General features: G+C 47.3%; 52 protein-coding genes and 2 pseudogenes (2 of these 54 only partly in view). 8 read left to right on the top strand and 46 right to left on the bottom strand.

From position 1 onward, the window contains the following. From ACE3MQ_RS06350 to ACE3MQ_RS06330, 5 genes and pseudogenes are all read right to left on the bottom strand, one after another. Positions 1 to 121, bottom strand: partial view of a hypothetical protein gene (locus ACE3MQ_RS06350; protein WP_379391732.1) — the start only. The gene continues 335 nt to the left of window position 1, outside the view; only the first 121 of its 456 coding nucleotides appear in the window; it begins with the start codon at positions 119 to 121; the stop codon falls past the left edge of the window. Between the two features lie 155 nt (positions 122 to 276). Further along, positions 277 to 396: pseudogene (locus ACE3MQ_RS06345) on the bottom strand (XkdX family protein); the annotation flags it as partial. Positions 397 to 414: 18 nt separating this feature from the next. Continuing rightward, positions 415 to 795, bottom strand: coding sequence for a hypothetical protein (locus tag ACE3MQ_RS06340; protein WP_379391730.1), 381 nt, complete (start codon positions 793 to 795; stop codon positions 415 to 417). Continuing rightward, entirely contained in the window at positions 788 to 1,954 is a 1,167-nt protein-coding gene (locus ACE3MQ_RS06335) for a phage tail protein (protein WP_463140002.1), read from the bottom strand. Before ACE3MQ_RS06335 ends, ACE3MQ_RS06340 begins: the two co-directional genes overlap by 8 nt. 268 nt (positions 1,955 to 2,222) lie before the next feature. Next, complete coding sequence (locus ACE3MQ_RS06330) at positions 2,223 to 2,747, bottom strand: hypothetical protein (protein WP_379391728.1); 525 nt, start codon at positions 2,745 to 2,747, stop codon at positions 2,223 to 2,225. 48 nt (positions 2,748 to 2,795) lie between these two features. On the opposite strand from ACE3MQ_RS06330, the gene ACE3MQ_RS06325 reads away from it, so the two are divergent. The 3 genes and pseudogenes from ACE3MQ_RS06325 to ACE3MQ_RS06315 form a co-directional block, all read left to right on the top strand. Beyond that, positions 2,796 to 3,068, top strand: coding sequence for a hypothetical protein (locus ACE3MQ_RS06325; protein WP_379391726.1), 273 nt, complete (start codon positions 2,796 to 2,798; stop codon positions 3,066 to 3,068). A gap of 33 nt (positions 3,069 to 3,101) precedes the next feature. Continuing rightward, a complete protein-coding gene (locus ACE3MQ_RS06320) occupies positions 3,102 to 3,323 on the top strand; it encodes a hypothetical protein (protein ID WP_379391724.1) in 222 nt (73 codons plus the stop codon). Continuing rightward, positions 3,310 to 3,498, top strand: a pseudogene (locus ACE3MQ_RS06315) (tyrosine-type recombinase/integrase); the annotation flags it as partial. The gene ACE3MQ_RS06320 and the pseudogene ACE3MQ_RS06315, both read left to right, overlap by 14 nt. Positions 3,499 to 3,580: 82 nt before the next feature. Here the strand turns inward: ACE3MQ_RS06315 and ACE3MQ_RS06310 are convergent. Both ACE3MQ_RS06310 and ACE3MQ_RS06305 read right to left on the bottom strand, forming a co-directional pair. Then, on the bottom strand, positions 3,581 to 4,324 hold the full coding sequence (locus tag ACE3MQ_RS06310; protein ID WP_379391722.1) for an alpha/beta fold hydrolase: 744 nt from the start codon (positions 4,322 to 4,324) through the stop codon (positions 3,581 to 3,583). Between the two features lie 26 nt (positions 4,325 to 4,350). After that, positions 4,351 to 4,776, bottom strand: coding sequence for a zinc ribbon domain-containing protein (locus ACE3MQ_RS06305; protein ID WP_379391720.1), 426 nt, complete (start codon positions 4,774 to 4,776; stop codon positions 4,351 to 4,353). Between the two features lie 296 nt (positions 4,777 to 5,072). Here ACE3MQ_RS06305 and ACE3MQ_RS06300 point away from each other — a divergent pair, with 296 nt between their 5' ends. Continuing rightward, the gene (locus ACE3MQ_RS06300; protein ID WP_463139999.1) at positions 5,073 to 7,397 is read left to right on the top strand and encodes a rhamnogalacturonan lyase family protein; all 2,325 of its coding nucleotides are present in this window, start codon (positions 5,073 to 5,075) and stop codon (positions 7,395 to 7,397) included. 124 nt (positions 7,398 to 7,521) lie between these two features. On the opposite strand, the gene ACE3MQ_RS06290 is transcribed toward ACE3MQ_RS06300, so the two are convergent. The 16 genes from ACE3MQ_RS06290 to ACE3MQ_RS06215 all read right to left on the bottom strand — a co-directional run bounded on the left by ACE3MQ_RS06290 (position 7,522) and on the right by ACE3MQ_RS06215 (position 28,653). Continuing rightward, complete coding sequence (locus tag ACE3MQ_RS06290) at positions 7,522 to 8,049, bottom strand: hypothetical protein (protein WP_379391719.1); 528 nt, start codon at positions 8,047 to 8,049, stop codon at positions 7,522 to 7,524. 27 nt (positions 8,050 to 8,076) lie between these two features. Then, entirely contained in the window at positions 8,077 to 8,598 is a 522-nt protein-coding gene (locus tag ACE3MQ_RS06285; RefSeq protein ID WP_379391717.1) for a DUF2569 domain-containing protein, read from the bottom strand. Between the two features lie 37 nt (positions 8,599 to 8,635). After that, on the bottom strand, positions 8,636 to 9,400 hold the full coding sequence (locus tag ACE3MQ_RS06280) for a Nif3-like dinuclear metal center hexameric protein (protein ID WP_379391715.1): 765 nt from the start codon (positions 9,398 to 9,400) through the stop codon (positions 8,636 to 8,638). Between the two features lie 257 nt (positions 9,401 to 9,657). Further along, on the bottom strand, positions 9,658 to 9,873 hold the full coding sequence (locus tag ACE3MQ_RS06275; RefSeq protein ID WP_379391713.1) for an MbtH family protein: 216 nt from the start codon (positions 9,871 to 9,873) through the stop codon (positions 9,658 to 9,660). Between the two features lie 3 nt (positions 9,874 to 9,876). Beyond that, the gene (locus ACE3MQ_RS06270) at positions 9,877 to 17,124 is read right to left on the bottom strand and encodes an amino acid adenylation domain-containing protein (protein ID WP_379391711.1); all 7,248 of its coding nucleotides are present in this window, start codon (positions 17,122 to 17,124) and stop codon (positions 9,877 to 9,879) included. A 2-nt stretch (positions 17,125 to 17,126) separates the two neighbouring features. Continuing rightward, a complete protein-coding gene (locus tag ACE3MQ_RS06265; RefSeq protein ID WP_379391709.1) occupies positions 17,127 to 18,161 on the bottom strand; it encodes an isochorismatase family protein in 1,035 nt (344 codons plus the stop codon). 65 nt (positions 18,162 to 18,226) lie between these two features. Next, positions 18,227 to 19,960: a (2,3-dihydroxybenzoyl)adenylate synthase gene (locus ACE3MQ_RS06260; protein ID WP_379391707.1), complete on the bottom strand. Its 1,734-nt coding sequence runs from the start codon at positions 19,958 to 19,960 to the stop codon at positions 18,227 to 18,229. After that, the gene (dhbC, locus tag ACE3MQ_RS06255) at positions 19,960 to 21,246 is read right to left on the bottom strand and encodes an isochorismate synthase DhbC (protein WP_379391705.1); all 1,287 of its coding nucleotides are present in this window, start codon (positions 21,244 to 21,246) and stop codon (positions 19,960 to 19,962) included. The genes ACE3MQ_RS06260 and dhbC overlap by 1 nt, the downstream gene beginning before the upstream one ends. 27 nt (positions 21,247 to 21,273) lie before the next feature. Then, entirely contained in the window at positions 21,274 to 22,059 is a 786-nt protein-coding gene (locus ACE3MQ_RS06250) for a 2,3-dihydro-2,3-dihydroxybenzoate dehydrogenase (RefSeq protein ID WP_379391703.1), read from the bottom strand. Between the two features lie 103 nt (positions 22,060 to 22,162). Further along, a complete protein-coding gene (locus ACE3MQ_RS06245) occupies positions 22,163 to 22,975 on the bottom strand; it encodes an alpha/beta hydrolase (RefSeq protein ID WP_379391701.1) in 813 nt (270 codons plus the stop codon). 25 nt (positions 22,976 to 23,000) lie between these two features. Then, positions 23,001 to 24,026, bottom strand: coding sequence for an ABC transporter substrate-binding protein (locus tag ACE3MQ_RS06240; protein WP_379391699.1), 1,026 nt, complete (start codon positions 24,024 to 24,026; stop codon positions 23,001 to 23,003). A gap of 57 nt (positions 24,027 to 24,083) precedes the next feature. Beyond that, complete coding sequence (locus ACE3MQ_RS06235; RefSeq protein ID WP_379391696.1) at positions 24,084 to 25,298, bottom strand: AraC family transcriptional regulator; 1,215 nt, start codon at positions 25,296 to 25,298, stop codon at positions 24,084 to 24,086. A 274-nt stretch (positions 25,299 to 25,572) separates the two neighbouring features. Continuing rightward, a complete protein-coding gene (locus ACE3MQ_RS06230; RefSeq protein ID WP_379391694.1) occupies positions 25,573 to 26,547 on the bottom strand; it encodes a GNAT family N-acetyltransferase in 975 nt (324 codons plus the stop codon). A 141-nt stretch (positions 26,548 to 26,688) separates the two neighbouring features. Further along, the gene (locus ACE3MQ_RS06225) at positions 26,689 to 27,447 is read right to left on the bottom strand and encodes a class I SAM-dependent methyltransferase (protein ID WP_379391692.1); all 759 of its coding nucleotides are present in this window, start codon (positions 27,445 to 27,447) and stop codon (positions 26,689 to 26,691) included. Between the two features lie 54 nt (positions 27,448 to 27,501). Then, positions 27,502 to 28,080 carry a hypothetical protein gene (locus ACE3MQ_RS06220; RefSeq protein WP_379391690.1) on the bottom strand — a complete coding sequence of 193 codons (579 nt, stop codon included), beginning with the start codon at positions 28,078 to 28,080 and terminating at the stop codon, positions 27,502 to 27,504. Positions 28,081 to 28,101: 21 nt separating this feature from the next. Next, positions 28,102 to 28,653 carry a GNAT family N-acetyltransferase gene (locus tag ACE3MQ_RS06215; protein ID WP_379391688.1) on the bottom strand — a complete coding sequence of 184 codons (552 nt, stop codon included), beginning with the start codon at positions 28,651 to 28,653 and terminating at the stop codon, positions 28,102 to 28,104. A gap of 272 nt (positions 28,654 to 28,925) precedes the next feature. Between ACE3MQ_RS06215 and ACE3MQ_RS06210 the strand changes: the two genes are divergently transcribed. Further along, positions 28,926 to 30,164 carry an RICIN domain-containing protein gene (locus ACE3MQ_RS06210; RefSeq protein ID WP_379391686.1) on the top strand — a complete coding sequence of 413 codons (1,239 nt, stop codon included), beginning with the start codon at positions 28,926 to 28,928 and terminating at the stop codon, positions 30,162 to 30,164. A gap of 79 nt (positions 30,165 to 30,243) precedes the next feature. Here ACE3MQ_RS06210 and ACE3MQ_RS06205 read toward each other — a convergent pair whose 3' ends face one another. Continuing rightward, positions 30,244 to 30,720: a GNAT family N-acetyltransferase gene (locus tag ACE3MQ_RS06205; RefSeq protein ID WP_379391684.1), complete on the bottom strand. Its 477-nt coding sequence runs from the start codon at positions 30,718 to 30,720 to the stop codon at positions 30,244 to 30,246. Positions 30,721 to 30,932: 212 nt separating this feature from the next. After that, on the bottom strand, positions 30,933 to 31,091 hold the full coding sequence (locus ACE3MQ_RS06200; RefSeq protein ID WP_379391682.1) for a hypothetical protein: 159 nt from the start codon (positions 31,089 to 31,091) through the stop codon (positions 30,933 to 30,935). Positions 31,092 to 31,491: 400 nt separating this feature from the next. Here ACE3MQ_RS06200 and ACE3MQ_RS06195 point away from each other — a divergent pair, with 400 nt between their 5' ends. Both ACE3MQ_RS06195 and ACE3MQ_RS06190 read left to right on the top strand, forming a co-directional pair. Next, complete coding sequence (locus tag ACE3MQ_RS06195) at positions 31,492 to 36,507, top strand: rhamnogalacturonan lyase family protein (RefSeq protein ID WP_379391680.1); 5,016 nt, start codon at positions 31,492 to 31,494, stop codon at positions 36,505 to 36,507. Positions 36,508 to 36,653: 146 nt separating this feature from the next. Beyond that, positions 36,654 to 37,775 carry a VanZ family protein gene (locus tag ACE3MQ_RS06190; RefSeq protein WP_379391678.1) on the top strand — a complete coding sequence of 374 codons (1,122 nt, stop codon included), beginning with the start codon at positions 36,654 to 36,656 and terminating at the stop codon, positions 37,773 to 37,775. 59 nt (positions 37,776 to 37,834) lie between these two features. On the opposite strand, the gene ACE3MQ_RS06185 is transcribed toward ACE3MQ_RS06190, so the two are convergent. From ACE3MQ_RS06185 to ACE3MQ_RS06085, 21 genes are all read right to left on the bottom strand, one after another. Further along, a complete protein-coding gene (locus ACE3MQ_RS06185; protein WP_379391676.1) occupies positions 37,835 to 38,626 on the bottom strand; it encodes a lipid II flippase Amj family protein in 792 nt (263 codons plus the stop codon). A gap of 58 nt (positions 38,627 to 38,684) precedes the next feature. Beyond that, positions 38,685 to 39,545, bottom strand: a complete 861-nt coding sequence (locus ACE3MQ_RS06180; protein ID WP_379391674.1) for an aminoglycoside phosphotransferase family protein — start codon at positions 39,543 to 39,545, stop codon at positions 38,685 to 38,687. 354 nt (positions 39,546 to 39,899) lie between these two features. Beyond that, on the bottom strand, positions 39,900 to 40,280 hold the full coding sequence (locus ACE3MQ_RS06175; RefSeq protein WP_379391672.1) for an inositol monophosphatase family protein: 381 nt from the start codon (positions 40,278 to 40,280) through the stop codon (positions 39,900 to 39,902). Then, on the bottom strand, positions 40,280 to 40,546 hold the full coding sequence (locus ACE3MQ_RS06170) for an inositol monophosphatase family protein (RefSeq protein ID WP_379391670.1): 267 nt from the start codon (positions 40,544 to 40,546) through the stop codon (positions 40,280 to 40,282). Before ACE3MQ_RS06170 ends, ACE3MQ_RS06175 begins: the two co-directional genes overlap by 1 nt. A gap of 59 nt (positions 40,547 to 40,605) precedes the next feature. After that, positions 40,606 to 41,052: a VanZ family protein gene (locus tag ACE3MQ_RS06165; protein WP_379391668.1), complete on the bottom strand. Its 447-nt coding sequence runs from the start codon at positions 41,050 to 41,052 to the stop codon at positions 40,606 to 40,608. 26 nt (positions 41,053 to 41,078) lie between these two features. Further along, positions 41,079 to 41,558, bottom strand: a complete 480-nt coding sequence (locus ACE3MQ_RS06160; RefSeq protein ID WP_379391666.1) for a hypothetical protein — start codon at positions 41,556 to 41,558, stop codon at positions 41,079 to 41,081. 63 nt (positions 41,559 to 41,621) lie between these two features. Next, positions 41,622 to 42,146: a DNA topology modulation protein gene (locus ACE3MQ_RS06155; RefSeq protein WP_379391871.1), complete on the bottom strand. Its 525-nt coding sequence runs from the start codon at positions 42,144 to 42,146 to the stop codon at positions 41,622 to 41,624. 385 nt (positions 42,147 to 42,531) lie between these two features. Beyond that, on the bottom strand, positions 42,532 to 43,179 hold the full coding sequence (locus tag ACE3MQ_RS06150; RefSeq protein ID WP_379391664.1) for a pentapeptide repeat-containing protein: 648 nt from the start codon (positions 43,177 to 43,179) through the stop codon (positions 42,532 to 42,534). A gap of 13 nt (positions 43,180 to 43,192) precedes the next feature. Beyond that, on the bottom strand, positions 43,193 to 45,391 hold the full coding sequence (locus ACE3MQ_RS06145; RefSeq protein ID WP_379391662.1) for a DEAD/DEAH box helicase: 2,199 nt from the start codon (positions 45,389 to 45,391) through the stop codon (positions 43,193 to 43,195). After that, positions 45,388 to 46,728, bottom strand: coding sequence for an ATP-binding protein (locus ACE3MQ_RS06140; RefSeq protein ID WP_379391660.1), 1,341 nt, complete (start codon positions 46,726 to 46,728; stop codon positions 45,388 to 45,390). Before ACE3MQ_RS06140 ends, ACE3MQ_RS06145 begins: the two co-directional genes overlap by 4 nt. 55 nt (positions 46,729 to 46,783) lie before the next feature. Next, entirely contained in the window at positions 46,784 to 48,532 is a 1,749-nt protein-coding gene (locus ACE3MQ_RS06135) for a TerB N-terminal domain-containing protein (RefSeq protein WP_379391658.1), read from the bottom strand. Between the two features lie 190 nt (positions 48,533 to 48,722). Further along, positions 48,723 to 49,415, bottom strand: a complete 693-nt coding sequence (locus ACE3MQ_RS06130; RefSeq protein WP_379391656.1) for a DinB family protein — start codon at positions 49,413 to 49,415, stop codon at positions 48,723 to 48,725. A 366-nt stretch (positions 49,416 to 49,781) separates the two neighbouring features. After that, positions 49,782 to 50,258: a DinB family protein gene (locus ACE3MQ_RS06125; protein WP_379391654.1), complete on the bottom strand. Its 477-nt coding sequence runs from the start codon at positions 50,256 to 50,258 to the stop codon at positions 49,782 to 49,784. Between the two features lie 27 nt (positions 50,259 to 50,285). Next, the gene (locus ACE3MQ_RS06120; protein ID WP_379391652.1) at positions 50,286 to 50,576 is read right to left on the bottom strand and encodes a DUF5316 domain-containing protein; all 291 of its coding nucleotides are present in this window, start codon (positions 50,574 to 50,576) and stop codon (positions 50,286 to 50,288) included. 14 nt (positions 50,577 to 50,590) lie between these two features. Next, on the bottom strand, positions 50,591 to 51,235 hold the full coding sequence (locus ACE3MQ_RS06115) for a hypothetical protein (RefSeq protein ID WP_379391650.1): 645 nt from the start codon (positions 51,233 to 51,235) through the stop codon (positions 50,591 to 50,593). 80 nt (positions 51,236 to 51,315) lie between these two features. Then, positions 51,316 to 51,984 (bottom strand): cysteine hydrolase family protein, encoded by a 669-nt coding sequence (locus ACE3MQ_RS06110; protein WP_379391648.1) that lies wholly within the window; start codon positions 51,982 to 51,984, stop codon positions 51,316 to 51,318. A gap of 192 nt (positions 51,985 to 52,176) precedes the next feature. Beyond that, positions 52,177 to 52,941, bottom strand: coding sequence for a class I SAM-dependent methyltransferase (locus tag ACE3MQ_RS06105; RefSeq protein ID WP_379391646.1), 765 nt, complete (start codon positions 52,939 to 52,941; stop codon positions 52,177 to 52,179). A 213-nt stretch (positions 52,942 to 53,154) separates the two neighbouring features. After that, positions 53,155 to 54,030, bottom strand: coding sequence for a copper amine oxidase N-terminal domain-containing protein (locus ACE3MQ_RS06100; RefSeq protein WP_379391644.1), 876 nt, complete (start codon positions 54,028 to 54,030; stop codon positions 53,155 to 53,157). 165 nt (positions 54,031 to 54,195) lie between these two features. Then, positions 54,196 to 55,002: a GNAT family N-acetyltransferase gene (locus ACE3MQ_RS06095; protein WP_379391642.1), complete on the bottom strand. Its 807-nt coding sequence runs from the start codon at positions 55,000 to 55,002 to the stop codon at positions 54,196 to 54,198. A 515-nt stretch (positions 55,003 to 55,517) separates the two neighbouring features. Next, positions 55,518 to 56,024 carry a DUF4188 domain-containing protein gene (locus ACE3MQ_RS06090; protein WP_379391640.1) on the bottom strand — a complete coding sequence of 169 codons (507 nt, stop codon included), beginning with the start codon at positions 56,022 to 56,024 and terminating at the stop codon, positions 55,518 to 55,520. 559 nt (positions 56,025 to 56,583) lie between these two features. Then, entirely contained in the window at positions 56,584 to 57,042 is a 459-nt protein-coding gene (locus tag ACE3MQ_RS06085) for a hypothetical protein (protein ID WP_379391638.1), read from the bottom strand. Between the two features lie 390 nt (positions 57,043 to 57,432). On the opposite strand from ACE3MQ_RS06085, the gene ACE3MQ_RS06080 reads away from it, so the two are divergent. Continuing rightward, on the top strand, positions 57,433 to 57,671 hold the 5' portion of the coding sequence (locus ACE3MQ_RS06080; protein ID WP_379391636.1) for a hypothetical protein. 76 nt of this gene lie beyond the right edge of the window; 239 of the gene's 315 nt are visible here — the first part of the coding sequence; it begins with the start codon at positions 57,433 to 57,435; its stop codon lies beyond the right edge, outside the window.

The raw sequence follows: 57,671 nt of genomic DNA, 5'->3' as shown, positions 1-57,671 counted from the left end.
GTAAGAGTGTCAATGCTGTATTCTTGGTGTCTCCAATTCCTGGTGCAGCACTAGCAGGCAACGAGAATGTAAGTAATAGCACGGATGTCAAAAGAACAGCGAGCATTTTCTTAAACTTCATGTCCTTCCACCCTTTACAGTTTATTAGAATCGCTAGATTCGACTCTATTATATCGCTTGCTAACTTTAAAAGAATCCAACGAAAATACCATATATTAGGATGTTTTGTTTATGTTTGGAATTTTGTCATAAATAATACGCCTTAAGGCGCTGTCTCTATGCATATTCAATTTCTGTGATTTCTTGGTAGTGCTGCTGTGTAATCATCCTGGCAACTACAAATGTTTTAAGGCTCTCTGGCGTGTAGGCCGGGTGCCCATTGTCATAGAATCGCTTTACGGATGCAAAACCACATTACTCATCACCTCCCTTCAAAGCAGCTACTTCTAGCAGCAAATTACCAAGTGTATCTTCCAGAGTGGCAATCGTAGCTTTGTCAGCAGCGCTTTCTAGCAGGAGGCTTCCGAGGTCAGATTCGATATTCGTCGCTCTGTCCAAAAGAACCTCATCAGGGATTGGCAGCTCCGGCAAAGACTCGTAATTATAAAAGAGTTCCTTCGCATCAAGCTTAACCATTAACACGGGGTACATACCCTCTACAGTTTCTGCATTAGGGACAGTACTGTCTAAGTATATTCCATTTTCCCGTTCGAACTCTGGAATGGGATTATGATAAATCGCCCTAACTACAGCAGTATTACCTATAGTATTTTCGTAGACGATATACTTAAGCATAGTATAGCCTCCCTACAATACCAGTTTGTATAAACATATAACTAGAACTTTCTATCCACATGTAATGCCTGAAGCAAAGCTCCAGCGGTTGAGCAAAATCAACCGTTCCCGTTCCCTCAGCGATCCCAGTCGAAAAGAAGTAGTTTACTGAATCGTTGCCAGGGTTTTTTACAACGATGCTGACCATATTCGATGAAATTTCATAGTTTAGAGATATCAGGTTACAAAAATACGTGAAACCGTAAAAGTTAAAGTTTAGCAATCTAATGTATGCAGATCCGCCGACATTCCTTAGTATTACATATGTTCTTAGTATATAACCTGATTCTTCTGAGCCACGTGGACCGAATGAGCCTAACTCTGTTCCCGTTGCCCGAAAAGAAAAAAAGGATATCCCACGTGGTAACTGAGCTAAAGGTGTGAATTTTGCTTCACCTCTATTCAAAGTTGTTTCCGAAGTACCCGGCCTGTTGATATCAATCACACCATACGTTTTTGTTTGTATAGACCCTATCTTTTGCGCCAGCACCGTATTTGTATCCGATGCCGATGCAGCCACACCCTTCCCCGTTATGGCCGCTGCAATAGCTTGTTTCTCCGCTGTAGTCATACGTTCCAATGCACCGACTATCCCAAAGAAACTCTTATCCTTCGGTAAATTACCCGCTATAAGATTCGGTTCGCCAACTACATAACCACTCCCATTATGATATCCTGCGGGAATAGCCCTATTCGTTGTACCAGGAGTAATCACTTGTGCTCCTCTATTAATAATTGCTGTCATCTTACTAAGCAGTGAATCCCATGATTCGCTCGTGGATGCCGATATACCCCAGGCAACAAGCGCGGCAACCACTTCCGCTTTCCGCTCATTGCCAAGCTGAAAAGCCGCTGCTGCTGCTGAGTTTGCGGCGTTGGCTGTAGTCTGGGCTACTGCGGCCGCATCGTAGGCCGACTTTACTGCCTTTGAGGTTGCTGCCTGTGCTTCACTTGTACTATTCGTTGCATTCGACAGTTGCACAATCCCCGCTTCCGTTAACGATGCCGGTGGAACTTCAATATGATCCACATCCGTACGCAACTGATTAATTTCTCGCCCAATGTTATTGAAGTCATCCGGCTTCACCGTATCCGTTAATGTCCAATCTGTTTTTGCCATGAATGAATACCTCCGCTTATTATAGTACGTAGCAAATAATTTTTACCTCTGCTGCATTCATTCTATAAGAAGCACAGGGTATTTATTGGCCTTATAGCGGACAGTAAGGGGACATGGGGAGGACAGAAAAATTCACTTTGCTGTAGCCGTGCAAAATTTTTGGAAAACTTTCTCAACATATTTGGCAAAGAATTTTGTGCACTCCACCTCTCTACCCCCAATCCAACAAAATAACCCCCGGATCGGCTCCGAGGGCATAAAAAAACGCCTATTCGGCGTTGTCTGCTTCTTTATTCTCTTGTGCTGGCTGTTGCGCTTTCTCCAAAGCCGCCATAGCATCACCGACGTGCTGATCAATTGCCCGAAGGATGCTAAGCTGCTGACCAGGATGTGAATTTATAACGAGAGAGATCACATCAATACTTCTTCTACTGGGTGTGCTAAATCTAATGAAACATCTATCCGTGTTACCATTGCCATATAAATCACCTCCTCGCGAGCAAAATAAAAGAGCCTGCGGAGATCGCAGACTCGTGGTATAATTTGGCTTGTACAACATACCTTGAGTGGGTGCGGTTTCCTCCGGAAGGGAGGTGAACCGTATGAACTTCTCTTTTTCCGATGTGATTATGTTTGCAGCTTTTATTGTTGCACTTTTAACATACATTGATCGCGATAGAAAAAAGAAGTGACCCACTCTAAGGTTGGCGCCTGTGAGGGTCACTTCTTCATCAGATAAACTTATGGAGGGGTAACCCCACTCAAGTTGTTTGTACTGGGGACGGTCTGCCAACCGTCCTCATTTCTATTGTTATCTTAGCATATTGCGGTTTATACCTCAATGCACAAAGGAGTAAAAAGAGCGGTTGAAGGGTTCTATAAATTTAATTTGAAATATGAATGTTACCGAATTATTCATCATATCGAAAAGTACTATCCGGATGAGGCTAAGCAACTGGTCGAGTTGAAAAATGATGTAGGGCCAGATTTCCCTTCTGAAAAACTAGTCAGAAACATGGTGAGTCAACTTCCGATTCATTCAGCTGAATTAGAGGAAAAAATTAAGGACTATGTATATTATAAAGAAAATCGCTATCCAAGAAGTCACTCATAAGAGTGGCTTTTTGTTATTTGAGGGGGTTAATTAATGGAAATAAGATGTGTTCCTATCGACCGCATCAACGCAGCTGCTTACAATCCGCGGGTTGATCTTCAGCCTGGCAATCCAGAACTTCCAATTGGTTCCTTTTTTAATATATCATCAATCAAATTTACAATGATTGCATTAGAAGTTTGGAGAAGTAGAGATGAATTTAAACCTGCTCATAAAATAACCAGAAATAGATGTTTTTCCCCCGCACATCTTTAGGAACACATACATTAGCTTATTGGCTGAAGCCGAGGTTGATCTGAAGACAATCATGCAGCGGGTCGGCCATACCGATGTAAAAACAACATTAAAAATTTATACGCATGTGACTGATAAGATGAACGAAAACGCCTCTAATCCCAATGATTACGGGCGTTTCGATCTGTATTATTAATCTATTTACAATATAGCATGCCTGTTGGGGGCTGCACCATTTTTTTAAAACTTCTGCTAGAGATGAAGAGTTGACTCCGCACTTACGTTTCCCGTATCCACGATTCAACGATTTCATGGAATAACTCCGGAGCCAAAGTTCCCCCATGCCCAATCCGAGGGATGATCATGGCCTCGCAATTGGAATTGCTGTGCTTGATATCTGCCGCGGATTTCCTCATCATAACCCTCTCTTTTTCTCCAACGGTTACCAGGATCTTTGCCGTCGATCGATGGAAATTTTCAGGGATTTGAAAAGTCATATTCTCCTGCAAAATATCCACTAGTGTATCGGCACTCATTTGGCAGGTCTCGCGGTAATAAGTCTCAAATTGATCTGCACCAATATATAACTGCCTGGCTTGAAGCTTTGAAAAGCTCCTAAGCTTGGTCAACCAATGCGTTAACCTAATGGTAGGCCGGATGATCTGATTTGCTAAAGGAATAGGTCTGACCAGCGCACTGTTAATGATCGCGTAATCTATACTATGAGGTCTCATGCTCAAAATTTGGAGAGCTACCTGAGCCCCGAGCGAAAATCCGATCAGGATCACAGGCTTGCCCGCTGCCTTCGTATCGATCAAATTGATCATAAGCTCAGCGCTGCCAATGATAGAAAAAGCAATGCCAGAGTTCCTGCCATGCCCAGGCAAATCAGGCACTAAGCAATGATAATTCTGAAAATAATCCGTTTGTTTATCCCACATCCAGCCGCTTACCCCGCCGCCATGCAAAAAAACGATGAGAGGCGCCGTCGTATCTCCCGACTCCCTGAAATATAGCTTCAATATAGTGTACTCCTTTTAAATCTGAATTATCTGCCGAAAAGAATATCCATGATCGTTCCCAGGCTTCCCGTTTTCATATTTTGCAGAATATCGGGATCATAAATTTCAACAAAACCACAGGATATGCAGGAGACGAAAAGAAAATGGTTATACTGAACGTCCAATAGCTTACTAAGACCGGCTCCCGTCATGGCAACCTCCTTAATCGTACACTCTGTCCCCCCGCATTTGGAGCATTTGAATTTGTTCTCGATGACCTGTTCGATAGAGATATCAGATAATTTTTCATGATGGTAGTCGTCACTAATAAACTCCATTTCTTCTCCGAGGCCATCTTCACTACGTTCAAATTGAAAATCATCCTCGATGACTTCATGCAATTGTTTACGACATTTCGGACATCTTCCATTTTTAATTTCAATTCGATTACCGCACCATGGACATTCGATCAAGCGTTTCACTCCCCTTCCTTATCTACCCTGCTGCTATAACTAACAATAACATATAAGACTCCACCAACGATTTAAAAGGGCTCCCAGAATATAAATCCTCTTCGTATGAGCATATATTTAACAAATTATCATTCACTTTATATTTTCTATAAATCATATTTTATTTCCTATACAGATTCCAAAATATTTCATCAAATCTATTGAATTTTATCCATTATATGTATATTATTGGGCTATATAAACCCTTTCTTTTTAAGTAATAAAAAACATTTTAGTTAAATTAAGGAGGTATACTCATGAATTATTCTACGAGAGTTAGCGTACGAAAATCAATGTCATGCTTTATTGCCCTTCTTCTCATACTGTCTTTATTCCCATTCGGCGGAAGCTCGACGTCCCACGCTGCGGCTTCCCGACAAATGGAAGCGCTTAACCGGGGGATCGTAGCAGTTAAAGTGAGCAATGGCGTGTTTGTAAGCTGGCGCCTCTTCGGCACCGAACCGGATAACATCGCGTTTAATCTATATCGGGGAAGCACCAAGGTCAATGGCAGCCCCATCACAAACAGCACCAACTATGTCGATCCGCAAGGGACAAGCAGTTCTACCTATACGGTAAGAGCGGTGCTAAACGGGCAGGAGCGGGCGGCTTCCGAGACGGCAACCGTCTGGGGGCAAAACTATTTAACGGTTCCGATCCAACAGCCCCCTGGCGGCACCACGCCCGACGGGGTTGCCTATACTTACAGCGCGAATGATGCAAGCGTAGGCGACCTGGACGGCGATGGAAAATATGAAATTGTTCTTAAGTGGGATCCTTCCAATTCCAAAGATAATTCCCAAGCCGGCTACACCGGCCCCGTCATCATCGATGCCTACCGCTTGGACGGCACTCGACTATGGCGTATCAGCCTAGGTAAGAACATTCGCGCAGGGGCACATTATACACAATTTCTGGTGTATGACTTTGATGGAGACGGCAAAGCAGAGGTCGTATTCAAAACAGCAGACGGAACCGTGGACGGGGCAGGAAATACGATTGGCAATACAAATGCGGATTACCGCAATTCCAATGGTTACGTGCTATCCGGCCCGGAGTACTTGACGGTATTCAAAGGAAGCACAGGGGAGGCTTTAACAACGGTCAATTATGAGCCTCCAAGAGGCACGGTAGCGAGCTGGGGAGATAGCTACGGCAACCGGGTGGATCGTTTTCTTGCCGGGGTCGCTTATCTCGACGGTCAGCGTCCAAGCTTTGTGATGGCTCGCGGATACTATACGAGAACCGTGCTCGTAGCCTACAATTGGCGGGATGGCCAGCTGACTAAACTATGGACATTCGATTCCAATGCCTCAGGCAACAGTGCCTATGCCGGCCAAGGCAATCACAGCCTGAGTGTGGCTGATGTCGATAACGATGGCAAAGACGAGATCATTTACGGTGCAGCGGTCATTGATGACAATGGCAAGGGACTCTATACGACAGGACTCGGCCATGGCGACGCGCTTCACGTCAGCGATCTGGATCCAGACCGTGCTGGCCTCGAGGTATTCGGCGTCCACGAATCGACCAGCGCCCAGTACGGAGCAGAGATTCACCATGCCGGGACGGGTCAAATCTATTGGGGCATCCACACCGGCGCGGATACCGGCAGAGGTTTGGCCGCAGATATCGATCCGCGCACAAAAGGTACGGAGCTATGGGCCTCAGGCATCGGACTCTACTCTGTGAAAGGAGCAAAAATCAGCAACTCCACCCCGAACTCCACAAACTTTGCGATCTGGTGGGATGGGGATTTACTTAGAGAGCTGCTGGATCATACAGGCGGAACGGGTAAAATTGACAAATGGAACTATAATCAAAGCACCACGGATCGTTTGCTGACGGCTACAGGAACCGCTTCGAATAATTCGACTAAAGGAAATCCAAGCCTTCAGGCCGACATTCTCGGCGATTGGCGAGAGGAAGCCATATGGAGAACTTCAGATAATTCAGCATTACGCATATACACGACGACCGACGTTACTTCCCATCGGTTGTATACCTTAATGCATGATCCAGTGTATCGTTTGAGCATAGCTTGGCAGAACGTCGCCTATAACCAGCCGCCGCATACGGGTTTCTATCTCGGCGAGGGGATGAGCGCACCGCCTAGACCTGACATTTATCTGGCCGGTGGCTCTAGTGCTGAAACGATTGAAGGTGCCTATAAACTTATTAATCCGAATAGCGGTAAAGCCCTGGATGTGTATGGCAACCGCACAGCAGATGGAACGAATGTCAACATTTATACGGATAACGGCGCCATAAACCAGAAATGGACGATTAGTAAAAATAGCGACGGCACCTACAAAATTATCAGTCAAAGCAGTAATAAAGTGCTTGATGTAGACGGTAATCAAACAACAGACGGAGCAAACGTGCGAATATGGTCAGATAATGGAGGCAATAATCAGAAGTGGCGCATCACGCAAAATAGCGACGGCAATTACAAAATCATTGGCGTGGGCAGCGGCAAAGCACTAGAGGTAGCAGGCAATGGTACAGCAAACAGCACAAATGTCCAAATCCGTACGGATGACGGCAGTGCTGGCCAGAAATGGCAGCTAGTCAAGCTGTAACCCCCTGATTATAATAAATAAAATCCCCACACTGGAGCCTCGTTTGAGAATGAGACTTACGCTTTCGGTGTGGGGATTTTACCTATGTGAGACTCGTTAGGTTAGCATCTCTTGCTCCGTATACCTATTCATCAGCTTTGATCATCATCTCTTTTTCAATGTCAAGCTGAATGACCTCCGTCTGCCGTTGTCCTTCCTTGTCATTCCACGTAATCTCTAACGAAGTGCTGTCATAGTTCGATTTGTCTTTCTCTAATTCACCATCCGAATAAGGCCCGGTTAATGATCCAGTATCCTTGACATTATCCAAAATCGACACCACCCCGTTATAGGAGTGAAATTCATTGGCGTAAACGACTTCCTTCTCGCCCCGGTTATTATTTTCATAAAACTTATATTCGAAAAAAGTACTTTGACTAAGATCCGCAGGATCTCCTTTGTAATTTAAAGAAGCATGGCCTCTTAAAATTTTGTCCGGGGTAATTATGATTTTATAATCGTGAACCTCCCAGGCTTCTCCCGACCCATGGAGCGTATATAGACTCACATCCGAATTTGCTATATCCTCAGCGTCTTTGTTCAAATACAGATACAGCCATAAGGCATTAGAGATCACAATAATACTTGATAAAAACAAAATGGTTTTCTTCATCATCTTCTCCATCTAAATTTTATAATTTTACTTAACAAACGTATTCTTCACGCGCTTTGAATTTAGAAAATAAGGAATCCAAATGGCACATGAAATGATAGATTGAAACAGTTCTCTGATCGAGCTGCCATCCTCCACTTCTCTGGCTAAAGGAATTTGGTATAGCAGTATTAGATCCACGACCCAAAAAAATAAATTGGCGCTATATAAAATAATCATTAGGCGAGGCAGTATGGATTTTTTCCGATAAAACATATATAAAGTAAATACCGTAAACCCGAGAAGCAAGGTACTGAACACTGTTTCAATTATAAATGTCGGCCCCCAGAGAGGATGGTAATATTCGGATTCCCTGGAGGTAAACACATTCCAATTTTCGCTGTCGAACACGGTAAAATAAAACTCCGGTAATTGTATTAATGCCAGTAATATCGTCAAAATTAATCCAATTTGAACTAAAACCAGCCATCCCCCGAGTCCAGACACGCCTGAAGGCTGATGATTTATACTTGTTGGTTGATCCTCCGTTTGCTGTACATTTGTCTCCACTAACAACACATCCCTTTGTAACGGTGATTTTCATTTTTTATGAAACGACTTCATTATGCTCTTCGGACAGCTGCAATATCTCGATATCCTTGAACTTCTCCTGAAGCTTCCGGGCTAAGGACTGAACTCCATAGATTTCCGTAAACGTGTGACTCCCCACGATGAGGTTCATATGTATGAATTTAGCGTATTGAACGGTATACAATGTTTTTTCGCCTGTAATGTAAACATCACAGCGGCTTTGCAGCGCCTCTCTCAGTTGATTTGTTCCATGGCCTGCTCCGGTCAACATCCCTATTCTTTGAATTTCCCTGTGATGATTCCTCTGAAAAAATACGCGCTCGCCCAGCAATTGAGTCATATCCTCAACCAAGCGATCCATCGATCTGGGAGACTCCAGCTCTCCAATCCCTATCGAGCTCTCCCCGTCCAAATGCCGGGATTGCTGAACGATATGACGGGCTCCCAACAGCCTTAGCAATGAACTGCACGTCCCGAATTCAGCATAATCGAGCGGCAAATGGATATAGAAATGAGCTATTTTGTTTTCTTCTAACAGCTCCAGGCATCGTTCCTTCATTCCATAAACAAAATCCCATGCATCATGGTGCGTGATGATTAAATCGATGTTCTTCTCGGCAGCCTGCAAAATGATCTCAGGAGTCATATTTGTCGCATAACCTATTCTTGTATATTTCTTATCTGAAAAATGATGAAATCCATACTCAATATCTTCTTTAAAGTCAATAAGCAGTTGACCAAATAATTGATGAATATACGATTTAAATGGTTGAACAAGCATAGCGTACTCCTCCCCTTTCTACCTTAAATGAATAGTATAATCCTTTAATTGGTATTGGTACACTATATTTTGCTCATTTGTAATTCCACTTTAGCATCGAAGACTGAATAATTGCTTTAGTCATTCCAAAAAAACAAAGCCTCCAAGCATCACATTCCGCGACCCTGGAGGCTTTGCAAGCGATTGCCAACATCAGGCAACCGTCTGTACGCTAAAGCAACGCTTTTCTTCTATTCTATTACCGACGTTTATCATTTCTACTGCATTTGGGGCACTGCGTTTTGTAAAGAGAGGGGACGCATATCCCTCCATTTCGATTCGATATATTCTAGGCATGCCTCCCTCGTATTCTCGTTCAGAACGACCCTCCAGCCTGCCGGTACTGGAATGAATGCGGGCCAAAGGGAATGCTGCCCCTCTCCGTTCACCAATACCAAATATATGCCGTCTGCTTGTTCAAATGGATTTCCCACTTCTCATTCCACCTCATTTCTGCTAGCTGCCGATCCCTCGGCTGCTTGCAATTTGGCTAACAAAACCTCTCCGATCTCCGCGAGCGGTCCCGGCTGGCAAAGATCCTTATGACGACAAGCGATATCATGCCTTTCAATCTGTCCCCCGATATAGGGAGCCCACATCTCCGGTTCAATCGGATCGAACCATTCCGGAATGATCGTCGAATGAAAGAACAGAAGATCTCCCTCGAATTTCTCCGGGACGAAGGCGCTCAACAGACGCACCGAATTCTCATACGTATTTTTCAAATTTAAAATAATTTCCTCATCCAGACTGGCGAGAGCGCTGCCGTCACTGCGTAAAATCTCGATAGCTCTAGCAATATCCAGCGGGCCGTCTTTAATTGAGTCGGGATCATACCCGCCTAGAGCCAGCAGGGCAATTAAGGCTTCGTCTTCGCTGGCTTCACCGCGCAGCGGCAAATAATGACTTGGAAAAGCATCCAGCATCGCCAAAAATGCCACTTCCTCACCCTCGCGCTGCAGCTGTACCGCCATTGCCTGCGCTACATTTCCTCCAAATGACCAGCCCAGCAGCCGGTACGGCCCCTTCGGCTGAACCGTGCGAAGCTGCGCAATGTAATCATCCGTCATTTCCTCCAGCGTTCTAGGATACTGCTCGGCTTCAGCAATACCTCGTGCCTGCAGGCCATAGATCGGGTAATCCATGCCGAGATGCTTCATGAGCCCCGCATAACACCAGCTCAGCCCTCCTGCGGGATGCACGCAAAACAGCGGGATTTCCTTGCCCTCCGTACGGAGCGGCAGCAATACCTGGAGCGCGCTTTGGCTCTGATCCGAGTACAGCTTTTCTGCAAGTCCTGCCACGGTCGGAGCCTCGAAGAGCAGGCCGATGCCAAGCTCCCTGCCCATCGTTTCGCGAATCCGGCTCATTAACCGCACTGCCAGCAGCGAATGGCCGCCAAGCTCAAAGAATCCGTCATCGATGCTGACCCGCGGCAAGCCAAGCACTTCAGCGAACAAGTCGCAGAGCACTTCCTCCTGCGGGGTGCGCGGCCCTCGGCCATCCGGCGAGAGGGTAAATTCAGGCGCGGGCAGCGCCTTGCGGTCCAGCTTGCCGTTCGGGGTAAGCGGCAGCGCATTCAGTTGAATCATCGCCGCCGGCACCATATACTCCGGCAGGAGGGAAGCCGCATGGCGGCGCAGCTCAGCCGGCATGATCTCCGCTTCCGAGCCAGGCACGATATAGGCGGCCAGACGTTTGTCTCCCGGCTGATCCTCCCGGGCGATGACCGCCGCCTGCTCTACGCCGGGATAGCCGGCCAGCACCGCCTCGATCTCTCCCAGCTCGATGCGGAAGCCCCGAATTTTGACCTGTTGATCGCCGCGGCCCAAATAGTCGAGCGCGCCATTTGCCAATCGTTTGGCCAGATCCCCGGTTCGATACATACGGGTGCCCGGCGGGCCGTACGGATCGGCGACGAAGCGCTCGGACGTCAAATCCGGTCTGCCCCAATACCCCTGAGCCAATCCTTCGCCCGCCACATACATCTCTCCGATGACACCCGGCGGGACGGGCTGCAAGAAGGTATCCAGCACGTAGACCCGAAGATCAGGGATCGGGCGGCCGATCAGGCTGCTTCCTGCCTGAGCTGCACTTTCCTTGTCCAGCTCAAGATAGCTGACGTGCACGGTAGTTTCCGTGATGCCATACATATTGATCAGCTTAGGCGCATCATCAGGATGACGCTCATACCAATCGTTCAGGCGGCCAAGCTCCAGGGCTTCGCCACCGAAAATCACATAACGCAGGGCGAGTGATCGCCCTATCTCGGCATGATCCCGATCCGCCTGCATGAAGGCATAAAATGCCGATGGCGTCTGGTTAAGGACCGTAACCTGTTCCTGCACCAATAGCTGTAGAAATTGCGCTGGCGATCTGCTGATTTCATGCGGCACGACCACGAGACGGCCGCCGTTCAGCAGTGCGCCCCAGATTTCCCATACGGAGAAATCAAAGGCATAGGAATGAAACAGCGTCCAGACGTCTTCAGCCCCGAAACGGAACCACGAATCCGTCGCAGTGAACAGGCGAATCACATTGCGATGCGGGATGATGACGCCCTTGGGCTTGCCCGTCGAACCCGAGGTATAAATCATGTAGGCCGGGCTTAGCGGACTGACGACGCCTCTGCGCTCATGCTCGCTTGGATTCAGTGCGCAGTAAGTGCTTAACCGTTCCTCCGTCTCTGGTTCATCAAGGACAATCTTCGGAAGCCGAAGCGTGTCGGGCATCTGGGCAGCTGCCTGCGTATTCGTAATCATATAGACCGGCTTGGCATCCTCGACCATCCATTCCAGTCTGTCTTCCGGGTAATCGGGATCGAGCGGAAGATAAGCCGCACCGGTTTTCAATACCGCCAGCAAGCTCACGACCAGCTCCAGAGAGCGCGGCAGAGCCAGTGCTACCATTTGGCCGGCTCCCACACCGCCTGCAATCAGCATGTGCGCAAGCCGGTTTGCCTCGCTGTTCAACTGTCCGTAGCTTAACGCACGGCCTTCGCATACTACGGCCACAGCCTCAGAATGCTTGACGGCCTGCGCTTCAAACAACTCAAACAGGCTGATCAGCTGCTGGGACTCTACGTAGGTTGTCTCGCGAGTTGGTTTTCGGGTTTCTTCGCGCGACCACGCCGTTTCCATCAAGAAGGCTTGGCGCTCCGCCGGGGTAAGAATATCTGCCCTGCCAATGGGCTGTTCAGGCTTCTCAGCCAACGCTTCGAGCACCCGTATAAAACGATAGGCAAACGCTTCTGCCGTTTGCTGTTCATATAAATCCTTGCTGTACTCCAACAGCCCGCTCAGCCCGCCAGGCGTACCATCCGCGCTGCGCCGCTCGTTGAGCTCTACGGTAAGGTCAAATTTTGCCGTGCTGGAGTTCACCAAGTGCAAAGTCGCGGTCGCCTCCGGAAGCTCCAGCGGCGCTTCCGGCGTATTCTGCAGGACGAGCATAATTTGGAACAACGGATGCCTTGCTCTGGAACGTACCGGATTCAGCACCTCGACCAGCCGTTCAAACGGAAGATCCTGATGCTCGTAAGCCGCAAGATCCGCTTCCCGGACTCTGGCAATCAGTTCGGAGAAGGTCGGGTTGCCCGAAGTATCGGCTCGCAGCACGAGCGTATTGATGAACATGCCTACAAGCCCGCTAAGCGCGTCATCATTGCGCCCGGCAATCGGGCTTCCGATCGGGATGTCGTCGCCTGCGCCCAGGCGGGAAAGCAATGCAGCCAGTGCTGCGTGCAGCACCATAAACAAGCTCGCCTTATTGTCTCTCGCCGCCTTCAGCAGCCGGGCATGCAGCTCCTCGCCGATCTCAAATGGAATTACGCCTCCACTGTAGCTGGAGTGCGTCGGTCTGGCGTGGTCGGCAGGCAGCTCCAATTGATCCGGCAGCCTTTGCAGCGCTTCCTTCCAAAACTTCAACTGACTCGCATAGAGACTACCCGAGTCGCTTTCGACCCCGAGCAATTGCTCCTGCCACAGCACATAATCGGCATACTGTACGGGCAGCGGTGACCAGGACGGCCGCTCCCCCCGGCACCGGGCGGCATAAGCGGCGGACAAATCGCGGCCCAAGGGGATCAGCGACCAGCCATCGCCGGCAATATGATGAAGCAGCAGGAGCAGCACATACTTCTGCGGGCCGAGAATGAACAGATGCGCGCGGAAAGATGGCTCCGAGGATAATTCGAAGCTGTAGCTGACGCTTTCTGCCATCCTGTCCTGCAGCTCAGCCTCAGGAACCGACGAAACAACTAGTCGCGGCCTGGACTGTTCAGCCTCCAAAATCCGCTGCTGCGGCAGGCCCATCACATCAGGAAAAACAGTCCGCAAAGACTCGTGCCGTTCCACCACATCGCCAAGCGCTTGTTCCAAGGCTTCAACCTGCAATATGCCGTTAATTCGGGCCGTCCATGGAATGTTATAGGTCGGGTTCGGCCCCTCCATCCGGTACAGAAACCATAAGCGCTGCTGGGCAAAAGATAAGGGAATCCGTTCCGGGCGCTCTACGGAGCGGATCGGAGGCCGGGCATGCTGCGCATGATTCAAATGCTTGATTAAACCGGCCACCGTCGGATTTCCGAATAAATCACGGATACCTATTTCAGCGCCAAAGACATCGCGAATCCGGGCAGTCAGCCTGCCCGCAAGCAGCGAATGACCCCCCATTTCAAAAAAGTCGTCATCTATGCCGACGCGCGCCCGGCCCAGCACCTCCGCAAACAATTGGCACAGCAGCTCCTCCTGCGGTGTCCGCGGTTCGCGTCCGCGTGAATAAAGCAGGTCGGCCGGTGCGGGCAGCGCCTTGTGGTCAATCTTCCGATTCGGCGTAAGCGGCATTTCGGAGAGCTCCACGAATGCCGAAGGAATCATATAATCGGGCAGATGCTCAGCAGCATAACGGCGCAGCTCCGACGAGTCAACAGCGCCTGGAGAAGCAAGTACCATATAAGCGGCCAGGCGCTTCTCTCCGGGCCGATCCTCCCTAGCCATCACCGTGACCTGCTCAATGGCAGGATGCCGGGAAAACACGGACGTGATTTCGCCGAGCTCGATGCGGACGCCGCGGATCTTGATTTGATGGTCGGCACGGCCGATATAGTCCAGCGAGCCGTCGGCCAGCCAGCGCACAAGATCGCCGGTGCGGTACATTCGCGAGCCGGCTGATCCGTATGGATTAGCGACGAAGCGCTCCGCCGTCATCGCCGACCGTCCCAAGTACCCGCGAGCCAGGCCCTCCCCGGCAATATACAGCTCACCCGCCACACCGGGCGGAACGGGCTGCAGCACCTCATCCAGCACATACAGCTGCGTATTTTGTACCGGCCCGCCGATCGTTGGCTTCTCTGTTCCTTCATCCAGCCGTCCGGCTGTTGAATAAATCGTCGTTTCCGTCGGGCCATACTGGTTGTTCACCTGACAGCCCAGCGCTTGCAGACCAAGCTTGAGCCCCGCTGGAAGTGCCTCGCCACCCGAAATAATGGACAAGCCTTCGAAAGGCTCCGGCCGGCTGGACACCAGCTCCTGGAATAAGGTCGGCGTGGCTTGCAGCAGCGTAATCTTCTGCTCCCTGATCCGTATAGCAAGTGCAGAGGAGTCTAGAACCGTCTCCTTCAAAGCGATGTCCATGCAAGCCCCCGTCGTCAGCGGCAAATAGACCTCCAGGACGGATATATCAAAAGCGATCGTCGTCACGGACAACAGGCGATCCCGTTCACTTAACGGAAACCGGCCACGCATATCCACGATCAGATTGGCCAGGCTGCCGTAGGTGACCATGACCCCTTTCGGCTGGCCCGTCGAGCCTGAGGTATAAAGGACATAGGCGGGATGAAGCGGCGACAATCGTTCTGTACGTACTGAGGGATCTTTGCGCTCAGTTTTACTCACATTGTGGGTAGGGTACTGCTCCAGCTTAGCTCGGGTTCCAGGCGCATCAAGAACCAGTCCCAGCAGCTCGCAGGAGTCTGGCAAGCACTCGGCGCTCACTTGATCGGTCAGAACATAGGTCGGCTGGGCATCGCCGAGCATATACGCGATTCGTTCCGCCGGATAATCCGGATCCAGCGGCAAGTAGGCCGCTCCCGCCTTATGCACCGCCAGAATCGCTGCAACCATCCAGGCCGAACGGGACAGGGCCAGAGCTACGATATCCTCGGGGCCAACTCCCTGTTCGATCAGGAAATGAGCGAGCTGATTCGCCTGAGCGTTCAGTTCAGCATAGCTAAGCGAGATGTCCTGGCATACAACCGCAAGAGCCTCAGGAGCTGCAGCAGCCCGCTCCTCGAACAGCTCTGCCGGACTAGTATAGGGAACTTCTCGGGCCGTTTGGTTCCAGCCCTCCAGCACCTGCCGGCGTTCCTCGGCCGGCAGCCAATCCATTTCCGTGATCGGACGCTCCAGATCTGCAGCCGCAAATTGCTCCAGCAGCTGAAGGAAACGCCGTTGATGACCTTCCAGCTCGCCTGGAGTATAAATATCCGGGTTTCCATCCCAATCGATTCGCAAGCCTCCGGCTCCAGTCTGATGACGAACGTGAATCAGCATATCGTCCACCGGGCCGGCCGACAGATTGTGAACTGTGCCGCGAGCCCCGTCAAAGCTCAGTTCCTCGTCGAACGGCATGATGTTCAAGATCGGGCCGAACAGACGATGCTGCTCGCCCAGCAATTTGAGCTCGCGCCGCAAGTCCTGGTGCCGATACTTCTGATGCCGCCTTGCGAATCTCAGCTCCTGCGACACCTGCGACACCACCTCCAGCGGACTCACAGCCTTGTGCACCGTCAAGCGGAGCGGCACCAAGTTCATGACCATCCCCGGTACACGCAGGGAAGCGGAACCAAGGCGGCACATCATCGGCAGGCCCAGAATGACATCCGCAGCCCCGGTCGCCCGGTGCACATACACGGCCATCGCCGCAATGACCATCTCCGCCCAGCTCCCTCCAGCGGACTGCGCGGCCGTATGCAGCGCAGTCATGCTGCTCGGGGCAAGCTGGGAGGATTGGCGCAGGAAGGTGTTCGCCGTTCGCTGCACCCGGTCACTCAGGCCTATGACATCGGGATGATCGGCAAAACGCGCCAGCCAGAACTTGCGATCCTGCTCCTCCTGCCGGGTAGAGCGATAATCCGCGTCCTCCTTCAGTACGGCCTGCCAGGAATCGAAGCTTCGCCCCAATGCCTCATCCCGGGCTAGGGCGGTATAGATTTGGGCGACTCTTCTGGCAAGCAGCGAGAATCCGAACCCGTCAATCGCGATATGATGGATTTTTTGATACCAATAGAAGCAGTCTGGTGCTATCTGCAGCAGAGCCTGCCGGAACAGCGGCCCCTGCCTCAAATCGACCGGCACGGCCATGTCCTGCTTCATCCAAGCTTGAGCGATAGCGTGCGGATGCTCTTCCCCGCTGACATCCAAAAAGTTAAGATTCCAATCGGTCTCGGAAGCATCCGCCATTCTCTGCCATGGGCCGTCCTGATCCTCTCCGAAGCGCAGGTGCAGAGCCTCCGCCTCCGTCACGGCCAGCCTCAATGCTTGCTCGAAAAGCTCGTATTGGATCGGGCCATGAATTTCAATGTACTCGCCCGTATTATAAATGGGGTTATCCGGGTCAAGCTGCTGGGCGAACCAAATCCCTGATTGCGCCCCCGTCAGAGGAAGATGAACCTCCGTGTGAACAGGCATGCTTACACCTCTTTTCTCACCGAAAAATAGTCTACGTTCGGAATGGAGGGCGACATGCGAGCGGATAGAAGCATCCACCATTCCTCCAACGTCGGCCGCTCAGCCAGCTCCGCGAAATTGATCTCCATTCCTCTGCGGCTGAACTGTTCAGCCAGGCTCATGATGCGGATCGAATCAAGTCCCCAGTAAGCGATCAAGTCATCCTGCCCGCCAATCGATTCGGCCGCTTCCTGCAATAAGTCGGCCACCTGCTGGCGCAAATGCTCATATGACCATGGGCATGGAGCCTCGGCAGATGAAGCAGCGATTTCTTCATTAGCCGCGAGCGGGCCTAGCTGCTCAGTTGAAGCTAGGCTTGGCTTGCCAGCGGACGAACCGCTCGGCTGCCCCGCTGGGGATCCCTCCCCCAGCGCAGCTAGCAGCTGCCGCGTCGTCAGTGTGACCGCACAGCGCTCTGAAGCGTAGGTCAAAGCCAGCTTATGCTTTTCCAGTGAAAAATCCGCGACCGCATCGGCGACAAAGAACGGCTGTATGTCCTGCATGAAGGCTTCGCAGGAAGTTAGAAGACAACCGATATGCGCGTAGATGCCGCTAACGATCAGCTGATTGCGCCCATGCTCTTGGATGACTTGCAGCAGATTCGTTTTTTGAAACGCGCTATACCGCCATTTGGTCATGACGAGATCCTGTTCGCCCGGAGCTACCTCAGCCGCGATTTGCGACTGGAACGGATCCGCTTCCATCCCTGGCCCCCAAAAATCCTGCAAAAGCCCCCGCTCTTCGGGGCTCTGTCCCCCGATTTGCGCCGAGTAAACAACAGGAATCCCCAGCTTAGCGCATTGATTGCGCAGCCTGGAGATATTGGTGAAGAGCTCTACGACAGGCGATTCCGTAGTGTTATATGCCTTCAGGAAGTAATTTTGCATATCATGAATGAGCAGTACCGCACGCTGCGGCTCTGGCTGCCAAGCTACCTTATTTGCGGGAAGCTCGGCTTCGACAGGCATGGAATAAGGAAAGATTGCAGGAATACCCATGTTAATCATCCTTTCGACGGTTATTTTTAAACACCCGAAATTTGATATGAATGAATCCGTTCCGTTCAACACCGCTGCTTATCAGCAATAAGCTCGCGCAGCGTTTTTTTGCTGACCTTGCCTACCTTTGTTTTCGGAAATGAGTCCATGAATACAATGCGATCGGGAATTTTGTAAGAGGCCAAGCCCCGTTCCCGCAAAAATGCCTTAATCTGTGCGCCCGACAGCGGCAAATTAGCCGCCGGCTGCGGAATAATGAAAGCGCAGGTGCCCTCGCCCAAATACTCGTCTGGCATGGCGACAACAGCCGCATCATGCACCCCGGGGTAAGCGAGCAGATGGTTCTCTACCTCCTCGGCAGCGATTTTCTCTCCCCCGCGGTTAATCTGATCCTTGTCGCGTCCCTCGACGACGAGATAGCCGGCTGCATCGATTCGTACAAGATCCCCTGTGCGGTAGAACCCGTCGCTCGTAAAGGCTTTGGCATTATGCTCCTCCGCCTTGTAGTAGCCGCGAATCGTATACGGGCCCCGGGTAAGCAGATGACCGACCTCGCCCGGCTTTACCTCGACATCCTCATCATCGACGATGCGTACTTCATCCCAAGGCGACATCGGCCGCCCCTGGGTGTTCACAATGATCTCGTCCGGATCATCTAGCCTCGTATAATTGACGAGCCCCTCAGCCATCCCGAATACCTGCTGCAGCTGGCAGCCTAATATCGGCTTCACGCGCGCGGCCGCCTCCGCGCTGAATTTCGCGCCGCCGACCTGCAAAACCTGCAGATCAGGGAAGCTGGGCCTGAGCCTGGCAGCCGCATCGAGCCATACTAGAGCAAGCGGCGGCACTAGCGCGGTAATGGTTACCCGCTCGCGAATCATCAAAGGGAAGGCCTCATCGGGGCTGGCTCCCCTTGCAAGTACGACGCGACCTCCGGCATATAACGTCCCGAGCACGCCCGGCGAGCTTAGCGGATAATTATGCGCGACAGGGAGTACGGCCAGATAGACGCTATTTTCGTCCAGTCCGCAAATTTCTGCGCTAAGGCGCAGGGAGTAAATATAGTCATCATGCGTGCGCGGTATCAGCTTTGGCAATCCGGTTGTCCCTCCCGACAGTTGGAGAAAAGCGATGTCCTCCGGGTTCGGCTTGGCAAAGCTGCTGCCTGCTTCATCGGCTTGTTCATGGCTTATAAGCATAGAAGCTATGAGCTGACTGGGGACGTCTGAAGATTTAGCCTCTTTATTTTCATTACGTGCGTTAGCTACATAGCCTTCCTCAGGCTCCATATACAGCCCCTCCAGAGCAGCGAACTCCTCCGGTTCACCGATCACCAGAACATGGCGCAGCGTAGGAACCTCTTGGATGACTTCCCTCGCCAACTCGCGGTAGTCGAAGCCCGCTTCCCGATCCGCTATAATATAAGCTTTCGCTTCGGAAAACTCGGATATATAGGAAATCTCATGCCTTCGATGCAGAGGTAAGGCGAATACGGGTAATGCACCAATCCGAAATAACGCGAAAATCACTTCAAAAAATTCGATCACATTAGGCAGTTGAACAACGACTCGATCTTTAGGCTCAATTCCAATTCTCAGCAATCCTTCTGCCAAACGGTCTGTCCGGGCATCCAGCTCGGCATAACTGATCCGGCGTTCACCGCTGATAATCGCAATCCGGTCGCCATGAGCCTTCGCACGTTCCCGCAGCATCGCTCCAAAGGTCTCGCCGCGCCAGCAGCCCTCCCTGCGATACCGTTCAGTAAATTCCTCCGGCCAAGCAGAACATCCTTCCAACATCAAGTTCCCTCCTTCTCTCCAGCAGCCAGCTGCAGGTCATTTAGACCCATAGCCAGCAGCAAAGTTCGAAACTTCGCGGCCGTCTCCGCCAGCTCTGCCTCAGCGCTTGAATCCGCGACGACTCCTGCGCCTGCATAGAGGCGAAGCCTTCTTCCCTCCACCACTGCACAGCGTATGGTAACGATCCATTCTCCGTCCCCTTTGGCATCACACCAGCCTACCATGCCCGTGAAGAAGCCCCGTTCAAAAGGCTCTATTTCGCGAATAGCTTCACGAGCCAGTTCCGTAGGCGTTCCGCATATAGCCGGCGTCGGGTGCAAAGAGAGCGCGAGGTCAAGCACGTTGGTCGCTGAATCGGCAAGCTCCCCATAAATGTCCGTTGACAGATGCCACATGGTCTGGGTTTGCACTAGGGACGGTTCTGCGGGTACGTCTAAGCTTTTGCAGTAGGGACGAAGCGCAGCTTCTACATCGTCCACAACGAGCTTATGCTCGAACCGATCCTTGGCCGAAGCAAGCAATGCAGCTGCTCTGCGTTCATCCTCGATGGGATCATCGCTGCGTGGTGCAGAGCCTGCCAACGGGTTTGCCCGGATTTGGAGCCCCGTTTTGGTGATGAGCAGTTCCGGACTGGCTCCAATTAATGTCCGAGCTTCCGCTGCTGCCGGCTCGAATTCGTCCTCCTTCCAGGACGATGCGGCTTCCCCGCCGCCCAAATTGACCGCGAACGTATAGCCATGCTTATTGCAGCGGGCTAAATTGCGCAGCAGGCAGTGAGTGTCCACAGCATCGGTTGAGGTCAATTCCAGCGTTCTGGACAGTACGACTTTTTGCAGCTCGTTCTGCTTCAGGCGTTTCAGTACTGTGTTCACAATGTTCTTATAATACTCGGGATCTGGATGCATGCTAATTTCATACTCCGGCTCGGATGCAGGCTGCCCGTTCCCCCCGTACTCCTCGCTTCGCTCCGATCCGCCAAAGCTCAAAGGCCCCGCCCATTGCGTGGACAGTGGCACGACGAGCTCAGCCGGCTTCGCCAGGTCAAATGGAATCGCGCCAACGACAATCGGTTCACCGCCGAAGCGACCGGAAGCCGCTAGCAGTTCTTGGATGCGCCCTGATAAAGCTTCCGGAGAGCCGTCCCCCAGGTCGATCCGCAGTCTCGCCCACTCGCCCTTTGCAAGTAAGGTACGTCTTGGTGAGGATAAAAAGAAACACAATCCCGATTCGTATTCCTCGAGAAGTTGTGCCGCCGTTTTCACATATACAGCTCCATTGTTTACCATTTCTTCTTAACATCCCCTTTCAAGTGGTTAGACTCCCAATGTCGCCCCTCCGTCAATGCATAGATCGAGCATCGTGATTTGCCGCGCCCGGTCAGAGGCGAGAAACATGACCGCATCGGCGATGTCCGAAGGCTCTGCTATCCTGCCCAGCGGTATGCCCAACCGGAACGCTTCAGGCGATCCAGCAACAACCGACCGGGCCCCATTCGAGTCGTTCCAAAGCATCCGCTGCATCGCCGTATCCGTGGATCCCGGCGATACAATATTGCAGCGGATACGGTTGGATGCCTGCTCCAGGCCCAGGCATTTGGTGAACATGACCGCCGCAGCTTTGGAGGCGTTGTAGGCCGCCATTTGCATGCGCGGTATCCGTGCCGCATTGGAGCCCACCGTCACGATCGACCCGGATTTACGGGCAGCCATGCGTTTAACGACGGAGCGGGACACGTAGAATACCCCGTTTGCATTAACCGCAAAAGCGGCTGCCCAGTCCTCGTCCCGGAGGGCTTCAACGCTTCCCATTCGGAGTAAGCCGGCTACGTTAACCAGAATTTCGATCGGGCCAAGTTCCCTCTCCACCTGTTCGACGGCCGCCTCAACAGCCTGGCTGTCGGCAACGTCGGTTACAAAAGCCGAGACCTCGCAGCCTTGGGCACGGAGCTCAGCCGCAAGGCCGTCCATTGCTTCCCCATTCAAATCGAGGGCAGCGACGATCGCTCCAGCACTCGCCAAGGCCCTTGCAACGGCCTCGCCGATTCCTTGGGCGGCTCCGGTCACTAAGGCAACCTTTCCATTGATCCCCGCATACTCCACCTCACCACTCCTCCTTTCTCTCTGTGATTAAACAAGATTCTAGCCGCTCTCTCACTCGTTTCTCTATATCTGTTCGCTGTCATACACTTACCATTCGCAATTCTCAGGAACGAAAAGCAAACTGCAAAGCCCGGCTGATTAAAGCGGGCAGCACCGTCACATGTCCTTCGCCTTCAAACTCTTTAAAGCTGGCTGACACCCCGGAATCCACGAACATGGACAAACGCTCGGCAAGCCTTCGCGCATTCTTGCTGTTCTGGGAAATGTGATGACGCTCCAATTCTCCGACGCCAAGCAGGATTCTAATATTCAGAGCTTCCTTCTGCAGGCGGTTCACAAACATTTCTTCCGCTTCTCCCATTATGGTTTTGTTCCAATGGAAGGATGGACTTCCTGCAATATAGCAGGCGAAGGCCTCCGGCCTCGTGAACAACGTGTACAAGGTAAACAGTCCGCCGAGCGAATGGCCAAAAATCGTCTGCTTTCCCCGATCGATCCGATACTTTGCTTCTATCTCCGGCTTCAGCTCTTCTTCGATATATTGCAAAAAGGCAGCCGCTCCCCCCTGCTTTGGCAGAGGGGTACCGTCGGGTCTATGGTGATAGTCAGGGCTTGTCGCCGGGGTGTAATCGTAATAGCGTTCCTTCGGGAACAGCTCCTCGGTTTCATAACCGATTCCCACGATAATCGCCGGAAATACCCCCGTATTATGCGGGCAGCTGCCTTGCAGGCGTGCAGTCTCGGCCATCGTGCCGAATACCGAATTGGCATCAAGCACGTAAAATACCGGATACCCTGCAGGCGGAGGCGGCTCGGAAGGCGAGCTCACCATGATTCGATACTTGCGGTTCTCTCTGCGGGATTGCATAATCCACTCTTCTGCACCCGGAATGATCATCTTGTTTCCGTTGGCCATTTCCTCTTGATCCACCTTCATTCTGTTATTCAGCCATCAGCTTGACCGTATCGTCGATGATTTTCTCGTAGGCGATCAGGCCGCTCCCCAGCCAGTACTCATCGCTGACTTCGTGCACATGTCCTTGCTGCACGGCAGGAATGCTCTTCCAGATGGTGCTTTCCGTCATCTCCTTCATGCGTTCCGTGCCTTGTCCGTAGGCATTGATGACGAAGATATAGTCCGCATCCAATTCCGGCAGGATTTCGAGCGATAAATTCAAGCTGTTCTCGTTCTCCGTAAGCTTGGACATTTCTACACCCAAATGCTGATTGACAACATAACCACAAAAATAATTGCCGCCCATCAAGCTCACGCCTTTACTGGCAAAGCGGATGATCGCTACTTTTTTGCCAGGTGCGTTCTTCTCGATAGCTGCCTTGGCCTCGTTCGCCTTCTGTTGGTATGACTCCAGCGCTTGCTTTGCTTCCTCGGTCTTCCCTAAGAGCTCTCCCAAAATCTCAAGCGATTTCTCGACGTCGCCTGCTGCATTATTGAATACATAGGTTGGCGCGATTTTGGAGTAGTTCTCATATACGCCGTCGCCGGCATAGTTGGCCGTATGCAGAATAATCAGGTCAGGATTGTATGACAGCAGCACCTCCGAAGACGGTGGCCCGCCGGAAAAATCAAGCTTCGGTACGTCCCCCAGTTCTCCCTGCAAATAATCATGTCCCAGGTTTCCGTTCGACCACTGTGCTACCGGCTTGACTCCAAGCTTAAGCAGCGAGTCCTCCAAATAAGGCGCAAAGACGCGCTGAGGCTGTTCCGGCAGCTGAATCTCGTGGCCGAGGTCATCCTTGATCGTTCGCTCGCCGCTTGCTGCTTGCTGACCGTTCTCCTCGGATATGGAAGCCTCGGCCACCGTCTCGCTGGTCGGCTGCTGCTCAGACGGATTCTTTGCTGATTCCGTGCCGCATGCAGTAAGCATGCTCCCCGCAAGTGCAATGCATAGCAAAAATGAAACATGTTTTTTAAAACTTGATCCTCTCCAACCGGTAACTTTCAACATCGTTGCCCCTCTCATTTGATAATGATTCTCATTGAGAACGATTATAGATCATGTTCCCTAGGTAGCACCATGGACAGCATCCTGCAAACCATTTGGACATTTTCCAGTAAACATGAGCAGCGCCTCATCCAGCATCCGGCTAACGGCAACCGCTGAATATTCAAACCAGGGATCGGATGGAATCGGATGCAATTGACCGTTCTTTACAGCCTGCAATTGCCGCCATTCGGCGGAATGCTGCAGGGACAGCCAGTAGGTTCGGGATGCCGCCTCGGCACATACAACCACTAACAACCGTTCCGGATCAATCTCCGCCAGCTGCTCAAGCGTAAGCGGATTGCTCGGTGACCGGGCTGGGCCGGCTGGCTGTATTTTTAAATCCTCATAGAGTACCTCATCAATCCCGCGATTCCAATACGTATGAATGTGATCTCCGTAAATGCGCAGCACCATAATTTTGTCCCGGCCTAACGTTCTTTCGATCTCGGTTCTCGCGGCTTTGACTTTCCTTTCATGATGCATGATCCACTCCTCTGCCTTTGCCTCCCTCTCCAAAAACCGCGCAAGCACGCGAAGCTGCTCCCTCCACCCGCAGTGCTCTACCGGGACGAAACATGTGGCCGCTATGCTGCTCAACCGATCCTGCTCGCTTCTCTCCAGCTGCTCCGTTCCAATAATCGCATCAGGTCGAAGTCCTGCCAGCTTCTCCAGGTTTGCTTCAAATATGCGTGGATTGTAAGGATCGGGCAACTGTAGAGGAGCCGCAATGGTCGTGCGATAGGCATTATAATAATAAGCTGTCCATTTCGGGTCTAGCGGGGCTGCCACCGGAACGATATCCAGGGCCAGCAGCAAGCCAATAATCTCGGGAGAACATGCGGCAATGCGCTGCCTCGCTTTCTTGATATAGTCGGAAGGAGACACGCCAACCTCTTTTTTAAATTTCCGGCTAAAATAAAATTCATCGCTATAGCCTACTTTCAACGCAATATCCCGCAGCCGCAGCTGCTCTCCAGCAGAGAGCAAATAGCGCTTAGCTTCATTGATCCGCAGCTCAGATAAATATTTCATGGCACTCTGCCCAAAGTTTTTTTTGAAGAGATCGACAAAATACTTCGGGCTAATATTCGCCATCTCAGCCAATTGCCCGATGGAAAGCGGCTCATGAAAGTGCTCTTCCACGTACTGCTTGATTTCAGACAGCTCTTTCTTCGGCTTCCGCTCATCTCCGGCGGAGAATTGATCTGCTGCATATGGATCATCTGAAAGCATAAAATTCCCCTCCTCATCATAAAAGGAATTATCACCTAATTGAAAATGATTCTCACTCTCATATAGCTCTATTCTAACCAAAGACTGCCAGCGGAAGCAATAGAAGATCTGTTCGATATGAATGGAGATAACAAAAAAATACACCCATTCACCTTTACTCAAGCCATACGACCGGATTTAATCTGGTCGGCTAGAAATACAGTAAGGTGAATGGATGCATATGAACAAAGGCTTAAGGGGTATAACTTCCGTGTGCTTGCGGGTGGAGCTTGCTTCAAGAGGATAACTTTTTTACCATTTTATAATCCCCAGGTACAGCTGAGAATCCTAAAAGATCGCGATTAATCTTCAACATCGGAGCATTAAGAGAATCGTTGTTGGTGCGCATATATACTGCATTCAGCTTCAAAGCGAGCTCTATGCAGCTGAGTTTTAATGTTAGACCCAAGCCTTGCCCTCTATATGCTTTTCTTACTCCGGTATATTCATGATACATGCTTTGCGTAGTTTCGTGGAACAGCAGATGGGCGACACCCACATATTTATTCTGATCCACCGCTATCAATACGTACTCCGGTTTAGAGCCAGGTAAATCGAGAGTCCACTTCTTCCACTCGGTGAAATCAAAAAAATCTCCTGCGAAACCCGGTATATCAAAAGAAGTTTCTCTATATAATTCATACAGTTTTTCCTCTTTATCCGGCTCTTTCATTTCTGAGAGGGGGACAATCGCAAACGTTGCAGAAATAGAATGCAGCAGGCTTTTATCAAAGCTCGCTAAGTCCAAGACGGATTCGAAGGTGTGTCTTTCGACCTTATATCCATGTTTTCTCGCGAAAGCTATGGAATTCTCTTCATCGTCACTTACTTCATAATTCAACTTGCTGGCGCCATAGGTCTGTGCCCATTTCTCCAAGGTTACGTAAAGCTGATGGCCTATGCCCTGGTTGCGGCAGCCCGGTTCCACGACCAGACTATGATTGAGCTCGCCCACGGCTGTCCAGGGGGCTCTCCAGGATATGCCATATCCTATGATGCGATCCTCCTCATCGACCGCTACGATCCGGTAACGATCAAAGCCCGCCAACAATCCATTCTCAGTCTTATGAAGCAGGCCTTTGGCTGGAATTTTAGCATCTTCCTCAGCTAGTATATCCGCGCTCGTCTTTTCAGACAGCACCCAATTTAATATATTAGCGATTTGAGGATAATCATCGGGAATTTGTATTTCGCGAATCGAGAATTTCATGGATACACTCCTTATGAGTCTAATAAACACCTAACTTCATTCTAAAGGAGCTGATCAGACTGCAAAAGAGAAATCACGATTATAATTAGATTTTCCAAATTGTCAAGATAAGTTATTCACTGCCGTCAGATCAAGACTAATCTAAACTCTCTTTCTCGCCTCATATGTAATCATTTGATCCGCTTTTTGGGGAGCAGCACCATATTCATAATTTCCAGATACTATAATTTCACTAAAGCCTGCCTGCGCTAGAAGCAAGCTAAACTCTTGCAGACCATACCAGGACAAAGGAAAACGTTGTAGTTCCGATTGGATCAACTCGCCATCCTTCCACTTCTCATACTTCAAGAGAGACACCGTTCTCTGTTCGATAAAATTGACTTCGATTTGTTTTTCCTCTAAGGTGATCGTTTCATTATTGTCGGTTTCCCATAGGCGTGTCTTCACTACGTTCGTATCAAAATCGGTTTGCAGAGAAATATCGGCCATAAAGACACCCCCGTCGGCTAAGTGATCATAATAGCACTTCAAGGCATTGATCAGGTCTTCTCTTTTCTCGATTAATTGTAAGGAACCCCCGGGAATAATGATCGCTTCATAAGCATCATCTAAATGAAACCGACTCATATCACCTTCAAACAACCTCGGATCAATCCCTAACTCTCGGCATTTCTTTCTGCATGATTCCAGCATTGAGCCGGAGTTGTCTACCCCTTCCACCTTTAGTCCAGTCTGGAGCAATGGAATGAGAACTCGTCCCGAGCCGCAGGCCACCTCTAAAATTTTGCCGGTAATCCCTTTCAATCGCTCGGAATAGTATTCAATATCTCCAAATGTGAAACCGACAGGTTTGCTCAATTCATAAACCTCTGTACATAATTGTCCATAGGAGTTAAGCATATTTTCATCCCCATACTCTTTAATATTTTTTCCACCTAAAATGAGCGCTAATATTTATCTTCCGGCAGTGATTATATTCCCGTCTTTATCTAGTCCTCTGAAAACGAAATCCCCTACATCACTACTGTTCAATTCAAGGTAGGCGGCAGCAAAGCCATTTTCTACCGGAATTTCAACAAAAACCGTGGATACTCTTTCAATTTCATTAATATCATTTAAGAAGATGCCATCTATATTATCATTGCTAACAATTACTTCTTTTATCTTTGGATCTAACGCTTCAACGGCAAAAGTGGTTGCATACTTCTTATTTGACTTCAACTGGGCAGACCATGTACGTTTTAATGCATCATTCGGCTCCCTTGCATGTAACTCGGAAATATTCGATACATGATGAAGCACTCCCAGCTTGGTGTTCAGTAATTTTACGTAACTCATGTTTTCCGTTTTCCATATTACTATTTTTTTATTGCCGTATTTGCTCTGATACGCGACCTCTCCAGCAACAAACGGAAATGATTTCCTAAGCGCTTGGTTTTCTCCAATCGAATAACCGTTTTGATTTCCGATGTAAAATAACAGCAAAATTATAAATAATACAATGATTATAATGCGTAGGTTTTTTCGCCTCATAACGCCCCTTCTTTTTAAAAACTACTCAGATTGATTTGGAGAATATTCGATGAGCCAGCAATCTCTCCATTGTCCCTCATGCTTCTCATGTTGTTGCAGCAGTTTTACTTTCTTAAATCCGCATTTTTCATAGCATGCGATCGCCCGCATATTCCAAGCCTGCGGATCCATGACGATTCTATCCGCTTCTTCGTGATGAACTAAATAGCCAAGCATGGATTTGACAAGCTTTTTGCCAATGCCTTTATTCCAATAATCGATTTCGCCGATGAATTGATCCATTCCATAAATCTTTTCGTTTTTTTGAGAATATCCATACTCCTTTCTTGATGCTTCATCGAGAAGATAGAACTGGATATAACCGATGGGCCTTCCCTTGTATTCAATAATACATCTATTCTCCTCATCTTCAACGTAGTAAGAATCCCGAACCATCTCCAGATTATGCGGTCGGTCTCTCCCTTCATAATATTGAAGCAAGCTAGGATTAGATAACCAAGAGACCAGGGTCAGCTCATCCGATTTTTCCAGTTCGCGTACCGTAATCTCCTCGGACTTATAGATTAACGTCATGGACTTCACCCTTAGTTATAATCGCTAGGAAAATTTCTCCTTAGAAAGATTATACATTTACTCACCTAACGACGATAGAGAAGAAACAATTTTATACGTTCTTTATTTGTAAAAAATATAAAATTTAGTTGAAAAAACCATATTCTTCTCTTATAATGAAAGAAATGATAGCGTTATCATTATATTAATCGAAACCGGTTTAGCTTTCTGTGCACGCAAGCGCAGCGTGTAAAGAATGATGCAACTCACCTTATATTAAGGAGCGAAAAATCATGTTGAAACGCGGTAAAGCTTTATCCCTTTTTCTGCTGCTTACTCTTCTGATTTCTTTCGTACCTGCCGGGAATACTAGCGCTGCAACCAACTGGAATTTAGTATGGAGCGACGAGTTTAACGGCTCCTCCTTGAATACCGCCAACTGGACCGCTGAAATCGGCACCGGCAGCGGAGGCTGGGGCAATAATGAACTTCAGTATTATACTAGCCGTCCGCAGAATCTACAGGTGACGGGAGGCAATCTGGTCATTACTGCCCAGAAGGAATCTTACGGCGGCATGAATTACACCTCTGCCCGAATCAAAACACAAGGTTTAAAGAGCTTCACCTTTGGAAAGATCGAAGCAAGAATCAAGCTTCCTTCCGGGCAGGGGCTATGGCCGGCATTTTGGATGCTGGGCAGCAACATTACCTCGGTTGGCTGGCCCGCATCCGGTGAAATCGATATCATGGAACGTGTCAATAACAACTCATTCGTCAACGGTACAGTGCATTGGGATGCAAACGGCCACGCGGAGTATGGACGGACATCGGGAAATCTTGACTTCTCCCAGTATCATACCTATAGCGTAGAGTGGGATTCCAACTACATCCGCTGGTTTGTAGACGGCATCCAGTATAACGAGTTTTATATCGGCAATGGAACCGGCAACACGGAGGAATTCCAGAAGCCGTTCTTCCTGCTGCTAAATCTTGCCGTGGGCGGCAATTGGCCCGGAAGCCCAAATGCGTCAACGCCTTTTCCGGCGCAGATGCTGGTCGACTATGTTCGGGTATACCAGGCTACGGATGCGCCGAACATTGTTAGCGGCGGCATTTATACACTGACCTCTAAAGCGAGCGGCAAAGTGCTGGACGTCGTAGACGTCTCCACGGCGGACGGAGCCAAAATGCAGCAGTGGACAAACTACAGCGCCAGCAATCAGCGCTTCAAAGTCGAAAGCACTGGAGACGGGTATTATAAGCTGACGGCCATGCACAGCGGCAAGGTGCTGGACGTGCCGAGCTCCAGCACTGCGAGCGGCGTGCAGCTGCAGCAATGGAACGACAACGGAACCAATGCCCAAAGATGGAGGCTTGTCGATGCCGGCGGCGGCTATTATAAGCTGGTTTCCAAGGCCAGCGGCCTGGTCATGGATGTTGCCAGCTCATCGACGGCGGACGGCGCTCCGGTTCAGCAATGGACCGACAACGGTACGGATGCCCAGAAATGGTGGTTTACGAAAGTAAATTAACCGGCTCTTGAAACAGCTGCCTGCGAGAAAGGAGAAACCCATCCGTCATTTTGACCCGGGTTTCTCCTTTTTCTTGTTGTTACCTATCGCTTGGTGTACCTACATCCAGACTTAGCCGGATCATGTCCCTGCATAGTATTCCATTCTCAATGATCTCTTCATCATAATGTCTGACAAAGAAATCGCGATCCACTCCGGTAATTCTAAATCCGCATTTCTGATACAATCCCAATTGAGCCAAGCTTGAGTTTCCTGTGCCGATTTCAAGGGTTGTTACGTGTTGTTCCTTCGCTTTGTCGATCGCATACGAGACTAGCTTCTTGCCGATTCCTTTCCCCTGAACATCCTCACTTACAGCGATATTCACAATTTCCATCGTCCCTGGACGTGTCCTTAACAATACAAGCACACCTATGGTTTTGAGTTCGTTCGTGGCAATGTAACATTGGCCCCTGTTTAAATACTCCTTCACTTTCTCCTCGGAAGGATCAGCAAGAAGTAATAATTCGCAGGGCGCATCCTGAATATTTTCGAGTACATCAATTGTAATCTCCATGAAAAAAATCTCCCCTATGTAATACGTATAGACGGCTTTCGTAGATGATACTGAATAGCCGACATATAAGGATAATACCACTCGAATCATAAGTTCATCTAGTTATTCTATCAGTGTAGTTTTGTTCTTCCCAAAAGTTAAATACCAACAACAAGGGTGCCTCTCGGCTCTCAACCGTCAAGACACCCCTTATAGTACAAATTCAGCCCATATTATTCTTCATTTTCAGCTTGCTCCTGACCAAACGCAGCCTTTGCGTCTTCGACCATTTCTTTAGCAAACTCTTCTCTTTCCTTATCGGGAACCGGCATTTTATTCAGCGGAGTTGACTGTACTTCATGCTTGCTAAGGCCTTGATTATTCTTGCTCATTACGTATCTGCACCCCCTTCAATCCCAATATAGTCCAATTGTAGGATGCGGATACAGATGCTTTTTTATGCATCGCCTAGCTTGTATCGATTTCTTAGCGCAGCGATCTCTGAATCGTCAAAAACCTTTCTCCGAACATCCAAGCAATCGTGCTATTCCTCTCGCCTTGCAAGGAAGATTGTCTGATTTTTAAGGAAAGATAACGGTTTTGTGAACCTATATTCCAGGAGAAAAATGCTATTATCTTATTGTAATTAACAGATATTTCAAATATTTTTTTCGAAAGGGGGATCATTTTTACGGATAAGAAATAGCAGTGGTTATTTTTTTGAATTTATTTGTAACCGCTTACAGTTAGAGTGTTTTACTAAGATTAAATTAGAAAGAGGGTATGGCAATTATGAAAAGCAACATTTTTAGACATCTGTTTCTTGTTTTCTTGATTACGGTTATGCTCTTCAGCACAGTGCTACCCTTCGGATCAAATGCTCGTGCGGATGAACCGGAATCACGGGAACTCGTACCTGACACGGTAACAAGCGCTGTCTATGACTCTCCTATCTCCTTATTGGATAGCCATGAGCTTCGATTCGACTTCGGCCCCGGTCAGGCAGCAGACGGATATACACAGGTTACAGCAGCCACTTCTTACTCTAAAAGCTTGGGATACGGCTTCGCTGATCCATCGCAGGTCTCTGAGCAGGATAGAGATACAGGCAGCATGCTGAAGTCCGATTTCGTCGTCCCGAAAGATACGTCGTTCATCGTTGATCTGCCAAACGGCGACTACACAGTCTCCCTGATTGCAGGCGATGAACAAGGGTCGACAGAGATCGCAATAACGGTGGAGACGATTCAGAAAGTACAGCAAACTGCCAAGGCAGCGGGGCAATATTTGGAGATGGACTTCGATATTGCGTTGATTGACGGCCAATTGAATATGGACTTTACGGGCACGGCACCGAATATCAATGCGCTTGTCATCCGCAAGCAGCTGGATCGTGAGCCAGGTGAACAACCCGTCGTTTATCTAGCGAGTGATTCAACGGTTCAAACCTATGATTCCTATTGGCAGCCGCAGGCGGGCTGGGGCCAAATGATCAGCCGTTATTTTACAGACGATGTTCGCATCGATAATCGAGCGATCGGCGGCCGCAGCTCCAGATCGTTTGTGTATGAAGGCAGGCTCGATGAAATTCTACGGGCCATTAAGCCTGGCGATTATTTGCTTGTCCAATTCGGCCATAACGATGCGACGATTAGCAGACCGGAGCGATATACCTCGCCCGAGGATTTCAAATTTTATCTGAAATCCTATGTTCTTGGCGCTAGGCAGCGAGGGGCTACTCCTATTCTGATTACCCCTGTTGGCCGGAGAGATTTCAATGAGGCTACAGGTAAATTCAATGTCAGCTTCCCGGAATACGTAAAATCCATGAAGGAAGTTGCAAATGAGCTTGATGTAAGGCTCGTCGACTTAAATGCGCTTAGCGTCGCTTACTACGACTCCATCGGCCCGGAGGCCGCCCGATCCGTTTTCCTGCATGTGGATCCAGGCGTTTACCAAGCCTTTCCGAATGGATCTGCAGACGACACTCACTTCCAGGAATACGGCGCCATCCAAATCGCCAAACTCGTGGCTGGAGGAATAGAACAGTTGGGATTATTGCCACTTTCGGATTATGTAAAGGAGAACGAGCAGCCGGAAAGTGTACCAGCCAAGCCGCAAGGCTTAACAGCAGGCAGCATTAGCAATGCTGGCGCGGTTCTGAAATGGAATACGGTCGAGACGGCAGAAATCTACAAGGTATACCGCAAGCTGGATACGGAGCCGGAATCTGCCTACAAGATGATCGGAACCACAACCCTTCCGTCCATTACGATCAGCGGCATGCTGGAAGGCACAGCCTATACCGCTCGCGTCACAGCTGTGAATGGACGGGGAGAATCCGAGCCTTCGGATGAAATCCGCATAGGAACAAAGTCTGCGCAGTACAAATATGATTTTGGGCCAATAGGGGCACCAATTGCCGAAGGCTATACGGAGGTAACCCGCCAAACGCTGTATACGCCACAGCTCGGTTACGGCCTGACCTCGAGCGCGGGCATGGATGACAGGGATCGCGGAAATGCAACGGATGCGCTGCGCCGGGACTTCGTCATCTATTTTGGCGGAAGCTATGAGTTTAAGGTCGACTTGCCGAACGGCTCCTATTCCGTTAAAACTTATACCGGCGATTGGATCGGCTCGACGAGGACGAATGTCAATATTGAAGGAAAGGATTACGGCACAGTCTCCTCCGGCAAAGAGAATATTGCCGAGAAGGCATTCAACCAAATCGCGGTTACCGACGGGCAAATGAACTTGATCTTCAGTGGCCAGACTGCGCATCTCAACGGGCTGGAGATAACGCCTATTCTGCTTGCACCCGATTCGCTGCAGTTGGATGAGCTGGAGCTGGCGAGCGATCCTGTTACGGCAAAAATATCCTGGAAGGCAAGTGCAACGGATGCCGTCAAATACCAAGTTTATCGCCAAACGGAAGGAGCGGCCCATCCTGAGCTGATCGGGGAAACAACCGATACAGCATTTACAGATACAACAGCTGATGTCGGCCTGACGTATGTATACAGCGTAACCTCGATGGACAATGGCGGATTTGAATCAGTTCCATCGAACGGACTAGCTGTAACCATGGTCGATCCGAGACAGCCGCTGGCTCCGGTGCCAACCGCGCTAAGCGTTCAGGCGATCCACAAGAATGATGTTACATTCACCTGGGATGATGTTGAAGAGGCCCGTTTCTATAACGTATATCGAGCTGCCAAAGAGGACGGCGAGTATACGCTTATAGGCAAAACAAAGACGGCCTCTTATACCGACACAACCGTGCTTACAACAATCCCTTATTACTATAAGGTCGCTTCGGTCAATGCTGGCGGAATCTCTAACATGTCGGATGTACTGATAACCGAGGCGGTGACGACGCTGTACCGCGAGATGGAATATTTAGATCGGGCTCCTATTGCTGTGAAGACAAGCAACGGCAACTACATTGGCTGGAGAATGCTTGGCCTTGACCCCGACCATATCGCCTTTAATATATACCGTGACGGGGTTAAAGTGAACAAGAAGCCGATTGTGGACAGCACAAACTTCGTGGATAAACATGGAAAGGATCATTCCCTATATAAAGTAACGACTATCATTAATGGCAAGGAACAAGACACCAGCCGCGAGTTCGGCGTTTGGCAGCAGCAATATCTTTCAATCCCGCTCCAAAAACCAGCCGATGCATATACCAAAGACGGCCAGCCTTATACGTATACAGCAAACGATGCCAGCATCGGCGATCTGGACGGGGATGGCGTGTACGAAATTGTGCTGATGTGGTCGCCTTCCAATGCGAAGGATAATTCGCAGAGCGGTTATACCGGAATCGTCTATTTGGATGCTTACAAGCTTGATGGAACGCGGCTGTGGCGCATTAATCTAGGTCATAATATTCGTGCCGGAGCACACTACTCCCCTTTCCTGGTCTATGATCTGGATGGAGACGGCAAGGCTGAAGTGGTGCTGAAGACGGCTGACGGAACGATCGACGGCCAAGGCAAGGTCATCGGCGACGCCTCCAAAGACCATCGGAACAGCTCTGGCTATGTCCTGCTTGGCGATGAGTTTCTGACCGTATTCGATGGCGGGACCGGCGCAGAATTGTCTACCGTCGACTATGACCCGCCGCGCGGGGATGTAGGGTCATGGGGCGACACTTATGGCAACCGGGTCGACCGTTTCCTGGCGGCTGTGGCCTACTTGGACGGTGAGCATCCTAGCGTCATCTTCAGCCGCGGATACTACACACGCACTGTTCTGGCCGCATACAGCTTCAAGGACGGCCATTTAACGAGGCAGTGGCGCTTTGATACGAATGATGAAGGCAACGGAAGCTATGCCGGCCAAGGCAACCATAACCTGTCGGTCGGTGATGTAGACCATGACGGTAAGGATGAAATCATTTTCGGCGCAATCACGATAGATGACGACGGCAAAATTCTATACAGCACCGACCTCGGACATGGCGATGCCATCCATTTTGGTGATCTCGATCCAACCCGCCCTGGGCTTGAGGTATTCGGCGTGCATGAGCATACGGGTGCCAAGTACGGGCTGGAAATGCATGATGCAGCCACCGGCGAAATACTGTGGGGCGTATTCACGGGCAAAGATACCGGCCGGGGCATGACCGCCGATATCGATCCGAATTATCCGGGCGAAGAGGCATGGGCGTCAACCATTACGAATGAGGAGCATATTCCGATCACTGGTCTCTACAGCGCGCAAGGCGAATTAATCAGCGACAAGATACCATCCTCGGCCAACTTCGGAATCTGGTGGGACGGCGACCTTCTGCGGGAGCTGCTTGACCATAAATGGAATAATGAAGCCAAAACGGGTACGGGCACAATCGATAAGTGGGACTACAAGAACCAAACGACCATAAACCTGCTAACTGCAGATGGCACTTCATCGAACAACTACACCAAAGGAAATCCGGCCCTGCAGGCCGATCTGTTCGGCGACTGGCGGGAGGAGGTCATCTGGCGATCCGAGGACAGCACGGAGCTTCGCGTCTACACCACCGTGGATTCAACGGAGCACAAGCTTCGCACATTGATGCACGATCCGGTCTATCGCCTGGCAGTCGCATGGCAGAACGTCGGCTACAACCAGCCGCCGCATCCAAGCTTCTTCTTGGGAGAAGGCATGGAGCAGCCTAAAGCACCTTTGATCAGCTATGTAGGAGCTCCACATGAACCGGAGGAGCCAATTAAAGCAACCGAATCTCCAGGCAAGCCGATATTAACCGATAATAACGGATATGATACTGGTCTGCTGGATGGCGACTACACCATTACGATGAACATGTGGTGGGGCAATAACGGCAGTGAGTATAAGCTTTACGAGAATGGACAACTGATCGATACGCAGAAGCTGACCGACGATTCCCCTTCCGTGCAGACGGCTTCGACGGAAATTACGGGCCGTCCGAACGGCACTTATACCTACACCTGCGAACTCATCAACAAATTCGGTACGACCGCCTGTGAAGCCAGAACAATTACCGTTAAGCATGCAGCGCCAGCCAAACCGGTACTGTCAGACGAGAATTGGAACGGCGACGGCAGCTATCAGTTGACCATGAATTTATGGTGGGGCACGAATGCCACCGCCTATCGGCTTTACGAGAACGGTGTTCTAATCGACACGCAGGCTCTGACAGCATCTTCTCCACACGCTCAATCGGCAGCAACTAAGGTCGAAGACAAGGCGGCAGGCGTGTATGAGTATCAAGTCGAGCTGGAGAATGCCAGTGGGATTACAAAAAGCGATATATTATCAGTTACAGTAAAATAAACTACAAGCCAACGAGTAAGGGCTCGCTCTGAATCAAACTGATTCGGGGCAGCCTTTTTTTCAATGGCAAAATTAAATAAAAATAAAGGGTAACAGGGGACAATATTCGTTATAATATAATAATCTAAAAAAATGGCAGGTGCGTTATGCTTCAATCCTATCTGTTCCCAATCAAATACGCTTTTTTCGCATTTCCCTTTGCGGCGTTCTTATTCACGCTGCCGTTTCTGATTGTACAATATCGCAAGTATGGCTACATCAACAAATTTAGGGGATTCGTTATATATTTATTTTTGCTGTATTTAATGAACGCCTATTTTCTCGTTATATTGCCGCTTCCAGCCTCCAGGGATAATATCCCCATGGCTTCGGGAGGGCTTCAACTGATTCCGCTGAATTTCATCCGCGACATTCTGAAGGAAACGTCAATCGTCATCAGTAATCCGGCGACCTACCTGTATTTGCTTAAGGAACGGGCTGTTCTGCAGGTTCTGTTCAATATTTTTCTGACCGTTCCCTTCGGCATGGTACTGCGCTATTATTACCGCCTCGGATGGCTGCGCTGTATTGTGTTCTCATTCCTGCTCTCTCTGTTCTTCGAACTGACGCAGTTAACAGGCTTATACGGCATCTACAAGCACCCTTATCGCGTATTTGACGTTGACGATCTTTTAATGAATACATTAGGAGGTATCATCGGAGTACTCATCGCCGACTGGACTTCAAGCCTGCTGCCAAAGATCGACCGCCTGGATGCTCATGTTAATCCTGCCGCCAAGCGCGTTACCTATATCCGACGGGGGATAGCGTATCTGATTGACTTCTGTTTATGGTCCTTCCTCCAAAACATTTTGGATCATACGCTCAATTTGCCGCTTTCATTCCTGGTCTCATCAGGGATCTATTTTATGCTTATCCCTTATTTAACAGGCGGATTTACCTTCGGCAAATGGGTTGTACGAATCCGGTTAACGCGGACGGGAACGAACCCGAAAATCTCTTTATTGTCTCTGGTCGTACGTTATGGGATCCTGTACTGGCTGCTCTTCGGATTAAACCAAATTTCTTCCAATGTCGATGAGTACTCCTCTCCGATCATCACCGTATTGGTTGTACTGGGTACATTTGCGCTTGATGTGGCCTTCTTTATTCACGTCGTCATTTATGCCATTCGTAGAGAACCTCAGCTCTTTTATGAGAAAATCAGCAAAACAAAGCAAGTCGTAGCCTGGGAGCCCAAGGGAGAGCAAGCTCAACAGAACAGTTGAGCCTGCACGAAGAGCCCGCCTTTACAAAACATCTAAGTAGACATTTGAAAGAACGGGCTCTAAATCAGCTTAATGACCATGCAAATCAAATAAGATGCCGGAAGGAGTATGGCTTGCGCAGCTAAAGTTCCCAAAAACCTTGACACCATGAGCGCCATGTATATTTTCCCCAGCCGCTCTCTATACGCTTCATGGTTAATGGCCCGATCGGTGATTAATCCTACTTGCGGATCAATAAATATGGTTAATAGAATTGTCGCAATTCCATTGATTAAACCGGATGATTGTGATGCCATCGTACTTAACTCGGGAACTAAATGAGCCGCGTATAAGGAGGCCAGCACTCCAACCGTGTAAATTGCTGTTACGATAATGTTTAAAAGTATGAATCTTTTGGAGATTCCCAAATATCTAAACTCTCGTAAACGAAATGTTGGCTTTTTGATGTAATGCTTCGTATTTCTAAGCTGCGTTATCGTAACACTTGAAATCAATCGTGGTAATGAACCCGCGATCTCCAGCTTCGCAATCACTCTCGCCCATATGTTCACAAACGTAGGAAAAAGAATAATCCCTGCGAAAGTTCCTACCGAGGCCGAGATCAATATAATTCGGAGATATCCGAGCACGTTAAACGTCGGATCTATCCTGGCAAAATCAATAAACTTCGCGGTTAGGGGGGCTTGAACCAAATTGGCCGTTCTCGAGACAAGTACCATGATCCCTGTCAGTGATAATGCAACCGCAATCTTGTTTACTTTGACTCCAGCATATCTTAAGGAATAAGACAGCGTCTCTGCGGTATGAATAATCATGGTCAGAACAAAGATAGTGATTAAATAATGAATCATAATTTAGTCTCCAACGTGCGCTTTTTATATTTGAAATTCGTACAACCTCTATTAGAAATTAACAAAGTAGTTTTTCGGTCAAATAACTATTTTCCCTTAATATCGATTTTACCGTTTGAATTGTATTATTTCCTTTAGGGAGATTTTGCGTTCTATTCAACAGAATCCAGCGAAGACAAGCAATCGCTTCATATTTTTCTAATTCATCTTTGGAATAGTTGTTCATCGTCACAAAAAGAGAGCGATAATGACTAGAATATCTTTCGCTTACATAAATCCGCATTAAGATAATCGACCATGCTATATCATATTTAGGGTCCCCAAGCTGGACATTCGTCCAATCAATTATCGTGTACTTCCCATTTGATTCAAGGATATTTCCCAAATTATAATCTCCATGGATAAGTTGATTCTGTTCTATATTTGTGTTTGTAACAAGCTGACTCAACTGCTCCTTAATATCAAAATGCTCATCAATTCCAGGAAAAAAATAACCTGCGAAATCGTATTTTGGCACAGGTGTATTTAATAACTCCGGCTGAAGCTTATGTATATCGGTTAACATATTTGCAAATACTGCAAGCTTGGATTTATTCACTTTATCGATTGGCATTCCATCAAAACTAGTTAATAAAACTTGGTTATTGAGCTCATCCATTCCCCATCCGATGGGTCTGGACACAGCCATTCCTTGCTTGAACATATCTTGCAGCAGTTTAAATTGAATGGAAATATTGGGTTTGGAGCTACGATTCCAAACTTTTAATACAAAATCAGATTCTGAGGTACTGATTTTATAAACCTCTGCTTCAAGCCCTGAGTTTAATGGAGCAATGTCGATTTCAGCATCTTTTCCTGACAAGGATTCTAGGTCGACGCTGATTTCCTTCCAATGGATATGGCTGATAGGATTAATCATTTGTTTTCCCCTTTTCCAATTGACAAGATATCGCTACTAGTACATAAGGCGCGCTTATTCTGATCATTTATTTGCATTTTTCATCCTGGGCACACAATAAAGACCCAGCCATCAATAAGCGCTCTAGTCTGGGCTGGGCTGGATCGTTGTTATTTGCTGAGCTTCTTCCATGATTATACATCTGTCCATCGCGTAGCGATAGGACTAAATGGTATTGACTTAGTATTTTTCGACTACAGATCCTAAAGTGACTCCTCGGACATAAGGCTGCTCGCTTAGTTTTGAAAATCTTTTACCGAACCTGTAACGACCACGCCCAAAATACGAATATCGCTTGCATCCGATCCAAGGCATCTAAAATTGAGTTAATCCTTCATGAACCGCTCTAAGAAAATAATCCTTGTTATTCGGATGACATGCAATATAATAGGGTTCTTCATTCATTCCATTGAAGGGACGGCCCTCAAAATCAAACACCACACCGCCAGCTTCTTGAACCATCAGAATTCCAGAGTACAGATCATCGCCCTCGGAGTTGTACAGAATAATTCCGTCTAGATCTCCATTCGCTAACATACACCATAGAATAGTTGGTGCCCACAACCGAAGCATCCTTCTAAAATGCGTATCGATATGCTGCCTTAAGCACACTGCTTTCCTGTCATTCTGAACTTTATGCCCTTGTATCCATCCTACATTACCTTTACGTACATCCTCCTTAAATCTAACTTTCATTACTTTTCCATTACAAAACGAGCCTCCCTGCTTAGAAGAAACATAAAGCCGACTTCTCCCTGCACCTGATGATTCGGAAACACTCTGGATATTTCGTTAATGATCATTTCTTCCGCCAACAAATCTACTTCAGTGACTACATCGCCGAATTCATCCTTTTCTTGAATCACATTAAAGCTATTGAAACGTTCTCTAATCAAATTACCTGCTTCCATAATGATTCTCGTAGACAAATCTTTGGCTAATCGCAGTACTTCTGCTTCCATATCTTCACCGACCGTTCAAAAGATTTTACTGACATTCCTAAATCACAAAATGCCCCGACCTAGGATAGCTGCTTGCACAAAAAACTTCTATATAATAAAAAACCGATACTCGCACCTATGTAGTTTAAAATAACATCATCGATGTCCCCTATACCTACCCTTAGTACTGTTTGCATTATCTCTAAGATTATAATCGCAGTTATAAAGTAAACCGTAAACAAACTATACCTTCTCAAACCTTTGAAAATATAAGGCAATATGATTCCAAAAGGAATAAACACGCCTATATTTCCAGCTAAGTTTATTGTGGTGGTTAAGAGGTTAAGAGAACTTAGATCAACAATAAAACCTAATATGGTTCTTAAAGGTACATAATTAAATCTAAAATCCGTGTGGGTAACCCGGCCAAATCCCCTAAACATCCAAAATAACAAACATGCACTATAACTAATAAAGATAACCCAGACGAGTATATTAATCGCTTTATGATTGTATTTATTATTCAAAAATTCACCCCAAATTTTGTTTCTACTCAGAGCTCCGTTCTTTTGGACAAATAAGTTATATTTCTATGAAAGTCAAACTCTATAAAAATATCTTTACGATCATCTAACCCTTTCAAAATAAAAGGGATTTGTATCCTTTCAACTCCAACTTTTTTATTTACTAACACATAGAAAGCCATTTCGATTCCGTTAATTGCATTTCTATCTTTTGGTTCAAATACTAGCAGTTCGGATATTTCAACTTCTCTCATGTCATTGCTATATTTCAATGCGATATGATAATCGAAAAATGGAATCGAGCTTTTGCTTCCTGCAGAACACACAATTGGAAAGTTTGAATTGACGAAGTTATGTATTATTGAGTCGATTTGATCCTCGGAAAGATTCATAATTGGGTTATCTATTTGACTGCTTCCCTTATGGATAATGTGATAATAAGGAACACTCAATAAATGATTTCTAAATTTCTCTATCAATTCTCCCCTTAAAAACAAAGGGCCTATCATATTTTGTCCTCCTGAATGATTTCCTGCTTCACTTAGTGTGTTATCCAAGTCAAAAATAATGCTTTAATCGTTGGCTTCATCATTTCCTCCCATTCGATAGATTTCCATATATTTCTTTGCTTCCTTTGATGTTTTAAAAATATAGATCTGTTTTTGTTCTTTGACTTGATCAAGCGTTTCTAAAATTTTACCTCTGCTTCTTTTTCTGAAATTCCAAATCCATCTCAAAAACTCAAAATCAATTTTCTCTCTGCAGCCTGCCCCCATATCCTCTCTCGTTCTTCCATGATTGATGATCCTTCGTTTAATCACTCGATAGATACATAATAAACGCGGGAAATCGAAATAAAATACCACATCCGCATCCATAAGACGCTTGCTCAGCGTCCTTGAGTAATTTCCATCCATAATATATGACTCAAGTCTTACTAATTCATCCATCGTTTGATCCCATTCTTCTTCGGTTGCAGCGATCCAATTCGGTTTCCAATATAATGAGTCAAGATGAATAACGGGAAGACCAGTAACTTGGCCTAACTGTGATGAAAAGGTTGATTTCCCTGAACCAGCACAGCCTAGCACCAGCACTTTCTTCAAAAAAATTACCTCCCCTTTACCCTTTAAGTAAGTACTCAGGAACGAACTGGCTCTGTACAGCCACAACATACATCCCAGAATATTCTTGGCACCATAACATCGTTTGTATTTTTTTCATTTAATCATCCCTTTTAAAATTAATCCTCGGTGCTCTCCAATAACATTCAGGTTCCGAAAACAACCCAGCCTTAGATAGCTTTTGTCTTAGGCTGGGTCGGTTGTTGTTCGAGCTTCTTCCACGATTATACATCTGGCAACTAAGGTGCGGAAGACTTCAGCAGAAATACGTTGTTTATTTATAAATCAATTCATGCAAAAGAAGACAGCCCACTGTAAGAGTTCTGTCTTCGGATTAACTATCTATTGGAGCAGCCTATTAATACTTAACTTTCAGCCCGAATAGTTTGGCAAAACCAATCGCCTGCTCCGGCGAAACAGTGCAGCCCGCCAAGGCGGAAGCAGGGATATCGATACGCTCATAGGTGCAGGTGCTGATATCCATGCCTTTTAGCGAGGTCTCCGTAAAGTCCGCCTCACTCAGCTCGCATTCATCAAGCTGCACATCCTTGAACTTGCAGCCATAAAAATTGGCGTTTTGCAAAGAGCAGCCGATCATCCGTACCTGTTTCAGCGAGGCCTCCACCAGATCGACCAAATTCAAGACGCAATTTTCGAACGTCACATGCCCGAGATTGGCTTTGGATAAATTGACGCCCGTCAATTTACAGCCTTTGAAATGAACGCGGTGAATTACGCCCTTCTCCAGCACAGCGTTGGACAGATCGCAGTTTTCCAAGACAACATCCGTCATATCCATCCGTTCAAACCTGGCATTGGCAAATGAGCACCCTCGAAACAACACCTTGGCAAGGATGCATTTCTCTAAAACCTCATGTTCCATCTGCTCTCCGCTAACTAAGGCATTTACCAGCTCATGATCCTCGCTGTCAAGCAAATCACTCAAGTCGGATTCGTTCAAATCGAACGGTAGCTGCGGAGCCATTATTTTCATTTTCGCCGCCATTCCTGATCTCCTTTTATTCATATTTATGTGAAGCAAGCACCTCTGCCAATCCTTTTACATCTAATCCGTCTACAGCAAAAGCTCGGCGCACCAGCTCAGGAGGCGCGAATTCGTCGTACTTGCCCAGGTACGGCGCCTCAGCAGCATCCAGCAGCGCTTCCGGATCTGGAATCGCGGACAGCTCAGCTTCAATGCCTGCAAGCAGCTCCGCGGCGTTTGCGCTTCCCGAAACGACCATATAATACGGCTCCATTGGGACAACCTGACGTAATTTCATCGGCTCCGAAAGATTATGCTTTAAAAGACGCTCCAAGGTACGAAATTGCTTGCTTCCAGCCCATGGCAAAATAAACAGCGAATCGCCGCCGGCCGGAATGACGGGACTGCGCAGCAAACCGCTTTCCCGGGCCAGCCTGCGCGCCCTTTCCAGGCGATTCACCGCACCGGGCGCCAGATACGGATACAGCGTCTGCTCCTGCAGCACCTGGCGCATTTTTTGCAGCACTCGCGTATGAACTTCACCGCCCGCTCCGAGCCACAGTGTATCTACCTTGCCTTTCGAGGTTTTTACATATACCGCTTTATGCTTGCTGTCCACTTCCTCGACCTTCCACAGCTTGCCGGCCAGAGAGAAGCAATAGCCCGGCGGCGGTACGGTCGTGATGCTCCCGATCTCCTCGGAGCCATTATACACCGCATGCTCCTCATCATCCTTGAATACCGCATAGAAGCGGAAATTGTTCACGATCTTCTCGCCGCCGAGCCCGATAATGAGCGTGCCTTCCTCCGTTTGCTGAATGTGATCCGTCTGCAGCAAATACTGCAGCAGCTGCTTGAACTCCTCCGGCTCCATCCCGCGAAAAGCCGGCAAGGTCAGCACGGCTCGCGCCAGCTCGGCGGGCTCTGCCTCGCCGATGCTTTTGAGCGTGCTCATCGTCTGATGATAGAGGACGCCCACCGGCTTACGCCGCAGGTCAAGCGGCTCCACCCAGCGATCGCGGACGTACAGCTCAATGACGGCGATTGCCCGCAGCAGCATCCACGGCATCCGTGCAGGCAGCTGCGCCTCCTCGTCCTCTTCCTCCGCGCAGAGGAACATCATCTCGGACGCCTGATCGCCCCGGCGGCCGGAGCGGCCCAACCGCTGCACAAAACTGGAGCAGCTGTACGGCGCGCCAAGCTGAATGACCCGCTCCAGCTCGCCAAGGTCAATGCCTAACTCCAGCGTGACCGTCGCTGCAGCGACCGCGGGCCCGGGGCCGGAGCGTAGCGCCGCTTCCGTCTCCTCGCGCAGCATGGCCGAAATGCTCCCATGGTGCACGTGAAACACGTCACGCTCCTCCCGCTTCGCAGCGATTCGGCGCAGCTCCAGCGTCGTCAGTTCGGCGTCCGAGCGGCTGTTGGTGAAGACGAGCGCTTTTTTTCGGTGTGTGTGATCATAAATGAAGTTGTAATAATTCCGCTTCGCCAGCTCCAGATGCTCGGCTTCCCGCTCATCCCGGGCATCCGGGAAGGAGAAGTGCTCCACCGACAGCTTCAGCTTCCGACCGCCCTGCGGAGACACTATCTCGACAGGCTCTGAGGTACCGGCACCCAGCCAACGTGCCGCTGTCTCGTAGTCGCTTAGCGTAGCCGACAAACCGATTCGCCTCGGCGAACAGGATGCCATCCGCGAAAGCCGGGTCAGCTGGCTCAGCACCTGAATGCCCCGATCCGCCCCCATGAACGCATGCACCTCATCGATCATGATATACCGCAGGTCATGGAACAACGCCGGGATCGCATTGGGCCGGTTCATCAGCAGCCCCTCCAGCGATTCGGGGGTAATCTGCAGGACACCGGAGGGACGCTGCATCAGCTTGGTTTTCTCCGCTTGGGAGACATCGCCATGCCAGTGCCAGACAGGCACCTCTCCTTCCCTCAGCAGCTCGGTGATCCGCTCAAACTGATCGTTGATCAGTGCCTTCAACGGCCCAATGTAAAGAATGCCGACAGACTGAGAGGGCTGATGATACAGCTCCGTTAGCGCCGGAAAAAAAGCCGCCTCCGTCTTCCCCGATGCCGTGCCTGATGCAATCAGCAGATGATGGCGAGTATCCATTAAAACGCGGCAAGCCTCTACCTGCGCCTCGCGCAAACTATCCCATTTTTTGCGGTAAATGTATTCCTGGATAAACGGCGCCAATCGGGAAAAAGGAGTAGGGCCGCTCATAGCTCAAACTCCGCCAGGAAATCATCCAGCTCGTCCTTCGCCCCGCTCTTGCGGTCGCTCACGCTGGCGGCATACTCCTGTTCCCGCTCCCCCATCAGCTCCTCAAACGAAAGCCCTTCATGCTGGTGCAGCATATGCAGGACATCCATGAAATCCCGCACCACCTCGCGGGTCGTCAGCAGCTCTTCGGCCCCGAGCCGGTTCACCGCCGCCTGCATGAAAGCAATCAACTGTTCATCCGCAAGCCGCGCTTCATAGCCGAAATGCATGGCATGGATGCCTCGCAGCTTTTGCAGCAGGATCAGGATTTCCTCATGGGACAGCATGTCCAGCTTCAGAATCGGCGAGGTATACGTCCGGCGTGTACCGCTGCTATAGCGCCCATCCATCAGCCGCGAACGCAGGGCGTCATAGCTAAACAATCCTCTGCGCTCGTCCTCCACGAACTGCGGTGTGCCTCCCAGGTAGATGCCGAGGTATTGGGCTTTGCCCTGCATTGTATCGTTGAACATCGTTAGCAGCTTCTCGTAGTTGCTCTGGCGGGAAATGCTGTTGGTGATTTTGTACAAATTCACGCCTTCGTCGATAAACAGCAGCAGCCCTTTATATCCGATCCGCACCGCAAACTCTGCCCACAGCTTCATATAGTCGTACCAGCTGTCATCGTCGATGATGACCCCGACCCCGAGCTCCTTCCGCGCCTCCGTACGGGTCGGAAACTCTCCGCGCAGCCAGCGCAGCGCCGCCGCTTTAAGGTCGTCATCCTCCAGCTTGTAGCCGTTCCAATATGCAGCAAGCACCTTGGCGAAATCAAACCCGTGCACCAGATTCTGCATCTCATTGCATACTGCATAAATACGAAGCTCAACTGCTTCATGCAGCGCTGGGTCACCAGGCCGCAGGCCGGTTTTCTGCATTTGCTCCTGCTGGAGCGAAGCGATCCATTTTTGCAGCATCGGCTCCAGAGCACCGCCATCCGGTCTTGTTCGAGTGGACATATTCATCATGAGCTCCCGGTAGGTAGCCAGCCCCTGCCCTTTGGCTCCGACGAGCCGCCGCTCCGGCGACAGGTCCCCATCCGCCACCACAAACTCCCGATCCATCGCATAATTGCGCATCATCTGCAGCAGAAAGCTTTTGCCGCTTCCATACCTCCCGGAAATCAAGCGAAAAGCGGCCCCGCCCTCCGCGATGTTATCCATATCCTGCAGGATCGAGGCCACCTCCGGCTTTCGTCCGACAGCGATATGCTCCAGTCCGATCCTAGGCACCACTCCCGCCGTCAGGGAATTCACCAGTGCCGTGGTGAGCCGTTTTGGAATCCGAATCTGATTCACCCATATCACCTCATTTATTTGAACATGTTTTAGATATAAATTAAAAACCGCTGCCCTAAAGCATACTCAGGAGCTCTGCTCTGTACTCCTCCGCAATCTCGTCGCTATCGATCAGCAGGTCGCCGATCCATTCCATCGAGATCTCGTTGATTTCGTCCAGAAGCAGCTCGGGCATGGAGCCGGCCTGCTCGGCAATACCAACCCGAACCGCAGCCTCCTCCCCGTCAAGCAGTGCGGACAGCATTTTTTTGTGCGCCTCTGATAACCGGGAAAGCAGCTCTTGCCATTCCTGCGGCAGCTCCATTCCTTCGTTCTCCATCAGAGCGTCGTTTAGCTTCTCGCTCAGCGTTTCATTCTCTAACATCGAAAGATCACTAGTAATCGCCATGCCATCACTATAAGACTCAACCGGATCGCTGGACGCCCTTGAATCCTCCGAATCACCCGGCTTCTGAAGCTTCGCCTGCACCGATGCAGATTCCAAGTCCATGAATCCCTCAAAAACCATCTCGGCCTGCCGCGGATCTACCGCTTTGCGGTTGCTCGTTCCCCTGCTCCGTTTGGCTGGCTCGGGTGAAGGTTCGAATGCTTCGAGCCCTCTCTCTCTTGTGACCAACGGCAGTTCCTCGATGATCAGCATGTCCCGCACCTCATCCGATTCCCTCTGCAATCTGGAGAGCTTCGCTTTGTTGATCTTAACCTTGGGCAAGCGGGCTTTGGCCTCCTCTGCCCTACGCTGTTCAAGCTCATTATGCAGAAAACGGTAAATCAGCTGATCCACCTCCGGCTCCACCGTAATTCCCCGCAGCTTTCCTTTAAAGCCCGTGAACTCTCTCAGCCTGTTTTCCGTAAGCCTGACAAGCTGTGTCAAATAAGAGCGAAGCGGGAGATGTCCACTAACCGGCAGCACGGATACCGGAATGGTGCGTCCGTACAATTCATGGTTATATACAGCAGTACGGAACAGATGTCTGCTGACCTTTTTCTCGCGCGGCATAAATCGCTCCAGAAGCCTGGCCCCTTCGGTCTTGGCCAAATAACCATCAACCAATGCCACGACTTTCGGTGCGTAAGCCTGTAAATCCTTCCGCCCTTGTCCCTTATAAAAACGGCTTTTCTCTATGTCATAATCGATCAACGGCAAAAGCATGTCCCACGTAAGCGCAAGCGGCTCGGCGGTAAATCTGCGCTTCCACTCCTGCTCTCTTAACTCCTCCGACAGAGTTCGAGGAAGCTTCTGAAGCGGCTCGGCAGGCGGCAGCTCCAAACCGAACACCAGCCCGTAGTCATACTGCCATTCACGTATATACATATCCAGCTTCGGATACCGATCCCGGTAGGCCAGCCATACGCTGCGCATCAGTTCGTAGCCTTGAGCAGGCTCCCTCCAGCCGATTCCGTGAATCAGCTCATACAGGTATACAAAAAGATAGGATAAATCCGTTTCCGGATATCGAGCCGAGCGCACCTCTGCGCGCCAATACAGATACCATCTCAGCTGCCCCGGATGCATTTGCTCATACGTAGGCCAGTAGGCCTGAAAGGGAACAAATTCAGCCGATTCCTCGGCCTTCCATTCCATTTCCCGTGCCTGCTGCACGAACTGCTGTTCACGTGAAACGTAGCGGAAATCCTGCCGCCAATCCACTTCCCGCTCGCTGCTCTCAGGGACGACCACAAAAGCCTCCGTCAACTTCCGATCGGGCTGGCCCAAATCTATTTCGGCAAACGCAATCTGCTGCTCCCGTATTGTTCGCTGCTTATGATTCATAGGGTCGTCGTACTTGACCGTTCTATCATTCATCGTCCATAGACCTCCATCACGAATTCATTATACCACCTAAAGCGAAAGTTTGTTCGCTTTTTGGAGCCGTTTTTCCTCGTTTTTATTTTTTTATGTATGGTTATTTTCGATCGAACAATAAAAAATTACGAAACGCCCCAGCCCGGGATACTTTATCTTAGGCTGAGGCGTTAATAGACTAGCAGTTTCATTATTTCGTCTTTTGAATTTTTTGTTTGATCCGCATTGATTTGTTTAAATGTAAATAATTATGTCTGGTCGCTGGCATGAGAATTAGTCCTGCTATACTCTTCTTCCCCCAATATTCAAGCAACCATAGCGCTTCTTTCTTAACGGCACCTTGATCTTCAAGAATTTTAATTCTCCTTGCTTCAACCTTTTGCTTAAACTGACCAAGCTGCAAACCAGTTACGATCTCACGCGTTTTACGTCCTACTTCCATTCTATAAGCTAATAATGAAGAAATATCAATATTTGAGGTAAGATCAGCAACTTCATTTTCTGTCATTCCGTTACCTGTATTCATATAATCTACTTTAAGACGCTTATGCCAATCCCCTGAAAAAAGCACTTGTTCATCTTGATTTACCAGAACATTCATAGTCATATCTTCAATTCGAGTAATATGCCATATATGCCAGGCAATAGAGTTTATCGTTCCAGGAACGGCAACAGGGTACTTGCGCAATGTTTCTTCTTTTAGATCTTTAATTAATTCATCTTCAAGAGTAACGAAAGGCAGATTGTTGATTTGTGATGAGTGCAACAAACTATGTTGGTGAAGAAGTAGGTCTATCGTATTCTTATGTTCCGAGGTTTTTAAAATTAAACTTGTCAATTTCTTGTGATTTTCATTCCATCGTTTTCTTTGGTTCAAATCCATTTAAGGGAAACCCTTCCTTTATGTATTATTGAGTTGATTTGATCGCCCGGCACAAATCCTCAGCTGAAATTACCTTAAGTTACATACAAAATCAATCATTCCTTCCCTTAATGCCTTATTATACTCCCTTTTCATAGCTTCATAGTCTGTGTTATCCCTAGCTATTTTAACGAGTTTATTTTGATCATTTAATAACTCAAAACCTCGGAGCAACTACCTTCACCAAGTTTTTTTCCTAATTTTATACTCACTTTTATTCCTCCTGCGGTATGTATTTTTTTATCAAAAAATGACCCAACCTTAGAATGCTCTGATCTTAGGCTGGGTCACTTGTTGTCTGAACTCATATTTTTAGAAATATAGAAATCATTTTCTTAAATAAACGATGTAATCTGTTTGTATACCCGAAAAACCTAAGTATCTAAGAATTGTAGAAATATTGCCTCTATGATAGGTTCCATGATTCACAACCTGCTGAATTATCTCTGAAATTGAATTCTGAAATTCTTCCCCCATTGTGTTTCTATAGGTTATTATTTTTTCTATATCACTAATCGTTAATAAGTATTCACGAATTTGTGATTGTAATTTGTTCATGTAATTACTAGCGTCATCAAGATTAATGATTTGTTTTGTTACAAGTGATGAGGGAATTTCTTCTTTTATCCGAGAAAAACAAATTTCATCAACGGAAATAAGGTGACCAATGACTTCCGCAATTGATTTGAATCCTAAATCTACTTCTTTCAAAAATAGATTCCCCGGCAATGTTCGGAGATAACTAATCACTCTTTCGTTCGCCCAAATATTATAATCGTACAACAAAAGAAACTGTTGATTCATCCGAATCCCTCCTCAAGCTATCTTTATTTAGTTAGTTAGTACATAGATTACAAGAGCTATTATAAGAAAGGGAAGACCACATAAAAACAACACTGCTGAATACTTTTTTTTAAAATCCTTATTTTCTTTCGACTCAACCATATAATTTGCTCTTGCTCTATCCCCACTAATAAAAGCTCCTGTCAATATCCCCGCTAACAACAACAGAACAATACCGATTCCACCAGTTACGTTTATGGCTAGCCCCCAACCACTTAAGAGACCTAAACATAAAGCAATAGCAGCACCTACAGTTGTTCCTATTATCAAAATTCTCATAGTGATCACTTCCTTTAATATAGCGGAATTTCTAAGCTCCATTCTTCAGCTAGTTCTTTCCATTCCTTTGACGTTTCACTAATAAATTTATCGACTCTGTCGTTAGTAAAATATTTCGGTACTATTTGAGGCTCATTCTTAGGATCTTGCAACCAATTCACCTTACTATCTCTATATTGATGGACTTCATCCTGCGTAACAAAAGGATTTATTTCATATCCTCTTGCTTTTATGAGTTTTATAAATAATGTATCAGAGTTTTCGATTGATCTTAAAAGGTTAAATTCTATTTGACTGACTTCATCGTTATAAGTCTTTCTTATATCCTTCATTTCTCCTTTATAATTATTCTCAAAATCATAATATATGGTATCTGTCCATCTTAAGTCCGTATATATATGAGAAAAATAACCTAATACGAAATCCTTCCATTCTGGATGGGATTGCTTTATTAAATACTCCTTACACTTCTCCAAAATTAATTCCTTAGCCGCTAATTTATTATTATGAACAAGATGAGTAAAGCCTTTATCTTCTCTTGATATCTGTCCTCGCATATGTACGGCATCTGGTGATATACTGCCTAACAAAAAATTCGGCGAGGGGTTTCCAGATGAAAGGTTATCCGATACTGCAAAATGAACCATTGGCCACGGCAATTTAATTCCCCCCTTTAACCCCACTTTTTATAAGTAATAACCCTCGGTATAGCCAGTTCTCTATTTCTGTGAATACTGGGTTATACACAATTGGGGCCAGCCTCGAATTCACTTTTCAACTCACTAATAAATTTATGGGTATGATATATCCTTACCCCTATATTACTAAGCTCTGTAAGTCCTCGTTCGTATGTACCTGACACTGCATCCTCAATCATAATTAATCGATAATCTCGTTCACTCGCTTCGTAAATACTAGTACGCGGGCAATTTGGAAAGTTACAACCAATGAAGACTAACGTATCAACTTCCAAGCGTCTCAAAAACTCGTCTAATTTTGTCTGATAGAATGCTCCCCAACGAGGTTTATAAATGGCCCATTCATGACTACCAACTTGTTGAATTTTGCCTGCCAAGAGTTCATCGAAACGAAGTTCTTGAAAGCCAATTGGTTTAATCACATCTACCAGATCTGCCCCCTCCGTGTCTGGATTTACAATTCTTCCTCCAGATTCAATGATTTCTTTTCTACAAATATCCGCATTAGAGCCATCTGCCTTATAAATTCTTAGGACATGAATAATGGGCAGCCTGTTTTTCCTACATACTTCTAATATCTTAACCATGTTGGATAAAACCTCATATGTTCCTTTAATTTCAGCTGTGGCGCCAGGCAAACTAAAATCATTCTGTGTATCAATCGTTAGTACAGCTGCATTCCGAAGGTTTGGAACCGTATATTTCTCCATAGTCGATCTCCCGTCCCTTTATCGATAAACGCCCCCTTTAGATAGCAGTTATCTTAGGTGGGCGTCTGTGTTGGTAGCTCTATTTCTGTGTACCTCTTGATCCTTAACCAAGGGCTTTCCTCTTTAAATCCCCCTACTGTAAGAATGTGTAAGTCTTATCCATCTCACTCCTGGAATAATTTGTCACCCTCGTCATGTTTTTATATCACAGTCTATGTATCTCTCCGCCAATATCGTAAATTCCCAAGGAATATTTTCATTATTCCATCCGCGATGCTCATCAAACTTCTTCAATTTGAAACCTGATGAAAGAACAGAATTAATAATCTCGCTTAAAGTAAATAAACGAATGGAGACATCAGGAAAATCCAGTTGTTCCTGTTCATCAAAGAAACCTTTGTATGCCACGTCCCCGCTTCTTAATTCTATATCAAAATAGTCAACTTCTCCTTGACTAATAATGCATTTTCTTAGAGGATGGAAGTCACTAAGAATCATACTCCCTCCATCTTTTAATAATTCATAAAGAATAGACATAAACTTATCAATATCGCCAAAATAATGTAGTATCCCTCCCTCTAAGTATAGAACATCGAAATATCCCCCGTATTTCTCCAAATCAATGTCGTAAATATCCGTAACGATATAGTCGATTTTAGTATTCGTACTTGCTGCTAATTCTAAAGCATATTTTTTATTTTCCTCGGAGATATCGAATACGGTCACCTCTGCACCTAATAAAGCCAACGGAACTGCTTTCCTTCCATTTGATCCACAAAGATTAGCTACTTTTTTATCTTTAACATGTTCAAAGTAATGTTTATGCTTTTTAAGATTTTCTATTGGATTTTTTAATATTTGAATAGCTTTTTCCTTAGGTGAACCATCTCTTTTATTCCAAAATTCATATGCTCGATATTCCCATGCCTTTTTATTTCTTTGACTTTGTTCATTCAATTTGTTTTTCCCCTCTCTGATATTTCAACAATGCATTAATGTATACAACGTTTCTCGTATCCACAAAAAGACCCAGCCTGTAGATGGCTCTTGTCTTAGGCTGGGTAGTTAATTGATTGCGCATCTTCCATGATTATACATCTGTCAATCAAAGGGCGGTAGCCCCACTATGTTATTGGATAGGATATGACACTGGATCATTTCGGCATTAGCTTATGGCCTGATAACCGTACGTTTCTCTCCCTTTATTGGTATTACTGTATCCTTAAATTCGCTATAATAGAACTTCCCCAACTCCGTATCGTTTCCTTGAGAGTCTACTATTCCATAAGTAAATAAGCCGGCCATAAATTCGTCCAAGAAATAAACATAGCTTTTAAATTCTGGTTCCTTTCCCCACTCCCGGTTAGCTACGTTATCCTTTTGCCACTTGTGTATCGCGAGCCCTTCGTCATTTACTTCATAATAATGTTCGCTATAACCAGAAGCACTAACTGTAAAACGCAGTGCTTCACCTTCTGGAAAAGTATAATAGTAATGGTGGTAGCCTTCTCCGAATTGGAGCGCCGGCGCTTCTCCGTTTACTCTAGCTAGTTCAAACGCAATCCTGCGGGCTTCTGTAAGATCCCCACGCATTAAAGTTTCATATTGAGCCTGCCCCGTAGGGGTACGAACAATGACTCGGTCATCTTTAGCATTAAATTCAATATGCGCTCCAAACGTCTCCGTGATAAAACGAAGCGGCACATAGGTCAGGCCGTTCTTATTAACAACTTCAGCCTCTAATTGCACTTTTTTGCCGTTAACCGTAGCTGTCTTATCCCCAACTCGAAGCTGAACTGTTATACTGTTACCTTTATTGTGAACCGAAGCGATCCTCGTCTTGGGATCATAAGCATAAACAAGCCATTCTTTATCGCTCAATGCCCTTATTGGCACCCATGTTCGTCCTTCTATCGTTAAAGAATTATGCTGATACTCTCCGTTCACGAAAACAGTTGAGGCTGCATATGCGGAAGAATTCGCTAAAAAGAAACTCCCCAGTATTACGGAACAAACCAGGTATTTCATCCATCTATTCAAGAACATCACAACTCCTTTTCAAATTTACTTACAAATATCAGGACGTTAGCATAGTGGAAAAGTTCCGCACATTATGCCTCGATCATAGAAAACCCAGCCTTGGATCACTCTGTTAAGGCTGGGTCGTTCCGCTTCTCTAAATATGGGGTTTAGCTCCCTTATTTATTTAGTTCAAAGCTCTGTCCAGGTTGTTCTTACATACCCGATCTTCATACCTATACTCTCCATATTTCTATGGCTTTGGGTTAAAAAACCGGCTTGACTAATTACGATACTGCAATTGTTTATTGTCGCCTCATATAATCTTCTTCGTATTAATGCTTGTTGAAGACCATTATTCCGATATTCAGGCAATGTTCCAGCAAAAGTTAAGGAAGCCACGGAATCCTTCGTATACATGACACCTACAGCAGCCGGAACATCACCCTTCATAGCTACAAAAAATTTCCAGCCTGGTCTACCGCATAAAATGAGATTATTTTGAGCGACATGAGGAATGCCTTCATCGGGAAGTCCAGTACTCCGGCAATGAATAGTTGCATAGGTTTGAAATTCCTCCGTAGTAATTTCCCTAATACTTATATCACTTAACTCAATAATTGAATCATCTACTATAGGATAGTATAAAGATGTATGAAACCCCGATTGATAAAAACCTCGTTGGGCAAGTTCTTGTAAAAGTCCCTGATCTACTCGCGATGGAACAATCTCAAATTGAACCTTTCGCTTTCTTGATTTATAAAATTCAACAATCTCGTCAAGTAATTCAATCTCATTGCTGCTTATGCCCTTTACCGTATTAAAAGCTGGCCAAGGCATTGTTTCACTATATAGCGCTATTGAGTTGCCAAATGGTTTTATCTCCACCCCCTCTGGATTGCCTGGTCTTTCTTGAATAGCCTTCATTCTGTCCAGCATATAATCCAGTTCGGACTGTTCTATTATTTCAACTGTCTCTTGGGTTAATGTTTGTGACATAAGTGGATCACCTCTCCAAAGTGCCTGATTTATGAAACAACCCATCCTAATTTAGATGAGGAAAATCGATGATACCGACTTAACTAATGAAAGCTTTCGGATATTTTAGCTCCCTTTTAATTTTTTGAAGCATTCCTTCCTCCCAAAAACCATAAAGACCTCATCTGGCACTTCAAACTGCTTCAATTCAAGTCCAAATTATCTTGCTGGTTGAAATCCTAATCGTGGATAGTAGCTAGGATGATGATTGCGAATCTTCCATGATTATACATCTGTCAACTAGAATACAAAATTGTTGCTTTTGAAAATCATTAATCTGCAAATTAGAAATAACATATTCAGTTTCTGAGATGTTTCTAAGTATCATAAAGGCTCACCTTCCATAGCATTTCTTACGTTAATGGGTTCTCCCAAAATCTTTTCCATAACATTGGATACCTCTCCTCCAGCTCCTCTTCTTCCCAATCAAGATCAATTTCTGCTGGTCTAATTTCATATCCCCGATCTTCTTATCATTATTTTGGATTATTCGGAGTTGGGACAGCAGGATCATTTTCTCCACCCAACCTTCTTTTTGAGGTTTCCATTCTACCTACTGCTGGGATATGCCTGCCTGCTTTTCCTAAACCAAATTTAGGCATATTTCCATAAATACATTCATATTGTCCGGGTTGGATCATATAGGTTTCATGGTAAATTCCTACCGTCCCATCAGTCCCAATCGATTTATTGAATTTAATCCAAGCTTTTAAATGAATTCCTCCCCGAGCATACTTCTCTAGTTGTTCGTAGCTTCTCCAATATTGTAATAGAGTAATCCCTCTCCAATTCCAAAAAAATTCTGTACTTATAAATCCATGCTCCGGGTTCTGATATAGCTCTTTAATCATCGGTCCCATTGCTTTTACTACGGGAATCCATTTATGCAAGGCAAACCATCGGTTTATTCTCATACCAATTACAAATACAACAAATGAATCTTCCATTTGAGCTGAGTACCTACCCGAAATAACTTTTCCCATTTCGTTCACTCCTAATTTAGTGAAGTATTTATTACAACTTTATTCCACCCATACTTCTTCTATGTTGACCTCTTCATTATTCTTGAATCTAAAATGTAAATTCATCGAAACTAGCTTTCTTGACGGTATATGTATAAGCTATTTGGTATATGACCAACTGCTAGTACCATGCTACTAAGAAATAATAGATACGAGTGTAAAATAATTGAAGCACTAAAAAAATATAACCATTCCTATTAGTGCTAGTACTTCATATAATGATTCATTACGTATTGCTGAAAAAACGGGGATTACTAAAACACCAATCCTTCCAATTCCCTTTGGCAATATTGTATATACGATTACCAGTTTCTTTTATATTTTCAGGTTATTATTAGGCGGTAGCCCTATCATCAAAAAGCTTGGGAGCAATACGAGAAAAGGGATGATTAAATTAAATAAATGAAGCATTCTACTTCTCCTTCGCAAATTACGAAAACTTTTTTTGATTCTTATCCGGCAACTAGTGTTACATTTATCTAGCATCCTAGTTTATCGAATTACGATGCAGCTTTCTTTGTTATATCCCACAATGAATTACATAATTTTTAGTGTTTATTGCCTTCTCAATTACTGTTAATAAATTACTTAATTGATCGATAATATCCTTCTTTTTGAATACATTCTTCTCATAATAACCTTTTGTGGATTCAATTTCCCAGCCATAATTCCCAGTTAAAATAATTACTTCCGGTCCGTTTATAAAAAGATTTCTCCAAGAGATAATAATATCTTTGAATTTTCTTATGTTTTCTTCCTCTTTAATAATAGTGTACCCATAACGATCTAACCCTTTTTCATATGCCCCATTTGGATACCATCCCTTTATCCAATCTAGTGTGTCACTGATATAACTTATTAACTCATCATCGATCGAAGCATGAGGTGTAACTTTTATCCCATTAAGGACTATACCTTTTTCATTCCAAGTAAAGTCGGGATTAACTTCTAGTCCAACAATAAAATCATGATTAGGCACTATAAACTTCCTTTCAGGTTGTAATAGATGAACCAATTAAAGAATCATTACTTAGTTGAATATTATATATTGCCATGATTACACCAATTCTTTGGTCTCTCGCCAATATTTACGAAATAACCCAGCCTTAGATAACTCTTAAGATAATACGTATATTTAATTCGTTTAAAAAACGTGAAACCCTTTATCTATGCGGTTTTCACGTTTTTTGAAGAGTTGTGAAGTGTGCAAAAGTAGGTATGTTTTGTGGGCAAGTTGTGGGCAATGTCACCCCATAACCGATTTAACAGACCGTGCCAGTATTAGTCGAGCATGGTCTGTTTAGTTACATATTTAAAAGGCTATGGGCATATTTTAGAAATGAGTTACTTAATAAGAGGAGGTGGCGCAGTGGAAAAGGACCCCCTGCCAATATCGGAAATACCGAAACTAATCAAGAAAGAATTCATTGACCTTACGGAACATCATGAAAAAGTGTTTAATTTCTTTTTGGAGAACCCAAAAGAATTTTTAGACAGTACAGCAGAGCAAATCGCCTCTAAAACCTTGGTTAGTAAAGACGCTGTCTATAGTTGTGTTGCTAGTTTATTTAGTGGAAATTGTATAAGTGGTATCTTTGGTGCAGATTG

It is taken from the genome of Paenibacillus lentus (assembly GCF_042714055.1).
Lineage (GTDB): Bacteria > Bacillota > Bacilli > Paenibacillales > Paenibacillaceae > Fontibacillus > Fontibacillus lentus_A.
This window is presented reverse-complemented; position numbering and strand designations above follow the sequence as displayed.

Bases quoted from the DNA above. Each gene is read 5' to 3' on its own strand.
- ACE3MQ_RS06325 (WP_379391726.1), top strand. From the start codon at position 2,796: ATGCACAAAGGAGTAAAAAGAGCGGTTGAAGGGTTCTATAAATTTAAT.
- ACE3MQ_RS06130 (WP_379391656.1), bottom strand. From the start codon at position 49,415: ATGGATTTGAACCAAAGAAAACGATGGAATGAAAATCACAAGAAATTG.
- ACE3MQ_RS06090 (WP_379391640.1), bottom strand. From the start codon at position 56,024: ATGGGAAAAGTTATTTCGGGTAGGTACTCAGCTCAAATGGAAGATTCA.
- ACE3MQ_RS06190 (WP_379391678.1), top strand. From the start codon at position 36,654: ATGCTTCAATCCTATCTGTTCCCAATCAAATACGCTTTTTTCGCATTT.
- ACE3MQ_RS06240 (WP_379391699.1), bottom strand. From the start codon at position 24,026: ATGTTGAAAGTTACCGGTTGGAGAGGATCAAGTTTTAAAAAACATGTT.
- ACE3MQ_RS06220 (WP_379391690.1), bottom strand. From the start codon at position 28,080: ATGAGGCGAAAAAACCTACGCATTATAATCATTGTATTATTTATAATT.
- ACE3MQ_RS06195 (WP_379391680.1), top strand. From the start codon at position 31,492: ATGAAAAGCAACATTTTTAGACATCTGTTTCTTGTTTTCTTGATTACG.
- ACE3MQ_RS06125 (WP_379391654.1), bottom strand. From the start codon at position 50,258: ATGAATCAACAGTTTCTTTTGTTGTACGATTATAATATTTGGGCGAAC.
- ACE3MQ_RS06300 (WP_463139999.1), top strand. From the start codon at position 5,073: ATGAATTATTCTACGAGAGTTAGCGTACGAAAATCAATGTCATGCTTT.
- ACE3MQ_RS06270 (WP_379391711.1), bottom strand. From the start codon at position 17,124: ATGCCTGTTCACACGGAGGTTCATCTTCCTCTGACGGGGGCGCAATCA.
- ACE3MQ_RS06200 (WP_379391682.1), bottom strand. From the start codon at position 31,091: ATGAGCAAGAATAATCAAGGCCTTAGCAAGCATGAAGTACAGTCAACT.
- ACE3MQ_RS06245 (WP_379391701.1), bottom strand. From the start codon at position 22,975: ATGGCCAACGGAAACAAGATGATCATTCCGGGTGCAGAAGAGTGGATT.
- ACE3MQ_RS06205 (WP_379391684.1), bottom strand. From the start codon at position 30,720: ATGGAGATTACAATTGATGTACTCGAAAATATTCAGGATGCGCCCTGC.
- ACE3MQ_RS06210 (WP_379391686.1), top strand. From the start codon at position 28,926: ATGTTGAAACGCGGTAAAGCTTTATCCCTTTTTCTGCTGCTTACTCTT.
- ACE3MQ_RS06145 (WP_379391662.1), bottom strand. From the start codon at position 45,391: ATGAGCGGCCCTACTCCTTTTTCCCGATTGGCGCCGTTTATCCAGGAA.
- ACE3MQ_RS06335 (WP_463140002.1), bottom strand. From the start codon at position 1,954: ATGGCAAAAACAGATTGGACATTAACGGATACGGTGAAGCCGGATGAC.
- ACE3MQ_RS06135 (WP_379391658.1), bottom strand. From the start codon at position 48,532: ATGAATGATAGAACGGTCAAGTACGACGACCCTATGAATCATAAGCAG.
- ACE3MQ_RS06280 (WP_379391715.1), bottom strand. From the start codon at position 9,400: ATGCTTGTTCAACCATTTAAATCGTATATTCATCAATTATTTGGTCAA.
- ACE3MQ_RS06160 (WP_379391666.1), bottom strand. From the start codon at position 41,558: ATGATAGGCCCTTTGTTTTTAAGGGGAGAATTGATAGAGAAATTTAGA.
- dhbC (WP_379391705.1), bottom strand. From the start codon at position 21,246: ATGGTAAACAATGGAGCTGTATATGTGAAAACGGCGGCACAACTTCTC.
- ACE3MQ_RS06215 (WP_379391688.1), bottom strand. From the start codon at position 28,653: ATGACGTTAATCTATAAGTCCGAGGAGATTACGGTACGCGAACTGGAA.
- ACE3MQ_RS06175 (WP_379391672.1), bottom strand. From the start codon at position 40,280: ATGAAAGTTAGATTTAAGGAGGATGTACGTAAAGGTAATGTAGGATGG.
- ACE3MQ_RS06340 (WP_379391730.1), bottom strand. From the start codon at position 795: ATGCTTAAGTATATCGTCTACGAAAATACTATAGGTAATACTGCTGTA.
- ACE3MQ_RS06230 (WP_379391694.1), bottom strand. From the start codon at position 26,547: ATGAAATTCTCGATTCGCGAAATACAAATTCCCGATGATTATCCTCAA.
- ACE3MQ_RS06225 (WP_379391692.1), bottom strand. From the start codon at position 27,447: ATGCTTAACTCCTATGGACAATTATGTACAGAGGTTTATGAATTGAGC.
- ACE3MQ_RS06180 (WP_379391674.1), bottom strand. From the start codon at position 39,545: ATGATTAATCCTATCAGCCATATCCATTGGAAGGAAATCAGCGTCGAC.
- ACE3MQ_RS06265 (WP_379391709.1), bottom strand. From the start codon at position 18,161: ATGGGTATTCCTGCAATCTTTCCTTATTCCATGCCTGTCGAAGCCGAG.
- ACE3MQ_RS06100 (WP_379391644.1), bottom strand. From the start codon at position 54,030: ATGTTCTTGAATAGATGGATGAAATACCTGGTTTGTTCCGTAATACTG.
- ACE3MQ_RS06320 (WP_379391724.1), top strand. From the start codon at position 3,102: ATGGAAATAAGATGTGTTCCTATCGACCGCATCAACGCAGCTGCTTAC.
- ACE3MQ_RS06170 (WP_379391670.1), bottom strand. From the start codon at position 40,546: ATGGAAGCAGAAGTACTGCGATTAGCCAAAGATTTGTCTACGAGAATC.
- ACE3MQ_RS06185 (WP_379391676.1), bottom strand. From the start codon at position 38,626: ATGATTCATTATTTAATCACTATCTTTGTTCTGACCATGATTATTCAT.
- ACE3MQ_RS06110 (WP_379391648.1), bottom strand. From the start codon at position 51,984: ATGGAGAAATATACGGTTCCAAACCTTCGGAATGCAGCTGTACTAACG.
- ACE3MQ_RS06120 (WP_379391652.1), bottom strand. From the start codon at position 50,576: ATGAGAATTTTGATAATAGGAACAACTGTAGGTGCTGCTATTGCTTTA.
- ACE3MQ_RS06235 (WP_379391696.1), bottom strand. From the start codon at position 25,298: ATGCTTTCAGATGATCCATATGCAGCAGATCAATTCTCCGCCGGAGAT.
- ACE3MQ_RS06095 (WP_379391642.1), bottom strand. From the start codon at position 55,002: ATGTCACAAACATTAACCCAAGAGACAGTTGAAATAATAGAACAGTCC.
- ACE3MQ_RS06290 (WP_379391719.1), bottom strand. From the start codon at position 8,049: ATGAAGAAAACCATTTTGTTTTTATCAAGTATTATTGTGATCTCTAAT.
- ACE3MQ_RS06150 (WP_379391664.1), bottom strand. From the start codon at position 43,179: ATGGCGGCGAAAATGAAAATAATGGCTCCGCAGCTACCGTTCGATTTG.
- ACE3MQ_RS06260 (WP_379391707.1), bottom strand. From the start codon at position 19,960: ATGTTGGAAGGATGTTCTGCTTGGCCGGAGGAATTTACTGAACGGTAT.